This window comes from Solibacillus sp. CAU 1738, from assembly GCF_039888725.1.
In the GTDB taxonomy this organism is placed as follows: Bacteria; Bacillota; Bacilli; order Bacillales_A; family Planococcaceae; genus Metasolibacillus.
The window spans coordinates 1-57,671 of the sequence record NZ_JBDQQN010000001.1; the positions used below are offsets into that span (position 1 = coordinate 1).

The 57,671-nt window shown below is 37.1% G+C and carries 55 protein-coding genes, 15 tRNA genes, 1 riboswitch and 1 other annotated feature (1 of these 72 running past the window's edge); of the genes, 58 read left to right on the forward strand and 12 right to left on the reverse strand.

Annotation, left to right across the window (positions count from 1 at the left end):
* Window positions 1-30 precede the first annotated feature (30 nt).
* The 16 genes from AAFN87_RS00005 (at window position 31) to AAFN87_RS00080 (ending at window position 2,324) form a co-directional block, all read left to right on the forward strand.
* A tRNA-Leu gene (locus AAFN87_RS00005) sits at window positions 31-119 on the forward strand.
* Window positions 120-135: 16 nt separating this feature from the next.
* Window positions 136-212, forward strand: a tRNA-Arg gene (locus AAFN87_RS00010).
* 9 nt (window positions 213-221) lie between these two features.
* Window positions 222-298, forward strand: a tRNA-Pro gene (locus AAFN87_RS00015).
* A gap of 8 nt (window positions 299-306) precedes the next feature.
* A tRNA-Ala gene (locus AAFN87_RS00020) sits at window positions 307-382 on the forward strand.
* Between the two features lie 24 nt (window positions 383-406).
* A tRNA-Met gene (locus tag AAFN87_RS00025) sits at window positions 407-480 on the forward strand.
* 7 nt (window positions 481-487) lie between these two features.
* Window positions 488-564 (forward strand) — tRNA-Ile (locus AAFN87_RS00030).
* Between the two features lie 15 nt (window positions 565-579).
* Window positions 580-672 (forward strand) — tRNA-Ser (locus tag AAFN87_RS00035).
* Between the two features lie 46 nt (window positions 673-718).
* Window positions 719-793: transfer RNA gene (locus AAFN87_RS00040), tRNA-Met, on the forward strand.
* 3 nt (window positions 794-796) lie between these two features.
* A tRNA-Asp gene (locus AAFN87_RS00045) sits at window positions 797-872 on the forward strand.
* A gap of 9 nt (window positions 873-881) precedes the next feature.
* Window positions 882-957 (forward strand) — tRNA-Phe (locus AAFN87_RS00050).
* Between the two features lie 6 nt (window positions 958-963).
* A tRNA-Gly gene (locus AAFN87_RS00055) sits at window positions 964-1,037 on the forward strand.
* 19 nt (window positions 1,038-1,056) lie between these two features.
* A tRNA-Ile gene (locus tag AAFN87_RS00060) sits at window positions 1,057-1,133 on the forward strand.
* An 11-nt stretch (window positions 1,134-1,144) separates the two neighbouring features.
* Window positions 1,145-1,219: transfer RNA gene (locus AAFN87_RS00065), tRNA-Asn, on the forward strand.
* A 4-nt stretch (window positions 1,220-1,223) separates the two neighbouring features.
* Window positions 1,224-1,314: transfer RNA gene (locus tag AAFN87_RS00070), tRNA-Ser, on the forward strand.
* A gap of 2 nt (window positions 1,315-1,316) precedes the next feature.
* Window positions 1,317-1,388 (forward strand) — tRNA-Glu (locus AAFN87_RS00075).
* 180 nt (window positions 1,389-1,568) lie between these two features.
* Window positions 1,569-2,324 (forward strand): MerR family transcriptional regulator, encoded by a 756-nt coding sequence (locus AAFN87_RS00080; RefSeq protein ID WP_347788953.1) that lies wholly within the window; start codon window positions 1,569-1,571, stop codon window positions 2,322-2,324.
* A 164-nt stretch (window positions 2,325-2,488) separates the two neighbouring features.
* Here the strand turns inward: AAFN87_RS00080 and AAFN87_RS00085 are convergent, their stop codons facing one another.
* Window positions 2,489-3,412 carry a 1,4-dihydroxy-2-naphthoate polyprenyltransferase gene (locus AAFN87_RS00085; RefSeq protein WP_347788954.1) on the reverse strand — a complete coding sequence of 308 codons (924 nt, stop codon included), beginning with the start codon at window positions 3,410-3,412 and terminating at the stop codon, window positions 2,489-2,491.
* A gap of 638 nt (window positions 3,413-4,050) precedes the next feature.
* Between AAFN87_RS00085 and AAFN87_RS00090 the strand changes: the two genes are divergently transcribed.
* From AAFN87_RS00090 to AAFN87_RS00125, 8 genes are all read left to right on the forward strand, one after another.
* Window positions 4,051-5,430 carry an isochorismate synthase gene (locus AAFN87_RS00090; RefSeq protein WP_347788955.1) on the forward strand — a complete coding sequence of 460 codons (1,380 nt, stop codon included), beginning with the start codon at window positions 4,051-4,053 and terminating at the stop codon, window positions 5,428-5,430.
* Complete coding sequence (gene menD, locus AAFN87_RS00095) at window positions 5,423-7,141, forward strand: 2-succinyl-5-enolpyruvyl-6-hydroxy-3-cyclohexene-1-carboxylic-acid synthase (RefSeq protein WP_347788956.1); 1,719 nt, start codon at window positions 5,423-5,425, stop codon at window positions 7,139-7,141. Before AAFN87_RS00090 ends, menD begins: the two co-directional genes overlap by 8 nt.
* Window positions 7,126-7,941, forward strand: coding sequence for a 2-succinyl-6-hydroxy-2,4-cyclohexadiene-1-carboxylate synthase (menH, locus tag AAFN87_RS00100; protein ID WP_347788957.1), 816 nt, complete (start codon window positions 7,126-7,128; stop codon window positions 7,939-7,941). Before menD ends, menH begins: the two co-directional genes overlap by 16 nt.
* A gap of 4 nt (window positions 7,942-7,945) precedes the next feature.
* Entirely contained in the window at window positions 7,946-8,764 is an 819-nt protein-coding gene (menB, locus tag AAFN87_RS00105; RefSeq protein ID WP_347788958.1) for a 1,4-dihydroxy-2-naphthoyl-CoA synthase, read from the forward strand.
* Window positions 8,765-8,940: 176 nt separating this feature from the next.
* Entirely contained in the window at window positions 8,941-9,606 is a 666-nt protein-coding gene (locus AAFN87_RS00110) for a response regulator transcription factor (RefSeq protein ID WP_347788959.1), read from the forward strand.
* Window positions 9,603-10,991, forward strand: a complete 1,389-nt coding sequence (locus AAFN87_RS00115; protein WP_347788960.1) for a sensor histidine kinase — start codon at window positions 9,603-9,605, stop codon at window positions 10,989-10,991. Before AAFN87_RS00110 ends, AAFN87_RS00115 begins: the two co-directional genes overlap by 4 nt.
* A gap of 53 nt (window positions 10,992-11,044) precedes the next feature.
* Entirely contained in the window at window positions 11,045-11,446 is a 402-nt protein-coding gene (locus tag AAFN87_RS00120) for a hypothetical protein (protein WP_347788961.1), read from the forward strand.
* Window positions 11,447-11,562: 116 nt separating this feature from the next.
* Window positions 11,563-12,993, forward strand: a complete 1,431-nt coding sequence (locus AAFN87_RS00125) for an o-succinylbenzoate--CoA ligase (RefSeq protein ID WP_347788962.1) — start codon at window positions 11,563-11,565, stop codon at window positions 12,991-12,993.
* Window positions 12,994-13,114: 121 nt separating this feature from the next.
* Here the strand turns inward: AAFN87_RS00125 and AAFN87_RS00130 are convergent, their stop codons facing one another.
* The 3 genes from AAFN87_RS00130 to AAFN87_RS00140 form a co-directional block, all read right to left on the reverse strand.
* Window positions 13,115-14,110 (reverse strand): metal ABC transporter solute-binding protein, Zn/Mn family, encoded by a 996-nt coding sequence (locus tag AAFN87_RS00130; RefSeq protein ID WP_347788963.1) that lies wholly within the window; start codon window positions 14,108-14,110, stop codon window positions 13,115-13,117.
* Between the two features lie 97 nt (window positions 14,111-14,207).
* The gene (gene yidD / locus AAFN87_RS00135; protein WP_347788964.1) at window positions 14,208-14,441 is read right to left on the reverse strand and encodes a membrane protein insertion efficiency factor YidD; all 234 of its coding nucleotides are present in this window, start codon (window positions 14,439-14,441) and stop codon (window positions 14,208-14,210) included.
* A complete protein-coding gene (locus AAFN87_RS00140; RefSeq protein ID WP_347788965.1) occupies window positions 14,441-14,596 on the reverse strand; it encodes a hypothetical protein in 156 nt (51 codons plus the stop codon). The genes yidD and AAFN87_RS00140 overlap by 1 nt, the downstream gene beginning before the upstream one ends.
* Window positions 14,597-14,737: 141 nt before the next feature.
* On the opposite strand from AAFN87_RS00140, the gene AAFN87_RS00145 reads away from it, so the two are divergent.
* From AAFN87_RS00145 to AAFN87_RS00155, 3 genes are read left to right on the forward strand one after another with little or no spacing between them, the layout of a single operon-like run.
* Window positions 14,738-15,046 carry a transposase gene (locus AAFN87_RS00145; protein ID WP_347788966.1) on the forward strand — a complete coding sequence of 103 codons (309 nt, stop codon included), beginning with the start codon at window positions 14,738-14,740 and terminating at the stop codon, window positions 15,044-15,046.
* A 49-nt stretch (window positions 15,047-15,095) separates the two neighbouring features.
* The gene (locus AAFN87_RS00150; RefSeq protein WP_347789926.1) at window positions 15,096-15,563 is read left to right on the forward strand and encodes an NUDIX domain-containing protein; all 468 of its coding nucleotides are present in this window, start codon (window positions 15,096-15,098) and stop codon (window positions 15,561-15,563) included.
* Window positions 15,547-16,329 carry an alpha/beta hydrolase family protein gene (locus AAFN87_RS00155; RefSeq protein WP_347788967.1) on the forward strand — a complete coding sequence of 261 codons (783 nt, stop codon included), beginning with the start codon at window positions 15,547-15,549 and terminating at the stop codon, window positions 16,327-16,329. The genes AAFN87_RS00150 and AAFN87_RS00155 overlap by 17 nt, the downstream gene beginning before the upstream one ends.
* Before the next feature lie 249 nt (window positions 16,330-16,578).
* Here AAFN87_RS00155 and AAFN87_RS00160 read toward each other — a convergent pair whose 3' ends face one another.
* Window positions 16,579-17,139 carry a GNAT family N-acetyltransferase gene (locus AAFN87_RS00160; protein WP_347788968.1) on the reverse strand — a complete coding sequence of 187 codons (561 nt, stop codon included), beginning with the start codon at window positions 17,137-17,139 and terminating at the stop codon, window positions 16,579-16,581.
* Between the two features lie 276 nt (window positions 17,140-17,415).
* Window positions 17,416-19,002 (reverse strand): phosphoenolpyruvate carboxykinase (ATP), encoded by a 1,587-nt coding sequence (gene pckA / locus AAFN87_RS00165; RefSeq protein WP_347788969.1) that lies wholly within the window; start codon window positions 19,000-19,002, stop codon window positions 17,416-17,418.
* A 204-nt stretch (window positions 19,003-19,206) separates the two neighbouring features.
* Window positions 19,207-19,324, forward strand: a riboswitch (SAM riboswitch).
* A 244-nt stretch (window positions 19,325-19,568) separates the two neighbouring features.
* Here pckA and metK point away from each other — a divergent pair.
* Complete coding sequence (metK, locus tag AAFN87_RS00170) at window positions 19,569-20,765, forward strand: methionine adenosyltransferase (RefSeq protein WP_347788970.1); 1,197 nt, start codon at window positions 19,569-19,571, stop codon at window positions 20,763-20,765.
* A gap of 355 nt (window positions 20,766-21,120) precedes the next feature.
* On the forward strand, window positions 21,121-21,534 hold the full coding sequence (locus AAFN87_RS00175; RefSeq protein WP_347789927.1) for a GNAT family N-acetyltransferase: 414 nt from the start codon (window positions 21,121-21,123) through the stop codon (window positions 21,532-21,534).
* A 394-nt stretch (window positions 21,535-21,928) separates the two neighbouring features.
* Here AAFN87_RS00175 and AAFN87_RS00180 read toward each other — a convergent pair whose 3' ends face one another.
* Window positions 21,929-22,441 carry a gamma carbonic anhydrase gene (locus AAFN87_RS00180; protein WP_347788971.1) on the reverse strand — a complete coding sequence of 171 codons (513 nt, stop codon included), beginning with the start codon at window positions 22,439-22,441 and terminating at the stop codon, window positions 21,929-21,931.
* A gap of 136 nt (window positions 22,442-22,577) precedes the next feature.
* Between AAFN87_RS00180 and AAFN87_RS00185 the strand changes: the two genes are divergently transcribed.
* The 3 genes from AAFN87_RS00185 to AAFN87_RS00195 all read left to right on the forward strand — a co-directional run bounded on the left by AAFN87_RS00185 (window position 22,578) and on the right by AAFN87_RS00195 (window position 26,125).
* The gene (locus tag AAFN87_RS00185; protein WP_347788972.1) at window positions 22,578-23,378 is read left to right on the forward strand and encodes an alpha/beta hydrolase; all 801 of its coding nucleotides are present in this window, start codon (window positions 22,578-22,580) and stop codon (window positions 23,376-23,378) included.
* A gap of 190 nt (window positions 23,379-23,568) precedes the next feature.
* Window positions 23,569-25,128: an alanine/glycine:cation symporter family protein gene (locus tag AAFN87_RS00190; RefSeq protein WP_347788973.1), complete on the forward strand. Its 1,560-nt coding sequence runs from the start codon at window positions 23,569-23,571 to the stop codon at window positions 25,126-25,128.
* Window positions 25,129-25,381: 253 nt separating this feature from the next.
* Window positions 25,382-26,125 carry a class I SAM-dependent methyltransferase gene (locus AAFN87_RS00195; protein WP_347788974.1) on the forward strand — a complete coding sequence of 248 codons (744 nt, stop codon included), beginning with the start codon at window positions 25,382-25,384 and terminating at the stop codon, window positions 26,123-26,125.
* Between the two features lie 236 nt (window positions 26,126-26,361).
* Here AAFN87_RS00195 and mnmM read toward each other — a convergent pair whose 3' ends face one another.
* Complete coding sequence (gene mnmM / locus AAFN87_RS00200; RefSeq protein ID WP_347788975.1) at window positions 26,362-26,940, reverse strand: tRNA 5-(aminomethyl)-2-thiouridylate-methyltransferase MnmM; 579 nt, start codon at window positions 26,938-26,940, stop codon at window positions 26,362-26,364.
* Window positions 26,937-27,893, reverse strand: coding sequence for a tRNA modification radical SAM protein MnmL/YtqA (mnmL, locus tag AAFN87_RS00205; RefSeq protein WP_347788976.1), 957 nt, complete (start codon window positions 27,891-27,893; stop codon window positions 26,937-26,939). The genes mnmM and mnmL overlap by 4 nt, the downstream gene beginning before the upstream one ends.
* A gap of 161 nt (window positions 27,894-28,054) precedes the next feature.
* On the opposite strand from mnmL, the gene AAFN87_RS00210 reads away from it, so the two are divergent.
* The 4 genes from AAFN87_RS00210 (at window position 28,055) to AAFN87_RS00225 (ending at window position 33,490) form a co-directional block, all read left to right on the forward strand.
* Entirely contained in the window at window positions 28,055-29,215 is a 1,161-nt protein-coding gene (locus tag AAFN87_RS00210; protein ID WP_347788977.1) for an MDR family MFS transporter, read from the forward strand.
* A 44-nt stretch (window positions 29,216-29,259) separates the two neighbouring features.
* Window positions 29,260-29,474, forward strand: a binding site (T-box leader).
* Window positions 29,475-29,576: 102 nt separating this feature from the next.
* Window positions 29,577-31,991 carry a leucine--tRNA ligase gene (gene leuS / locus AAFN87_RS00215; protein ID WP_347788978.1) on the forward strand — a complete coding sequence of 805 codons (2,415 nt, stop codon included), beginning with the start codon at window positions 29,577-29,579 and terminating at the stop codon, window positions 31,989-31,991.
* Window positions 31,992-32,094: 103 nt separating this feature from the next.
* A complete protein-coding gene (locus AAFN87_RS00220) occupies window positions 32,095-33,288 on the forward strand; it encodes a class I SAM-dependent rRNA methyltransferase (RefSeq protein ID WP_347788979.1) in 1,194 nt (397 codons plus the stop codon).
* Between the two features lie 13 nt (window positions 33,289-33,301).
* Window positions 33,302-33,490, forward strand: coding sequence for a hypothetical protein (locus AAFN87_RS00225; RefSeq protein WP_347789928.1), 189 nt, complete (start codon window positions 33,302-33,304; stop codon window positions 33,488-33,490).
* A 128-nt stretch (window positions 33,491-33,618) separates the two neighbouring features.
* Here AAFN87_RS00225 and AAFN87_RS00230 read toward each other — a convergent pair whose 3' ends face one another.
* Both AAFN87_RS00230 and AAFN87_RS00235 read right to left on the reverse strand, forming a co-directional pair.
* Window positions 33,619-34,548 (reverse strand): hypothetical protein, encoded by a 930-nt coding sequence (locus AAFN87_RS00230; protein ID WP_347788980.1) that lies wholly within the window; start codon window positions 34,546-34,548, stop codon window positions 33,619-33,621.
* A complete protein-coding gene (locus AAFN87_RS00235) occupies window positions 34,541-35,038 on the reverse strand; it encodes an RNA polymerase sigma factor (protein ID WP_347788981.1) in 498 nt (165 codons plus the stop codon). The genes AAFN87_RS00230 and AAFN87_RS00235 overlap by 8 nt, the downstream gene beginning before the upstream one ends.
* Before the next feature lie 173 nt (window positions 35,039-35,211).
* Between AAFN87_RS00235 and AAFN87_RS00240 the strand changes: the two genes are divergently transcribed.
* The 9 genes from AAFN87_RS00240 (at window position 35,212) to AAFN87_RS00280 (ending at window position 45,891) form a co-directional block, all read left to right on the forward strand.
* A complete protein-coding gene (locus tag AAFN87_RS00240) occupies window positions 35,212-35,721 on the forward strand; it encodes a sigma-70 family RNA polymerase sigma factor (RefSeq protein WP_347788982.1) in 510 nt (169 codons plus the stop codon).
* Window positions 35,714-36,637, forward strand: a complete 924-nt coding sequence (locus AAFN87_RS00245) for a hypothetical protein (RefSeq protein WP_347788983.1) — start codon at window positions 35,714-35,716, stop codon at window positions 36,635-36,637. Before AAFN87_RS00240 ends, AAFN87_RS00245 begins: the two co-directional genes overlap by 8 nt.
* A gap of 12 nt (window positions 36,638-36,649) precedes the next feature.
* On the forward strand, window positions 36,650-37,441 hold the full coding sequence (locus AAFN87_RS00250) for a hypothetical protein (RefSeq protein WP_347788984.1): 792 nt from the start codon (window positions 36,650-36,652) through the stop codon (window positions 37,439-37,441).
* Window positions 37,442-38,174: 733 nt separating this feature from the next.
* A complete protein-coding gene (locus AAFN87_RS00255; protein ID WP_347788985.1) occupies window positions 38,175-39,635 on the forward strand; it encodes an aminotransferase class I/II-fold pyridoxal phosphate-dependent enzyme in 1,461 nt (486 codons plus the stop codon).
* A 1-nt stretch (window position 39,636) separates the two neighbouring features.
* Entirely contained in the window at window positions 39,637-40,503 is an 867-nt protein-coding gene (gene speE / locus AAFN87_RS00260) for a polyamine aminopropyltransferase (RefSeq protein WP_347788986.1), read from the forward strand.
* Between the two features lies 1 nt (window position 40,504).
* Entirely contained in the window at window positions 40,505-41,704 is a 1,200-nt protein-coding gene (locus AAFN87_RS00265; protein ID WP_347788987.1) for a saccharopine dehydrogenase family protein, read from the forward strand.
* 1 nt (window position 41,705) lies between these two features.
* Window positions 41,706-42,833: a carboxynorspermidine decarboxylase gene (gene nspC / locus AAFN87_RS00270; RefSeq protein WP_347788988.1), complete on the forward strand. Its 1,128-nt coding sequence runs from the start codon at window positions 41,706-41,708 to the stop codon at window positions 42,831-42,833.
* 258 nt (window positions 42,834-43,091) lie between these two features.
* Entirely contained in the window at window positions 43,092-45,269 is a 2,178-nt protein-coding gene (locus AAFN87_RS00275; protein WP_347788989.1) for a bifunctional diguanylate cyclase/phosphodiesterase, read from the forward strand.
* A gap of 100 nt (window positions 45,270-45,369) precedes the next feature.
* Window positions 45,370-45,891, forward strand: coding sequence for an SRPBCC family protein (locus AAFN87_RS00280; RefSeq protein ID WP_347788990.1), 522 nt, complete (start codon window positions 45,370-45,372; stop codon window positions 45,889-45,891).
* Between the two features lie 265 nt (window positions 45,892-46,156).
* On the opposite strand, the gene AAFN87_RS00285 is transcribed toward AAFN87_RS00280, so the two are convergent.
* Window positions 46,157-46,858, reverse strand: coding sequence for a TerC family protein (locus AAFN87_RS00285; protein ID WP_347788991.1), 702 nt, complete (start codon window positions 46,856-46,858; stop codon window positions 46,157-46,159).
* A gap of 229 nt (window positions 46,859-47,087) precedes the next feature.
* Here AAFN87_RS00285 and AAFN87_RS00290 point away from each other — a divergent pair, with 229 nt between their 5' ends.
* The 13 genes from AAFN87_RS00290 to AAFN87_RS00350 form a co-directional block, all read left to right on the forward strand.
* On the forward strand, window positions 47,088-47,606 hold the full coding sequence (locus AAFN87_RS00290) for a sigma-70 family RNA polymerase sigma factor (protein ID WP_347788992.1): 519 nt from the start codon (window positions 47,088-47,090) through the stop codon (window positions 47,604-47,606).
* Window positions 47,599-48,795 (forward strand): hypothetical protein, encoded by a 1,197-nt coding sequence (locus AAFN87_RS00295; protein ID WP_347788993.1) that lies wholly within the window; start codon window positions 47,599-47,601, stop codon window positions 48,793-48,795. The genes AAFN87_RS00290 and AAFN87_RS00295 overlap by 8 nt, the downstream gene beginning before the upstream one ends.
* 545 nt (window positions 48,796-49,340) lie before the next feature.
* Entirely contained in the window at window positions 49,341-50,264 is a 924-nt protein-coding gene (gene qoxA, locus AAFN87_RS00300) for a cytochrome aa3 quinol oxidase subunit II (RefSeq protein ID WP_347788994.1), read from the forward strand.
* A gap of 79 nt (window positions 50,265-50,343) precedes the next feature.
* The gene (gene qoxB, locus AAFN87_RS00305; RefSeq protein ID WP_347788995.1) at window positions 50,344-52,287 is read left to right on the forward strand and encodes a cytochrome aa3 quinol oxidase subunit I; all 1,944 of its coding nucleotides are present in this window, start codon (window positions 50,344-50,346) and stop codon (window positions 52,285-52,287) included.
* Window positions 52,287-52,886, forward strand: coding sequence for a cytochrome aa3 quinol oxidase subunit III (qoxC, locus tag AAFN87_RS00310; protein ID WP_347788996.1), 600 nt, complete (start codon window positions 52,287-52,289; stop codon window positions 52,884-52,886). Before qoxB ends, qoxC begins: the two co-directional genes overlap by 1 nt.
* Window positions 52,886-53,167: a cytochrome aa3 quinol oxidase subunit IV gene (gene qoxD, locus AAFN87_RS00315; RefSeq protein ID WP_347788997.1), complete on the forward strand. Its 282-nt coding sequence runs from the start codon at window positions 52,886-52,888 to the stop codon at window positions 53,165-53,167. Before qoxC ends, qoxD begins: the two co-directional genes overlap by 1 nt.
* A 268-nt stretch (window positions 53,168-53,435) precedes the next feature.
* Window positions 53,436-53,825 carry a hypothetical protein gene (locus AAFN87_RS00320; protein WP_347788998.1) on the forward strand — a complete coding sequence of 130 codons (390 nt, stop codon included), beginning with the start codon at window positions 53,436-53,438 and terminating at the stop codon, window positions 53,823-53,825.
* A gap of 135 nt (window positions 53,826-53,960) precedes the next feature.
* Window positions 53,961-54,434 carry a GNAT family N-acetyltransferase gene (locus tag AAFN87_RS00325; RefSeq protein WP_347788999.1) on the forward strand — a complete coding sequence of 158 codons (474 nt, stop codon included), beginning with the start codon at window positions 53,961-53,963 and terminating at the stop codon, window positions 54,432-54,434.
* Window positions 54,435-54,455: 21 nt separating this feature from the next.
* A complete protein-coding gene (locus tag AAFN87_RS00330; protein ID WP_347789000.1) occupies window positions 54,456-54,998 on the forward strand; it encodes a ribonuclease FAU-1 family protein in 543 nt (180 codons plus the stop codon).
* Between the two features lie 121 nt (window positions 54,999-55,119).
* Window positions 55,120-55,311: a hypothetical protein gene (locus AAFN87_RS00335; protein WP_481886443.1), complete on the forward strand. Its 192-nt coding sequence runs from the start codon at window positions 55,120-55,122 to the stop codon at window positions 55,309-55,311.
* Window positions 55,312-55,522: 211 nt separating this feature from the next.
* Entirely contained in the window at window positions 55,523-56,026 is a 504-nt protein-coding gene (locus AAFN87_RS00340) for a DUF4358 domain-containing protein (protein WP_347789002.1), read from the forward strand.
* Between the two features lie 6 nt (window positions 56,027-56,032).
* Window positions 56,033-57,418 carry an MBOAT family O-acyltransferase gene (locus AAFN87_RS00345; RefSeq protein WP_347789003.1) on the forward strand — a complete coding sequence of 462 codons (1,386 nt, stop codon included), beginning with the start codon at window positions 56,033-56,035 and terminating at the stop codon, window positions 57,416-57,418.
* A 14-nt stretch (window positions 57,419-57,432) separates the two neighbouring features.
* Window positions 57,433-57,671, forward strand: the 5' portion of a protein-coding gene (locus AAFN87_RS00350; RefSeq protein WP_347789004.1) for a DHHW family protein. Its footprint extends 931 nt past the window's final position; 239 of the gene's 1,170 nt are visible here — the first part of the coding sequence; the start codon lies at window positions 57,433-57,435; its stop codon lies off the right edge, out of view.

The following is a 57,671-nucleotide window of genomic DNA, read 5'->3' on the forward strand; positions in this document are numbered from 1 at the left end:
GTTCGAACCTCGTCTTCCGCTCCATAATGTGCCGGGGTGGCGGAACTGGCAGACGCACAGGACTTAAAATCCTGCGGTGAGTGATCACCGTGCCGGTTCGATTCCGGCCCTCGGCACCATTTTTAACACTTAATAGCGCCCGTAGCTCAATTGGATAGAGCGTCTGACTACGGATCAGAAGGTTGTGGGTTCGACTCCTGCCGGGCGCGCCATATATATTTCGGAATGTAGCTCAGCTTGGTAGAGCACTTGGTTTGGGACCAAGGGGTCGTAGGTTCGAATCCTGTCATTCCGACCATCATTTTTGGGGCCTTAGCTCAGCTGGGAGAGCGCCTGCCTTGCACGCAGGAGGTCAGCGGTTCGATCCCGCTAGGCTCCACCATAAATTTTAACCATAAAAGATCCTGGCGGTGTAGCTCAGCTGGCTAGAGCATTCGGTTCATACCCGAAAGGTCGTGGGTTCGACTCCCTCCGCCGCCATCTTAAAGGACCTTTAGCTCAGTTGGTTAGAGCAGACGGCTCATAACCGTCCGGTCGCAGGTTCGAGTCCTGCAAGGTCCACCATTTATATATTGTCACGGAGGTATACCCAAGTCTGGCTGAAGGGATCGGTCTTGAAAACCGACAGGCGGGTAACACCGCGCGGGGGTTCGAATCCCTCTACCTCCTCCAGTTTTTATTATAAATAAATGGTGTCTTAAAACTCGAATAGTATTATCGCGGGGTGGAGCAGTGGTAGCTCGTCGGGCTCATAACCCGAAGGTCGTCGGTTCAAATCCGGCCCCCGCAACCAAATGGTCCCGTGGTGTAGCGGTTAACATGCCTGCCTGTCACGCAGGAGATCGCCGGTTCGATCCCGGTCGGGACCGCCATTTTAATAAGGGTCAGTAGCTCAGTTGGTAGAGCATTAGATTGAAGCTCTAAGTGTCGGCGGTTCGATTCCGTCCTGACCCACCATTTTTTGCGGGTGTAGTTTAATGGTAAAACCTCAGCCTTCCAAGCTGATGTCGTGAGTTCGATTCTCATCACCCGCTCCATTTTTTTTTTGTGATTTAAGGGCCTATAGCTCAGCTGGTTAGAGCGCACGCCTGATAAGCGTGAGGTCGATGGTTCGAGTCCATTTAGGCCCACCATAAATAATTATTCCGAAGTAGCTCAGTGGTAGAGCAACCGGCTGTTAACCGGTTGGTCGTAGGTTCGAGTCCTACCTTCGGAGCCATTTCGGGGAAGTACTCAAGAGGCTGAAGAGGCGCCCCTGCTAAGGGTGTAGGTCGGGTAACCGGCGCGAGGGTTCAAATCCCTCCTTCTCCGCCATTGGCCCGTTGGTCAAGTGGTTAAGACACCGCCCTTTCACGGCGGTAACACGGGTTCGAATCCCGTACGGGTCATACTAAACTCTAGACGATATAATCGTCTAGAGTTTTTTTATATGCGCTTAGCAGGGACTTAATCTATAGGGGATTTGAAGTTGATTCACAAATAAACATATATTTTCAATAAAAAAATAATTAACTACCTTGACCTTCACGTAGCGTAAATGTATATAGTTACCTTAGAGGTGATTATGGATGAAAATAAATGAACTAGCGAAAATTTCAGGGGTTAGCACACGTACGCTACGCTATTATGATGAAATCGGCTTATTGTCACCTGCAGGGAAAAATGATGCAGGTTATCGAATTTACACAACAAAAGAGATTGATTTATTACAGCAAATTTTGTTTTATAGAGCACTGGGATTGAAGTTAGACAATATTAAGGAAATCATCTATGCACCTAATTTCGAACTAGTTGGTGCCTTAAAAGAACATCGTGAACAACTATTGAGTAAGAGAACGATGCTTGAAGAGTTGTTAGTTACGGTAGAGAAAACAATCTACGCGATAGAGGAGGAGACATATATGTCTAACGAAGAAAAATTTAAAGGTTTTAAAGAAGAGTTAATTAGAGACAATGAAGCGAAATACGGCGAAGAAATTCGTGAGCACTACGGTGAAGAATCTGTAAAGGCTTCATATGGAAAAATAAGATCATTGACAGAACAACAGTATGAGGCACTACAGCAACTAGAAAGACAAATGTTCGAACGATTACGTGAGGCTATGGAATTAGGAAATGCTGCGTCTGAAACTGCATATGAGGTTGCAGAAATGCATAAGCGTTGGCTTAGCTTTTACTGGGCCAAATATACGAAAGAGGCACATGCGGGTATTGCTGAAATGTATATAGCAGATGAGCGCTTTACTACTTATTATGATGAGCGTGTACAAAAAGGCGCAACACAATTTTTACATGATTGTATCGTAAATTATACAAAAAAATAATTTTTGAAAATGTATTTATATTCTTTGCCTTGCAATTGTTTTCAAGATAGTCTAGTAAAAGCTGCTTGTATATTATTTAACATAAAAAAAGTGAAGACAAAGTCAAAATGGGCTTTGTCTTCACTTTGCTGTGTAACACTAATTGACGGTGGTACGCATTTATTTTATGCAATAAAGAAAGTTGAAATGAGTAAACCTACACCTAGTAAGAACCCAAAAAATGTGTTCGTTTGAGCAGTGTATTTCATCGCCGGCATAACGGCCTTTGGTTCTTTAAATGTTCGGAAAATCTCGATCGCTTTCAGTGGTTTTGGGATACTTAAGAATATAAGTAGCGCAAATGCAGAAATCCCATCAACTACAACAAGTCCGATAATCCATAAGTAAGAAATGATGAAAAACAATGATAAAATCGTTACGGCACGATCACGTCCTACTAAAATCGCCATCGTTTTACGACCACCTTCTGTATCCCCAACAATATCGCGTATATTATTAGAAAGCATAATGGCACCGACTAAAATCATGCTTGGAACAGATAGTAAAACAGCATCTAGTGTTACAGTACCTGTTTGAATGAAAAATGATATAAGCACAATCCCCATCCCCATCACAGCTCCTGATACAAGCTCTCCGAATGGTGAATATGCAATTGGATATGGTCCACCTGTATATAAATAGCCAACTAACATACATACTAGTCCAACCGCAGCTAGCCACCATGAGGTTAATGCACAAATGTAGATGCCAAGAAGTAGCGCTATCCCGTAAAAGCAAAGGGCAATAATCATAATTGTTTTTGGTGCAACGCCGTGACGCACAATTGTACCGCCGATGCCGACGGAGTTCTCATTATCTAATCCTAGTTTGTAATCGTAATATTCATTGAACATATTCGTTGCAGCTTGAATAAGCATACTTGCAATTAGCATCGCAAAGAATAATAAATAGTTTATGTCATGTTTTGACACAGCAGCAGCAATCGCCGTTCCTAAGAAAACGGGAACGAATGAGGCAGTTAATGTGTGAGGGCGTGTTAAATGCCACCATACTTTAAAGCCGCGATCCGCTTCGATGACTTTAGTCATGAAATTCTCTCCTTCAAAAAAACAGTATCTAGTCTATTCTATCGTAGATTAGCAGGCAGTAAAACCCCTACACCTCAAGAAATAGAGAAAAACTAGACCGGATAGATGAAAATAAATGTCGTAAATCGCTAATTGGTTTAATTTACAAGAGAAGTTGAAGGCAGAATAGGAAATGCCCAAGTGTGGTGCATAGTATGTTTTAGTATATTACGGAGGCCACTGAAAAAGAGCTGCATCTTAAAGTATAAATTTGATTTGTTAAAAATTAGTAGGCTGTAATGGCCGTTCTTTACATCGATATGAAGTCGATGCATTGAGACGAAAATACTACCTGCAACATATTTTAACAAATGAGTAAATCAGAATATTATTAAAAATTTGGTCCTAATAAAGTTTACAGTGCTACACACCACTACGAAACGTGGAAGCTCAGGCTGATGGAAGATTTACTTGTTCGAATAACAAGAAAATGGAGAGATGCTACGCTTATTCATACAGTAATAAGCGAAAAAATGATATGATAGTATAGATATTGATTATTATGTACGAAAGCAATTTAGTAATGAGAAGAGTAGCACGAAATAGCATTTCTGCTAGTTTCGTTACTGGTTTAAATTGCAACAACGGAGGGAATTTTCATGCATCAGAAGTGGTACAAAGCTACTGAAGTTGAAGTGGGCTCTTTGAACTCAGGAACAAGCTTTTATATTGAAACGATAGAGGTAAGTCGGTTATCAGCGCTTGCCTTTTTTGCAGCTGGAGAAGAAACGTATAAAGGACAACGTTTTTTCTGGCAAAATCGTGAAAAAACATTGACGTTAGTCGGTTTAGGCCATGCGCATGTTATTTCCAATAATTCAGCACATTCACGTTTTGACGAGGTAGAAAAAGAGTGGAAGCAACTAACAAAACATATTATTAAAGAAGATGAGCTACAACCGATATTATTCGGTGGGTTTACATTTGATCCGAAAAACGAAGTAATAGACGAGTGGGCAAGTTTCCCACAAAGTTTTTTTGCTGTAGCAACATATCAACTTGTCATTCGTAATGATAAGGCATATGTGAGCATTCACTTAATATCAGACGGAGATAGTGCAGAAGCATTCGACGCACTTCGAAAAGAGCGAGACCATTTAATTCATGCGGCACAAGTAAAAGAAGTAAAGACGTATGAAAAACCGAACATGACATCTTATGAAGAGCCGCATAAAGAAGCTTATTTACAGTCTATTGACGAAGTAACGTCTCTTATTAAAGCGAATGAGGCTCAAAAAGTAGTTATTGCCCGTTCATTAGCGCTGCAATTTGGGCAAACGGTAACATCGCCGCAAATTTTATCGCATGTTGTACATGAGCAGCCAGAAAGTTATTTATTTGGGCTAGAACATGATGATATGTTGTTTTTCGGTGCCTCACCTGAACGTTTAGTGAAGGTAGAAAATGGACAGGCGTTTTCTTCTTGCGTAGCGGGCTCTATTAGACGTGGTAAAACTGCGGAGGAAGATCGAGTGTTAGGGGATTGTTTATTAAATGATGAAAAAAATCGCGGTGAACATCATTACGTAGTAGAAATGATTTCACAAACATTTGAAAAAAATTGTACGTCCGTGAAAGTACCGAAGCAACCTAAGTTGCTAAAAATCCGTGATATTCAGCATTTATATACGCCGGTTGAAGGACGGCTGAGTAAAGATGCAACCATTTTACAGCTTGTTAAGCACTTGCATCCGACTCCTGCACTTGGTGGCGTACCCCGCAATGATGCAATGGCCATTATTCGTCAGTTCGAGCCGATGAATCGTGGGATGTATGCGGCTCCAATTGGATGGCTAGATGCAGATGGTAATGGAGAATTTGCCGTAGCGATTCGTTCGGCAACACTTTTTGGCGACAAGGCGTATTTATATGCCGGTGGTGGTATTGTAGCTCATTCTGAAGCACAGTCAGAATACGAGGAAACATTAGTGAAATTCCGCCCGATGCTACGTGCATTAGGAGGACAATTACATGAGTGAGCAAGCAGTACTTTCAAATTATGTTTATACGATAGTTGCAGCACTGTTACAAAACGGCGTAGAGGATGTCGTTGTAAGTCCAGGCTCGCGTTCAACACCTCTTGCTTATGCTTTTGCATCGACAAAAGAGTTTACGATGTATCGTCAAATTGATGAGCGTGCAGCGGCATTTTATGCATTAGGTATTGCAAAAGCAAAGGCCCAGCCAGTAGTGCTACTTTGTACATCTGGAACAGCAGCAGCGAATTATTATCCTGCAATAGTCGAAGCAAAATATGCGCGTGTGCCTTTAATTATCATTACAGCAGACCGCCCACATGAATTACGAGAAGTTGGTGCACCGCAAACAATCAATCAAATTCGTCTATATGGAGAGCATGTGAAATGGTCAGCGGAATTTCCCATTCCCGATGAGGCACCGCAAACTTTACCGTTTATTGAGCGTCATACAGCTCGGGCGGTAGCTATTGCGACAACAGCACCGTATGGACCTGTGCATATTAATGTACCGTTCCGAGAGCCGTTATTAATTGAGTTTAGTGATTTGCCAGAAGTATCATTCAAGGGGGAATTTATACAGGATAATACGCCTTCTTTAGCAGCCCGGGAGTTATTACAGCAAGTCATTAATAATACGAAAAAAGGGTTTATTGTTATCGGAGAATTACCACTAGGTACGGATTTATCGTATTTGTGGTCATTTGTTCGTGTTTGTCAATGGCCAGTGCTTGTAGAAAGTTTATCGAATATGCGCGGAAGTGTCCCAAAAGATTGTCTACCTTATATCGTGTCTACATATGATGCGATATTGAAAAATGCAGATTTTAAGCAGGCAGTTGCCGCTGACACTGTTATTCGATTTGGCGCACAACCTGTATCAAAATTTTTAACGATTTTTATTACAGAAACGATGCCGGAGCATTATATTGTACTAGATGAAGATGCGATGTTCCGTGATTCATCTAATATGAGTACTCATTTTATACAAGGGATGCCGGGAGCCTGGCTTACAGAGTTAGCTCTTAATACGCAAACAGAAGACTATACTGCGCTTTGGCAGCAGGCAGAGCAATTGGCTGTACAGCAAATTCAAGCGTACGATCAGCATGCTTCAGATGAAGGTGCTCTCGTTCAAAAAATGCTAGAGCTTGTACCTGATGGAAGTGATGTCTTCGTAAGTAGCAGTATGCCAATTCGCGATATTGATACTTTTTTAAACGCAACAGAAAAAGATATTCGCATTTTTGCTAATCGTGGAGCGAACGGTATTGATGGCGTTACTTCGACAGCGCTTGGATTTAGCGCGGTACATGCTCGCCTAACGTATTTATTAATTGGCGATTTAGCGTTTTTACATGATGCTAATGCATTTGTAGCATCTCGCTATCAAGAAACTGATTTAACCGTCATTGTGATGAATAATGACGGAGGCGGTATTTTCTCTTATTTACCACAGTCGACAGTGGAAGCACATTATGAAGATTTATTTGGTACGCCAACTGCTTTAACATTTGAACAATTAGGTGCAATGTATGATGTGCAGTACGATAAAATAATAGGTGTAGAAGCGTTTATCAAAGCTTTACAAACTGATAAGCAAAAGCCAATTCGCTTACTTGAAGTAATGACGGACCGAGCTGAAAATCTCACATCACATCGCGAACTATGGCAACGTATCAATCAGGAGCTAAGTGCATGGTTACGGAAGTGAATGGCATAAAAGTAAATGTCGACATTTGGAATGAGCAAGCTACTCATACAATTGTGTGCTTGCACGGCTTTACAGGAAGTACGAAGACGTGGGAACAGGTAGCTAAACTTGTACCAGCTCGGATCGTTGCAGTGGATTTAATAGGGCATGGGCAAACTGCTGCGCCAAGTGATGTTTCCTATTATTCGATGGAAGTCCAAGTAGAATTGCTAGAGGCATTATTTGAGCAACTCACATTATCAGATTTTACGTTACTAGGCTATTCAATGGGAGGGCGTGTCGCACTTTCATATGTGACACGTTACCCTACACGTATACAAGCATTAATACTTGAAAGTGCATCGCCCGGTCTTGCTAGTAATGAAGAACGTATGGCAAGAAAGCAAGCAGATGAAATGCTCGCCAATAATATCGAGCAGAACGGTATTGAATCTTTTGTAAGTAAATGGGAGGATATACCTCTCTTTGCATCGCAAAAAAATTTACCTGTAACTGTGCAGCGGGAAATACGACAAGAAAGGCTGAGTCAGTGTGAAATTGGACTTGCTAATAGTTTGCGCGGTATGGGTACAGGCGTGATGCCACAACTATGGGATGCATTAAGTGAGCTGTCGATGCCAGTTTTACTTATTACTGGTTCACTTGATACAAAGTTTGTCGGACTCTCGCAACAAATGGCAGAAACAATACCAAACGTAAAAAATATTACGGTTGCAGGCGCAGGTCACGCAATTCATGTGGAAAATCCCGTAGAGTTTGCTACAATAGTAAAGGATAATTCCAATATAATTAGGGGGTAAAACAATGACACGTCAATGGACTTCATTACATACTTATGAAGATATCAAGTATGAGTTTTATAACGGGATCGCCAAAATTACGATTAACCGTCCAGAAGTACGCAACGCATTCCGTCCAAAAACGACTGCAGAATTAATCGATGCGTTTTCTCGTGCACGAGATGATGCTAATATCGGTGTCATCATTTTAACAGGAGAAGGCGAGCATGCATTCTGCTCAGGCGGCGACCAAAAAGTACGCGGCCATGGTGGTTATGTAGGCGATGATGAAATTCCACGTCTTAACGTGTTAGACTTACAACGTTTAATCCGTGTTATTCCAAAACCAGTTGTAGCGATGGTTGCTGGTTATGCAATAGGTGGTGGACATGTACTACACGTAGTATGTGACTTAACAATTGCAGCTGAAAACGCTCGCTTCGGACAAACTGGACCAAAAGTTGGTTCATTCGATGCGGGTTATGGTTCAGGCTATTTAGCGCGTATTATCGGTCATAAAAAGGCACGTGAAATTTGGTACCTTTGCCGTCAATACGATGCACAACAAGCACTTGAAATGGGCTTAGTAAACACAGTAGTACCTTATGAGCGCTTAGAGGACGAAACTGTTCAGTGGTGTGAAGAAATGCTTGAAATGTCACCTACTGCATTACGTTTCTTAAAAGCAGCAATGAATGCGGACACTGATGGTTTAGCTGGATTACAACAACTTGCTGGTGACGCAACACTTCTTTACTACACAACAGATGAAGCAAAAGAAGGTCGCGATGCATTCAAAGAAAAACGTAAACCTGACTTTGGTCAGTTCCCAAGATTCCCTTGATTAAGAGAGAATGTAAAAAAGAGGCGTCCACAAAAATTGTGGGCGTCTTTCTTTTTGGCCTATCCACTATTTATAGGGGGATACATTTTTAAAAGAAAATTATTCGCTTTTATGAAGAATTAATGTCATAATGCTTTTGTAAATAAAGAAGCGATATTATGTTTGTGAGGTATTTTATGAGAAAAATATTAGTAGTCGATGATGATGAGCATATTTTACAATTAGTACGTCTTCATCTACAATCATGGCATTATGAAATTATATGTGCTGCTTCAGGGACAGAAGCGTTGGAAAAAATGACTGTAGACGTTGATTTAGCTGTTGTCGATGTCATGATGCCAAAGCTAAACGGACTGCAATTAACGGAAAAACTAAAAGCAGATTGGGGAATCCCGGTATTACTTTTAACAGCGAAAGGCGAGCTCGAAGATAAGCGAGAAGGATTTCTTGTTGGAGCAGATGATTATGTCGTCAAACCATTTGAGCCCGATGAATTACTGTTTCGCATTCAAGCGATATTAAGACGCTATGATAAGCCAACGGAAGGTTTAATCGAAGTAGGCGATTTAAAAATTGATCGTAGGACATTACAAATTGAGAAACAAAATACGAAGCTGTTATTACCTAGAAAGGAATTTGAATTACTTGCAATATTAGCAAGTAGGCAGCAAGTATTCGAACGTGCTTATTTAATGGAGCAAGTATGGGGCTTCGATTATGAAAATGATGATACGCTAAATACGCATATTAAGCGGCTAAGAGAAAAGCTAATGCGACTTGAAAGTAATGTACATATCCAAACAATTCGCGGAGTAGGCTATCGCTTAGAGGTAATAGAATGAAAATAACATCTACATTGTACTTTAAATATATTGTCGTCACATTATTCATAATGATGATTAGTTTAGTATTAGGATTATTAGCGACAAATATGTATTATCATCGTGTAATAAAAGAACGCAATGATTCTAAAAATGTTGCTATTGTCACACATATGACAGAGTATATTATGACGGATCAACCGAAAGATTTGGCGAAATATTTTGAAATGATAGGGGATAGTGGCTATCAATTATATGTTGTAAATCCAAATGGACAAGGTGCTTTTTACGGTGGGGAATATCGATTAAAAGATTTGGATCCAGCAATTGCCCAATCTGTACAGCAAGGAAATATTTATCATGGGATACGTGATTATCCTCGTCAGCTATTTATTACAGGTTTCTTTGCAAATGACTTAAAAAATACAGTTGGTGTGCCATTTACTTATAATGGACAATCATATGCATTATTTGCCAGACCGAATATAAGCTTGTTGTTCAATGAAGTTCATATTATGATGGGCGATATGCTAGTCGTTATTTTGCTTTTTAGTCTAGTAGCTATTCTTATTGCATCGTTGTATTTAGTTCGACCGATTCGAGCATTAACAGCGGCTACGAAACAAATTGCTAGAGAAAATTATGATGTTGATATACAAATTTCTCGCTCAGATGAAATTGGTGAACTAGCAACAAGCTTTTCTAAAATGGCAATGCACTTAAAACAACAAGATGAAATGAGAAAGAGCCTTATTCGCAATGTTTCACACGATTTTCAAACACCATTGCAAAATATTAGCGGTTATGCGAATTTATTAAAGTCCCCAGAAATAACGATAAACAACCGGCAGCAGTACGCAACGATTATAGAAAATGAAACGTTACGCTTATCAAATTTGACGAAGCAATTATTGCTGCTTAATTCTTTAGAGCAGCTCGCTCATCAAAAAACGGCCGTAAACATTACAGCGCAAATCGAACAAGCCATTGTGAAAAGTCAGTGGCTAATAGATAAAGAGGAATTATCAGTTTGGCTTCAATTAGAAGAAGCTGTCATTGATGGTGATGAAACGTTGCTAGAAAATTTGTGGGAAAATTTAATTTCCAATGCGATTAAATATAATGTACGTGGTGGGGAAATTTCCATTATGCTAAAAAATTTACAATCGACAATAATCGTAACGATCGCTGATACTGGTATTGGAATCGCAGAAAAACATTTGTCCAAAGTATTTCAGCGCTTTTACCGAGTTGATGAAGCACGTCAAACAAAAGGAACAGGACTTGGCTTAGCTATTGTAAAAGAGATTACGGGAATACACGGTGGAACAGTTTCAATCGATAGCAAAATAAATAGCGGTACTACGGTTACAATTACATTACCTAAAAAAGTTAGTTTAGATTAAGTTTAGATTGCTTTTATATACTACCTTCATATGAATAATATGGAGGTTTTTTTATGGAGAAAATTTGGAGTGTTAGATTAATTCGTTTAGCTGCAATTTTTGGTCTGTTAGGAGCTGTTCTAGGATCAGATATGTCTGGTTCAGGCAATTATCAATTTAGAGCAATACATGCTCATATGTTAGTTGTCGGCTGGCTGTCTGTGTTTGCTTGGGGGATATTTTATAAAGTGTACCGAGTAAAAGTCAAAAAATTAGTGACATTACATGGTTGGACAGTTATTCTTGGTTCGATTGGGTTAACAGTAGGAATGCTTTTCTACAATGTGAATCCATTTAATTTCAATGAAACTTTTACACTAATTACGTTTATTGTTGGTGGCACAGCATTACTTATTAGCTTCGCAATTTTTATTGCAATCACTTTCTTGTTGGAGAAAGATGACGCAAAAGCGTAAAAAAACCGTTAGCGAATAAAATTCTACATCTGTCCAGTTTCGTGTGAGCATGACGTTCAAGTGTAAGTGAATCTAGTATGCTACAATAACGATAGTGTATTAGAGGGGGAATGGAGATGCAACCGAACTGGATTGCGCAGCGTGCGTATTTAACGCCGAACCGAACAGGGCTTAGCTTTGGACAGCAAAGTTGGACATTTAAACAGTTGCATGAAGAAGCATTACTTATAGCCAAAAAACTAGCAACTTTTGCAAATACGGGGGAACGAATAGCAATTTTAGCCCCATCTAATCCTGAACTAATTAAGGTCATTTATGGATGTATGCATATGCAGTTTGAAATCGTCTTTTTAAATGGAAGACTATCTAGTCGTGAACTCGCATATCAGATAGACGATGCGGAAGTTAAAGTCGTACTAGCTGCTACAAGCGAGCTCGAAAAATTACCGAAAGATATAAATGTTGTCACATTTGAGCAATTAGCGGCTATTGAAGGTACAGAAATTGCTATTGCAAAAGAATGGGATGAAACTCAAACGATTTCTATTATGTATACTTCTGGTACTACGGGGTTTCCAAAAGGTGTTCGTCAAACAGTTGGCAACCATAGTTCAAGTGCCATTAGCTCTGCACTCAATTTAGGTATTACTGATAGCGATGTATGGCTTTGTACAGTACCGCTTTTTCATATTAGTGGCTTTTCTATATTAGTACGGTCTTTGCTTTATGGGATGACTGTACGTTTATATGAGAAATTTGACACAGCGCTATGTACACAAGAGATTATTGCAGGAAAAGTGACTAAAATGTCTGTTGTTGCTGTGACACTGGAGCGTATTTTAAGTGAGATGGAGCGTTTACAGGTAAAGGCTCATCCACATTTTACAACAATGTTGGCAGGTGGAGGACCGGTGCCAATCGATTATTTACAGCGTGCGGCAAAGCTTCATTTACCGGTTGCACAAACATATGGGATGACCGAGACATCCTCGCAAACAGCAACACTTGCTCATGAAGATGCGCTGAAAAAACTAGGTTCAGCTGGCAAGCCACTATTTTTTAATCAAATCAAAATTGCTGGTGCAGTGGAGCCTTTAACGGAAGGCGAAATATGTATTCGCGGACCACATGTAACACCAGGCTATATAGGCCGTTTTAAAGAACGAGCTGCAACAGAGGATGGCTGGTTATTGACAGGTGACATCGGTTACTTTGATGAAGATGGCTATTTATTTGTAGTGGATCGCCGCGCGGATTTAATTATTTCTGGAGGAGAAAATATATATCCAGCAGAAATAGAAAATGTGTTGCTAGCGCATCCAAATGTGCTTGAAGCTGGTGTTTGTGGGATACCGGATGAGGATTGGGGTCAAGTGCCGATCGCATTTGTCGTACTAAAACAGCCTATTGCTGAACTACAATTACAACAATATTGTAAAGCAAGGCTAGCAAGCTACAAGATGCCTAAAAGAATTTACATCGTACAAAGCTTACCACGCAACGGCTCAAATAAACTTTTGAGAAGAAAGTTAGTGGAATTAATATAGTAATTAGGCGCTGTTATTTTATTGTTGCTTTACTAAATGAAAAAACGAGTAGTATAAGACAATAATATAGCTATAAAATAAAACTTCCTTCCAAGCAGGTGCTAAGAAGGAAGTTTTTTTATTAATGTAAAGCTTTTTCAAGTTGTTCTATATTGCGCTTCATTAAGGAGAAATAATTTTCTTCATTTTCGATATCTTCTTTAGTTAATACACTTAAATTATGCAAAATTAATGGTTCAGCTCCAACTTCTTTTTGTATCACTTTTGCTAAATTAGAAGATACGTTTTGTTCAAAGAAAATATATTGCACATTTTCTTTTTTCGCTAAATCAACAATTGCTGTTAATTCTTTTTGTGATGGTTCACTTTGAGAATTTAAACCAGCTACTGGTACTTGGGTTAAGCCGTAATGACCTGCAATATAACCGAATGCTGCATGTGATACGAAGAAAGTTTTTTTAGTAGTGTTCGCTGCCATAGTTTCAAAATCCTTGTGTAAAGCATCGAGCTCAGCAACTAGCGCCTCATAGTTTTCAGTAAATATAGCTTCTTGCTCAGGAAGTGCTGTAGTAAGTGCTTCTTTAATCGATAAAGCTAAATCCTTTGAAATAACAGGTGATAACCATAAATGTGTATCATGATCATTGTGGTTACTATGGTCATCGTGGCCTTCTTCTTCGTGATTATCTCCATCAAGATCGTCCTCGTGTTGTTCTGCCTCAGTATGTGTATGTCCAGTTGAAATGTGGAACTGCTCTTCGGTAACATTTTCAGCAGTTGCAACTAATTTTACATGTTCATTTGCTAATGTTTTCTTTGCATTTTCAACAAAGCCTTCTAAACCTTGTCCTATATAAAAGAAAATATCAGAATCGGCTAGTGCCATCATGTCTTTTTGTGTTGGCTCAAATGAATGTTCATTGGCACCAGCTGGATATACTGATCGTACTTGTACGAAGTCACCACCGATACGCTCCGTGAAATATTGTAGTGGATATACAGTAGTATATATATTTAGCTTGCCTTCAGCTTTTTCAGAAGGTTGCTCCTCGCTACTACACGCAACTAGAAATATTGCTGTAATAGTTAATAAAAATAAATACAAATATTTTTTCATTATTAAACCCCTTAATAGTAATTGTTACGATTTACGACTTTTGCATTCTTAATAATATCGTAATCATTACGGAAAAACAATAAAAAAACCTTCGAAATTATTTTTTTTTCGAAGGCCATTTTTCAGGAACAGGATCGAATCCTCCTGGATGTAATGGATGACATTTTAAAATACGAATAACTGTTAGAAGTAGCCCTTTTATAGCCCCATGCTTTTGAAACGCTTCGAGACCGTAGCTTGAGCAGGTAGGATGGAAACGACAAGAAGGTGGGGTCATTGGCGAAATGTATTTACGATAAATCTGGATGAGCCATATAAAAGGATATTTCATTACTCTTTTCGCTCTCCATCTGCATAGACTTTTTGTGGTACTGGATCGACCGTTTGCTTCGTCGTAAATCCTTTTTGACGAGCAATCCAGATAATTGCAAACCCCGACATACTTACAATACATACTACAACAATCAAAATTAATGGCATGCTCATAAAAATTCACCTCATCTATATACTAACTCTATTATAAGCATAAAAGCTTGTATATTGGCGTAAGAAAATTGAACTTATATGAAACATTATAGAGCATAGATGAAAAAGGAATCGGGCAAACTTAAATAGGAGGTGTTACGAATGGAAAAGAAAAAGGTATATGTATCGATTGTCCATTTAACTTGCAATCATTATCCTACTGTCTCTCCGAGTGAGTTTATGATTGAGATAGAGCCATATAAAGCGAAAGTTTTTGAAAAGCTATTTAGACAAATAAATACACTAGAGACCGATAATATGGTTCGGGCACATTTGCCTTATATTCCGTACCATTATGACGCATTAAATCATGAAATTGATACTAGGTTGAAAAAAATTTATGCGTTAATACATGAATTCGGTGATGAAGATACGAAGCAATTTGTTGAACAGCTCCCGTATTTTAGTTGAACGAAACTATCTCCTTCGCTACACTAATGTAGTATAGGAGATGGTTATTATTTTTACATTTATCGATGAAAATGGCTATAAAGTAGAATTGCAATTTGGCGACGGACCGTTTGAAATAGAACCGAAGCATGTGTTAGTGCTTGTGAAATATGATGGAAAATGGTTATGCGCAATACATAGAAATCGTGGAGTGGAGTTTCCTGGTGGCAAGCAAGAGCCAGGCGAGACATTAATAGAGGCTGCAATACGCGAAGTTTATGAAGAAACAAAAGTGCATGTTAGTGATGTCCAGCCGTTTGCCCATTATATTGTTTATGATGAAAAACCTTTTTGTAAAGTAGTATTTACAGCAAAAGTAAAATCATCCGAACCATTTGTGAAGGAATTTGAAACGATAGCTCGTCTATGGTTAGAGGAGAAAGAACTTCTAAATCATCCGAATTTAAGCTTTTATATGCAAGATGATGGCATGAAAAAGATGTTACAGGAAGTGAAATATATTGAAAGACAATGGTAGCATTGAACAAATTAGAAGGTATCCTTCGCCCAATCCTAATATACGATTAGATGAAATCATTTATTGGTCAGATGGCTTGCGTGTAAAAGGGTTACTTGCAAGACCTAAGCAACAAGGTAATTATGAGGGAATGATTTACTTGCGCGGAGGTTTGCAAACAATTGGGATGGTGAGACCTGCTCGAATAGCCCAATTTGCGGCTCAAGGTTTTGTTGTGTTTGCACCGTATTACAGAGGGAATCGGGGAGGAGAGGGGAAAGACGAGTTTGCCGGGGCCGATCGTTATGATGCAGTTTATGGAGTGGATGTGTTAAAACAATTTATTCATGTTGAAAAGGTACATGTGTATGGTTTTTCGCGCGGTGGATTAATGGCATTATGGACAGCCATTATTCGCCCTGATATTGCTTCTGTAGTGACGTGGGCGGGTGTATCAAATGCTGTAACGACCTATTGGCAGCGTTTAGATATGCGTAGAGGATTAAAGAGAATTATAGGAGGCACACCGAATAAGGTATTAGAAAGTTATGAATATCGAACACCTCTTTCTCAAGTTTCGGAAATCGATGCTCCTGTACTTATTATTCATGGGACAAAAGATCAGCATGTTCAAATTGAGCATGCCTATGAATTGGAAGGATATTTACAGAATTCAGGAAAGCCATATGAAACATGGTATTCAGTGGATTTGCCACATCATTATCCCCCTAAAGTGAACCGACAAACAGTCAATCTTCTATGTGAATGGATGAAACAGCATAGGTAGATAGTAAAGGGATTTTATGATATATAATCATTCATAGTAAATATTAAAAAAGCTATCCAATTTTTTTTGGATAGCTTTTTCCTAAAAGGTAAAGAGGTATAAATTTTTGGAGTTCAGGCAGTGTCTAGCTCCAGCGCCCAGCCCCTCGAGGTCGCTTCAGTCCCTTAATCGAAAGCTGGGAAGATGCTTTCAATACGGGCCTTCCAGCGCTTGTCAGGGCTGAACAGGGCGCTTGCGCTTTTCATTTAGTTATTGTATTTGCTTAGCGTTCCAATCGTCTCTTAATAGGCCAAATAAAAATACATCATGGAATTTTCCAAATCTAAAAATTTCGTTTCTTAAAGTACCTTCTTGCTCCAAATGACATTTTTTATAAGAACGTATTGCATTGGCATTGAAGCTGAAAACTTGTAATTTAATTTTATGGATGGGAATGTAATTAAATATAAAAGAAATTAATGTGTTCATAGCATCAGTTCCTATACCTTTGTTTTGCCATTCACTTGCAATTGAAATACCTACATAACAAGTGCTGTTTTTCCAATTTATAGCGAAAACACCACATGATCCAATGAGTTCTTCGGATTGTTTATCAAAAATTCCGAATATAAATTCTTCTTTTTTTCCACTAATACTATTGAAAAAAGTGGTGTGATCTTCCGCTGTGGAAGGAAAAGGAATGTCATCATTAGCAAGTAATAAAGTACACTTTTCATTTTCTAATTGGGCAAATCGTTCAAGATGTGATTGTTCCATTTGTTTTAAAAATACACGTTGACCTGTTAAAAATCGGTTAAAATACTGTTCCATGCTTATTCTCCCTTAGAGTAAGGGCTGCAGTTGGAGATACAACCCCTTAGATTTTTTGTTGATAAAACAAAGCATCTACTGCAATTTTTGCAATCATATTCACAACTCCTCTTAAGTTTCTACTTAAATTATATAGGATAGTGTAATATTTGGAAATTATATTTTAATAAAAGCGAGATAATATGAAAAATAAAAAACCAACAATCAGTTTTAGATGATTGTTGGTTTTTTTATATGATATAAGTTTTTTAAAACGGTATGTCGATTAATAAAAAATTAAGCTAATGGGCCGCCCTTTTTCACGATGTCTTCAGAAACGTGTGCGAACTTTTTGAAGTTTTCGTTGAATAAACTAGCTAATTGAGCAGCTTTTGCATCGTATGCTACTTTATCAGCCCATGCATCACGAGGGTTTAATACTTCTGAAGGAACCCCTTCTACAGCTGTAGGAATGTGTAAACCGAATACAGCATCTTGAGTTGTTTCAACATTGTTTAATTTACCTTCGATTGCTGCGCGAACCATTGTACGAGTATATGAAAGCTTCATACGGTTACCTACGCCGTATTCGCCACCAGTCCAGCCCGTGTTTACAAGGAATACTTGTGAACCATGCTCGTCAATTTTCTCACCTAACATTTCAGCATAGCGTTGTGCTGGAAGAGGTAAGAAAGGTGAACCGAAGCATGTAGAGAATACTGGTTCTGGCTCAGTAACACCACGCTCTGTACCTGCTAATTTAGAAGTGAAACCACTTAAGAAGTGATACATTGCTTGCTCTTTAGTTAATTTAGAAATTGGAGGTAACACGCCAAATGCATCTGCAGTTAAGAAGATGATTGTTTTTGGGTGACCTGCGACAGATGGTATTACGATATTTTCAATGTAGTCGATTGGATACGCTACACGAGTATTTTCAGTTAATGAACCGTCATCGTAGTCGCAAATACGAGTATTTGGATCTACTACTACGTTTTCTAAAACAGAACCGAAACGGATTGCATTATAAATTTCTGGTTCTTTTTCAGCTGAAAGGTTGATAGTTTTAGCGTAACAGCCACCTTCGATATTGAATACACCAGTATCAGACCAGCCGTGCTCGTCATCACCGATTAATTTGCGATCAGCATCTGCTGATAATGTAGTTTTACCAGTACCTGATAAACCGAAGAATAAAGCTACGTCTCCAGCTTCACCTACGTTTGCTGAACAGTGCATAGAAAGGATGCCTTGCTCAGGTAGTAAGTAGTTCATAATACCAAAAATTGATTTTTTCATTTCACCAGCATACTCTGTACCACCAATTAAAATTACTTTTTTCTCTAATGATACAATGATGAATGTTTCAGAAGCTGTACCATCAACAGCAGGATCTGCCTTGAAGTTTGGTGCTGAGACAATTGTAAAGTCTGCTACGTGAGAAGCTAATTCTTCTGTAGTTGGACGGATGAATAATTGATGACAGAAAAGGTTATGCCAAGCATATTCATTAATAACTTTAATGGAAAGCTGTGACGCTTTGTCTGCTCCCGCAAAGCCATTGAATACGAAAAGCTCGTCTTTTTCTTTTAAGTAGTTAACAACTTTTACATATAGGTTATCAAACACTTCAGAAGAAATTGGACGGTTTACTTTACCCCAATCAATTTTATCTTTTGTGCTGTCTTCTTCTACCATATATTTATCTTTAGGAGAACGACCAGTGTATTTACCTGTTTCAGCTAGTAATGCACCGTCAACTGTTAACATAGCTTCTCCACGAGATGTTGCTTTCTCCACTAATTGTGGTACAGAAAGTTGATTGTTAATATTTGCACCGCTTAATAATTCCTTCAGTTCGTTTGCAATTTCTACTGAATTCATCGATTAAATACCATCCTTTTTTATAGTATTCCCTTACTTTAGGGAGTTTTTTTTCTTAAGTCAAAAATAGTATAACACATTGAATGCAATAATCTATACTAATTAAATTAATTTTTTAAGAATTTTCTTCATTACAAAAAACTGTCAAACTATATTGTTTGACAGAGCAAAAAAAATTATGTAACATGAGGAATTGAACGGATACTCTTATCCCGAGCTGGTGGAGGGTCAGGCCCTGTGAAACCCGGCAACCTGCATGAACTTTTCACGTCATGCGTTGGTGCCAACCTGATGCAAGGGAATTTCCCTTGAACGATAAGAGTGAAAGGTAACGAATGACATGTACCCTTTCTCTCATGTATGTGAGCGAAAGGTTTTTTTTTGCGAAAAATAGTGGAAGGGACATAAATATTGGAGTTCTTTCATTATTATATACCTTTCGAAATCCTCGTGTTAAAAGCAGTAACGGCTTGAAGTTTAATCCTTACGGGTAGACTTGACATGGGAAATGAGTACCGTATCATATTCGCAGGTAAATCTTGCTAGGAATTTTAGGAGGAATTAACATGACAAACCGTCGACTGTTTACTTCAGAAAGTGTAACAGAAGGGCATCCAGATAAAATTTGTGATCAGATTTCAGATGCAATTTTAGATGCAATCTTAGTAGCTGATCCGAATGCACGTGTAGCGTGTGAGACAACAGTTACTACAGGTCTAGTACTTGTTGCCGGAGAAATTACAACTTCAACATATGTAGATATTAAAGGTATTGTGCGCGATACAGTAGCTGAAATTGGTTACACTCGTGGTAAATACGGATTCGATGCAGAAAATTTAGCTGTTCTAGTAGCGATCGGTGAGCAATCTCCTGATATCGCACAGGGCGTTGACAAAGCTCTTGAAGCTCGCGAAGGCTCAATGACAGATGCAGATATCGAAGCAATTGGCGCAGGGGACCAAGGCTTAATGTTCGGTTACGCTTGTAATGAGACACCAGAATTAATGCCGTTACCGATAAGCTTAGCGCATAAATTAGCTCGCCGTTTAACAGAAGTACGTAAATCAGGTGAATTAGCTTATTTACGTCCAGACGGTAAAACACAAGTAACAATTGAGTATGATGAAAATAACATTCCAGTGCGTGTTGATACAATTGTTATTTCAACTCAGCATGATGAAGATATTACTTTAGAACAAATCCAAGCAGATTTAAAACGTGTTGTTATTGCGCCAGTAGTGCCAACTGAATTATTAGATGATGCAACAAAATATTTCATCAATCCTACAGGGCGCTTTGTTATTGGTGGACCTAAAGGAGACGCTGGTTTAACAGGACGTAAAATCATCGTGGATACATACGGTGGTTATGCTCGTCACGGTGGCGGTGCTTTCTCTGGGAAAGATGCAACAAAGGTTGACCGTTCAGCAGCATATGCAGCCCGTTATGTAGCCAAAAATATTGTAGCGGCAGGCTTAGCTGATCGTGCAGAAGTACAGCTTGCTTATGCAATTGGGGTAGCTCAACCAGTATCGATTGCAGTAGATACTTTTGGTACAGGTAAAGTTGCTTCATCACAAATCGTAGAATGGGTACGCGAATTATTTGATTTACGCCCAGCAGGTATTATTAAAATGCTTGACCTACGCCGCCCGATTTACAAACAAACTGCAGCATATGGTCACTTCGGTCGTACAGATTTAGATGTGCCTTGGGAAAATACAGATAAAGCAGCTGAATTAAAATCAAAAGCTGGATTATAAGAAAATTAGAAGCTGTCTCAAAAGGGTCGTAAATAACGATTTTTTGGGACAGTTTTTTTGTCAATATATGGTGTGGAGTTAAGTTGTGGCTGACACGTTTCGAAGGTAAAGCCTAAGCATATTCGGTACAACACGATGTTGATTATAAAGGCATTGAGAAACGACATAATAAGTTCCCTTATAGTTATTTCATAGAACTATCTCCATTTAATTACAAAAAAGAAGGAATTTCAAAGTTTGGGTCGAATTTCTTATAGTATATTAAGATGTGTTTGGAGGTCTCAATTTTGTTACTTTACTTTTGATATATATCATCTGCTAAAAAATAGAAAAATAAATTTGGAGTTGATATATGATGATATATAAAAATTCTCTTAATGGGGTTTCGTCGGATATGTTAAAAGGCTTTTTTGTGGATTGGCCAAATCCCCCAAATCCACAAACTCACTTAAAGTTGTTAGAAAATAGTAGTAAAGTGGTCGTTGCGTTAGATGAAAAATCTAATCAAGTAGTTGGATTTATAACAGCAATTAGTGATGGTGTTCTATCTGCCTACATTCCGTTCCTTGAAGTTTTGCCAGAGTATAAAAATAAAGGTATTGGCCATAAATTAGTAAAACAAATGTTAAAAGAACTTGATGATATTTATATGATTGATTTGTGTTGTGATGATGATTTAGTTCCTTATTATGAAAAGTTTGGATTGAGAAAATCAAATGGAATGTTCGTAAGAAATTACGAAATGCAGTCGGGAGTTTCAAACAAATAAATATATAGAAAAACGCTTGGATATTTTCCAAGCGTTTTTATGTGCAATAGAGAGATCATTACCAAAATAATAGATATTATTACTGGCGACTAGATATTGATTACTTATAACTGGAACAGTCTTCAATGAGTGCGCTACAGATTGAACGAGAAGTGAGTCATTTTGTCTACGAATAAAACTAGTTGATTGGAATGCAGGCGGCGACTTCAGCGGGAACAGCACGAGTGGAAGATCCATTTTTTTGCTTGGAAAGCAAAAAAATTAGCTGAAACCGTGCCCGCGAAACGCGTCCGCCGAAATGACAATCAACGGCATCAAAGAAAAAGAAAGTACAGGAACGTTTTTCGATCTAGTACTCTCTAATTTGTTCCTAAAGGACTTTCAAATGTCCTTACTATCCTTGAATTGATTTATAATACTGTCCTTTTTCCACATATTCGCGAATAATACGATCCATGTCTTCTCGGTCTTCAGCTGTAACTTCACGAACAACTTTTGCAGGGCGTCCCATTGCAAGTGAGTTTGGCGGAATCTTCTTTCCAGGAGGTACTAAACTTCCTGCACCAATAAAAGCCCCTTCGCCAATTTCAGCGCCATCTAAAATAATTGAACCCATGCCAATTAGTGCACGTTTTCGGATAATGCAGCTATGTAATGTTACTTGGTGTCCAACTGTTACTTCATCTTCTATAATAAGTGGATTGTTTGGGCTTTGATGTAAGCAGCTTAAGTCTTGTATGCTTACACGTTTACCTATAATAGTTGGTGCAACATCCCCACGAATAACAGTATTAAACCATATTGTCGTTTCAGCGCCGATAGTAACATCTCCTGTAATCGTTGCATAATCCGCAATAAAAGCGGAAGGGTCTATGATAGGATTTTTATCTTTATAAGGGTAAATCATCGTTAACGCCTTCTCTCTAGTAAGATATACAAATATCGTAACAAAATGAATAAAAGATTGATACATAATTTAAACCAAATAGTAAGACTTCGTTTATAATGAGTTAGTGTAAGAATTTTTATTGGAGGGGAATGCAATGTGGAAGTGGGAGGCTGAAGGGCAACCGAAAGCAGTCATTGCAATTATTCATAGTGCATATGAGCATCATCGCTCATACGCTTGGTTAATTGAAAAATTCCGAAATGCAGGATTTCACATTGTAATGGGCGATTTACCAGGTCATGGTGAGCAAGCAAAATACTCACGTTACCATGATGAAGATTTTACAAAGTATTATAGTTATGTAAAACAGCTTATAAAAATAGGGCTTTCATATAATTTACCTATTTTTGTTTTAGGCAATGGTTTAGGCGCGACAATTGCAATGAAAGTATTGCGCAAAAATAAATTTGAATGTGCAGGTGTGATTCTCGCATCACCGTGGTTACATTTGAAATTGCTACCGGGGAAACTATCTCATGCACTAACGAGCTTAAGTGCATTAACATCAAATGTCAAAATGAATCATGATATTACGCCTCAAATGATGACAAGAAATTATGAAGTATATGCGGAGTTGCAAGATGATGTTCCGCAAAATACCGTTGTTACAGTAAAGTGGTATAAGGATTTACAGCTTTTGATGAAGCAAGTAAAAGATACTGAAACGAAATTCCCTGACATACCTGTGTTGCTAATGACAGGGGGACGCGATCAAGTTACAGATGCGAATACGGCAAAACTATGGTTGTTGCAGCAATCTTTATCTCATTTTCAATACAAAGAATGGGCAGATTGCCAACATAGTTTATATTTTGAAATGGAACGTGAAGAAGTATATTTATACACGAGGGATTTTATGAGCAATGTATTACGCTCACTCGGGTATATAGTTTAAAGTATGATAAAAACCTATCGAATGATTTTTTTTCGATAGGTTTTTATTATTTGGATACTATAATATTTTCATATTAACATTTCGTTCATCTGAATTGTTAGAATATTCCAATAAAAACATTGAATAATAAGTGTATATGTAATATAGTAGGTTTCAAAATAATACAATTACTTTCAAAGGGGGGATTTTAATGGAGTCATTAGTTAATACTTTGAATGATATTTTATGGGGACCGTGGTTTATATATGGTATCTTGCTAATCGGACTATTTTTTTCAATTATTACTCGTTTTTTGCAAGTACGTTATATTAAAGAAATGTTTGTTTTAATGTTTAAAGGGCAGAAATCTGAAAAAGGGATTTCTTCATTCCAAGCGGTATCAATTGCATTATCAGGGCGTGTAGGTACTGGTAATATTGCAGGTACAGCAACAGCGATTGGAATGGGGGGTCCTGGTGCGGTTTTTTGGATGTGGGCAATTGCCTTCATCGGAGCTGCAACGGCTTATGTAGAGTCAACATTAGCGCAAATTTACAAAGAGGAAAGAGAAACAGAGTATAGGGGTGGCCCAGCCTTTTATATTGAAAAAGGGATGGGGCAAAAATGGTTTGCAGTAATTTTTGCAGTTGCAGCGTTAATCGCGATGCTTATTTTAATGCCTGGTGTTCAAGCAAACGCTATCGCAGGTGCGATGGATAATGCATTTGGTATTGAACAGTGGATTACAGGCTTAATCATTGCCGCTTTACTTGGTGTTATTATTATTGGTGGGGTTAAATCCATTGCGAACGCAGCACAAATTATCGTACCTTTCATGGCGATTGCGTACGTTATTATGGCTTTAATTATAATTGTGATGAATATTTCCGAAGTACCAAGCGTTATTGCATTAATTTTCTCAAGTGCATTTGGTGCGCAAGAATTATTTGGGGGTATTGTAGGTTCTGCAATTGCTTGGGGGGTAAAACGCGGTATTTACTCAAATGAAGCAGGTCAAGGGACTGGTGCTCACCCTGCTGCCGCTGCAGAAGTATCGCATCCAGCAAAGCAAGGATTAGTGCAAGCTGCATCTGTTTATATTGATACTTTGTTAGTATGTTCAGCGACAGCGTTTATGATTTTATTCACAGGAATGTATAATGTACACGACGAAAGCTTGGATAAAGTTCAAGTTATGGTAGAAGGAGAGCCGCTTGAAGTAAATGGCGAACCTTATACGATTCATCCAACTATTTTTACTGGTGAATTCGGCCAAGGGAAGTATACAGGCGATGCTCAAATTTCTTTTGCGCAATCGATAAAAGAAGGAGCAACGTATACACAATATGCAGTTGAAAGTTCATTGCCAGGGTTCGGTAGTCCTTTCGTTGCGATAGCATTATTCTTCTTCGCCTTTACTACGATTATGGCATATTACTATATTGCTGAAACGAATGTAGCTTATTTATTATCAGGTAAAAATGAGAAGATCGCTATTTGGATTGCAAAAATAGTTATCTTAATAGCTGCCTTCTACGGTACAATTCGTACATCAGATATCGCATGGGGAATGGGGGACGTTGGTTTAGGACTAATGGTATGGATCAACGTAATTGCCATTTTAATTATTATGAAGCCAGCTATTATTGCATTAAAAGATTACGAGAAACAGAAAAAAGAAGGAAAAGATCCTGTCTTTGATCCTCGTCCATTAGGTATTAAAGGTGCAGACTTCTGGATTAAATATAGTGAAAAAAATAAAGAAAAATAATATGCAATAAGGGATTTTCTAAAAGTCATTTTGAAATGAAATTTTACTGCAAAGTTATATAAGAATCTGCTTTCTTTCAGAGGGCAGATTCTTTTTTGTGGATAAAAAAGTAGTTGCAATTTTTATAGGTGTTATCAGCAAAAGCGATTTTTTGTCAGATTACCGTTATGTTTAATTAATTTTTTACAAAAAAATGTTATTATACAAAATATAGGCAAATGAAATATCAAGTATATCGGAGGGGGCAATGAAGATGTATAATTCTATTTCAGCTGAGGTTTATAATTTAGATAAACCAATTGGCAGTTCATTTGGGGATGTTGAGTATTATAGTAGTAGATTAAGCCGAGTAAAAGGAAGAATATTAGAGCCGGCTGTGGGGACAGGTCGTATTTTAATTCCATTACTTGAAAAGGGGTATACAGTGGATGGTTTCGACCTTTCTGAAGAAATGCTAGATTACTGTCGAGATAATTTAAAAAAGGCATATAAAGAAGCAAATGTTTTTCGAGCAGATATGGAGACATTTCAATCAGAACAACTATATGAAGCAATTATTATCCCAACAGGAACATTTTTATTAATTAGCGATGAAGAAAAAGCATTCAATATAATATCCAATTTTTATAATCATTTGGAATCAGATGGTCGGATAATAATAGATATATTTTTGCCGACAGATTTCGTTGAAGGGAAATCTACATATCGTACTTTTTCTAATACACAAGGTGACCTTATCACATTTCAAATTACCGAATCTGAAATAAATTACATTGAACAAACTACAATCTCTCATCATCGTTATGATAAGTGGAAAGAAGGTAAATGTATTGAGAGCGAATTTGAAGTTTTCAAATTGAAATGGTATGGAGTGAAAGAATTTAAAAGGCTCCTAATGCAAATCGGATTTAAAGATATTGTGATTTCAGCTGACTATAAATATAAACAATATCCAACCAATCCAAATCAAGTTATTACGTTCGAGGCAGTTAAATGATATTCTTTTCAAATGGAGAAGTGAAAAATAGTAAAATCGTGAAGTTATCTTAAGTGATTACTGTCAACTTCAAGGGGCTGTAAATGTGCCTCCTTTTACAAAAGGTATGGATCCAGCCCGCGAAACGCGTTCGCCGGAATGGAAATCAACGGCATTGAAGAAAAAGAGAGTACAAGAACGTTTTTCGTTCTAGTACTCTCTAATTTGTGACTACAGGACTTTTTCAGTGCCCTCAACTACTTAGTAGGTAAATCCTTCACTTTTTCTAAAGCGATAACAAACGGTGGATCATTATGCTGGTTTAAAAATTCATAGCGTAATACATGAACATATTTTTGTGGCAAGCTGCTTACGTAGCGAATGATCGCGTCTCGTTCTTCTTTACCGCCTTCATGTCCATGATAAATGACAAGGACAATTACACCACCGATTTTTAATAATTGTAATAGTGATTCAAGTGCAGCAATTGTCGTATTTGGTTTTGTAATTATTTCGTGATTGCTCCCTGGTAAATACCCAAGATTAAAAATTGCACCTGCAACTTGTTTAGTCACATACTTTCCAATGTTTTCATGACCATCTTTGAGGACGATTGCGCGGTGTTCGAGCGCATTGTCTAGTAAACGATGTAATGTCGAATCAACCGCTTCTTTTTGTACATCAAATGCGTAAACATACCCATCATCTCCGACAAGCTGTGCTAAAAATAGCGTATCATGTCCATTACCAGCAGTAGCATCCACGGCAATATCCCCTTCATGTACCGCGTCCTTTAATAAGCTTTGTGCATATTGTAATACACGTTGTAATTTCATTTTTTCACTTCCGCTTTAAAGTGTTTTCCTTGCCATGAACCTCGACGCTCTAATTCGGCATCAATCCCGTTCAGTACTTCCCATTTATTTACACTCCACATTGGACCAATCATTAAATCAATAGGACCATCCCCTGTAATACGGTGAACTATCATTTCCGGGGGAATAATTTCCAACTGGTCTGCTACGAGTTGAATGTATGCATCCTTATCCATAAATTCTAGCATCCCTTTTTCATACTGTTTTACGAGCGGTGTCCCCTTTAATAAATGCAGTAAATGAATTTTAATGCCTTGTACATCAAGCTTCGCTACTTCACGCGCAGTTTCCATCATCATATCGTAGTCTTCAAGAGGTAAACCATTAATTATATGTGTAACAATGCGAATATTGTGCTTTCGCAGTTTTTCGACACCTTCTACATAAGTTTGATAATCATGTGCGCGGTTAATTAAGTTTGCTGTTTTTTCATGTACTGTTTGTAAACCAAGTTCTACCCATAGGTAAGTGCGTTCATTTAATTCTGCCAAATATTCGACAACGTCATCTGGCAAACAATCGGGACGAGTTGCTATACTCAAACCCATTACCCCTTCACAAGCTAGTGCAGCTTCGAACTTTTCTTTTAATACTTCAAGTGGAGCATGTGTGTTTGTATATGCTTGGAAATATGCCATCGTTAAGCCGTCTTTCCATTTATTCTCCATTTTCGCTTTAATTTCAGCAAACTGTACATCAATGGGATCCACTTTATTGCCGGCGAAATCACCAGATCCTGCTGCTGAGCAAAACGTACAGCCTCCAAATGCAACTGTACCATCACGGTTAGGGCAATCAAAACCAGCATCAAGTGCCACTTTATATACTTTTTTTCCGAATTCATTTCGTAAATAACGATTCCATGTATAATACCGCTTTCCATCTGATGGGAAAGGGAAATTTGTTTCTGTCATGTTAGTCACTCCTCTAACTCATTATTTTAACACGTGTTAAGCAAAGTGACATATTGAAAAATTTTTCTTGTACTTTTTTTAAAATAAGCATAAACTGTTTTTTTGGAATAAAAAAGTGCAAGTATTTATTTCATATAGTTAGAGTTTTAGGAGGGTATTTTTTGCCAAAGCAAGTGTGGTATTTAGTAATTGGTATGTTTTTGAATTCAGTTGGCAGCTCCTTCCTATGGCCGTTAAATAGTATTTATATTCACAATCATTTAGGAAAGTCTCTTACAATTGCTGGTGTTGTATTAATGTTAAATTCTTTAGCAGCAGTTTTCGGTAATTTACTTGGTGGATTTTTATTTGATAAAATAGGTGGCTATAAAACGATTTTGGTAGGTGTTTGGAGTAATTTTTTAGCCTTATTTTTATTAGCCGTTTGGCATGAATGGCCGTATTATGTCGTTTTTCTAACCTTTATTGGCTTTAGTGGAGGGATTGTTTTCCCTGCGATGTATGCACTTATTGGTAGTGCTTGGCCGACAGGGGAACGTAAGGCATTTAATACGATCTTTTTAGCAAGTAATGTAGGAGTTGCTATTGGTCCAGCATTGGCAGGCGTTATTGCAGAATTAAATTTTGAGTATGTATTTATAGCAAATTTAGCGACGTATTCCATTTTCATTTTACTAGTGTTGTTTACATATAAACGATTTGATACGAAAGAAATGGCTCCTAAAAATGTAATTGCAGAAAGTACAGGCTTACAATCGAAGGCAACTTTCTATGCATTACTAATATTGTGTATTGCATTAGTCTTTTACTGGTTGTCCTATTCGCAATGGAGTGCAACAATTTCTTCTTACACGCAAGGGCTTGGTGTAAGCTTATCACAATATAGTTTGTTATGGACAATTAATGGGCTATTAATAGTGGGAATCCAACCATTTATTCGCCCACTCATTCAATATTGGGAGCATAAACTAAAACATCAACTAATATTTGGATTAGTGTTAATGGGCATTTCTTTCGGTATAGTATCTATTGCAGAAGACTTCAAAATGTTTGCTGCGGCAATGGTCGTTCTTACACTAGGAGAAGTATTTTTCTCTCCAGCTATACCGACTGTTGCGAATAAAATGGCACCAAAAGGGAAGCAAGGTTTTTATCAAGGTGTTGTCAATAGTGCAACAACTGTGGGACGTACGATTGGACCATTATTTGGTGGAATAATGGTTGATTTATATGGCATGCAAGTTTTAGCCATTATATTGACGGGGATTTTATTAGTAGCTATCATTCCATGTTTACTTTATGATCGAGTAGTTTCCAAATAAGACTTGTGCTTTCCGAACAATTCCATTAAAATAAATGCAATATATAAACGACTGTGACAAGGAATAGTAAATTTCGACACTTTTTTAGAGAGCTAGCGGCTGGTGGAAGCTAGTAAGTGAACAAATTGAACTCGCCTTTGAGTTTGCTTTTAGTGAATACAGTAACTAATTGCCGTGTTTTCGCGTTAAGAAATTAAGCTGAGTGCAGTGTCACTAATGTGGGTGGTACCGCGGGAGTTAAATACCTCTCGTCCCTTTCTTTACGGAATGGGGCGAGTTTTTTTATTTTTTGAAAAATTTCGTCAATTCCGTTTAGGCGCGCGAAAACAAGTCGAAACTAATACTTTAAGGAGGAAGAAAAGTGAGTTTTAATCATCAACAAATCGAAAAAAAATGGCAAAAATATTGGGCTGACAACAAGACATTTAAAACGGTAAATGATAATGACAAACCGAAGTTTTTTGCGCTAGATATGTTCCCGTATCCATCAGGGGTAGGTTTACACGTAGGGCATCCAATTGGCTATATTGCTACGGATATTTTAAGTGCTTATAAACGTATGCAAGGTTATAACGTATTGCATCCAATGGGGTGGGACGCGTTCGGTTTACCTGCTGAACAGTATGCACTTGATACTGGAAATGACCCTGCTGAATTTACAGCAAAAAATATAGCTACATTCAAAAGACAAATGAATGACTTAGGTTTTTCGTATGACTGGGATCGTGAAATTAATACGACAGATCCAAGCTACTACAAATGGACACAATGGATTTTCATTCAATTATTTAATAAAGGCTTAGCCTATGTCGATGAAGTAGCTGTAAACTGGTGTCCGGCATTAGGTACAGTGCTTGCAAATGAAGAAGTAATCGACGGAAAATCTGAACGTGGTGGTCACCCAGTTGAAAGACGTCCAATGCGTCAGTGGATTTTACGTATAACTGAGTATGCAGATCGCTTACTAGAAGATTTAGACGATCTTGATTGGCCAGAAAGTTTAAAAGAAATGCAACGTAACTGGATCGGTCGTTCTGAAGGGGCTGAAGTAACGTTCGCTATCGATGGCTCAGACCATACTTTTAAAGTATTTACAACTCGCCCGGATACTTTATTCGGGGCAACATATGCAGTTCTTGCTCCGGAGCATAAGTTAGTTTCAGAAATTACAACACCAGAGCAACAAGCAGCTGTGGAAGCTTATATGGATAAAGTAAAGCTAAAATCAGACTTAGAACGTACAGATTTAGCGAAAGAAAAAACAGGCGTATTTACTGGTGCTTATGCGGTGAATCCAATTAATGGCGAAAAAATGCCTATTTGGATTGCTGATTATGTATTAGTAAGTTACGGAACTGGTGCGATTATGGCCGTTCCTGCTCATGATGAACGCGATTATGAGTTTGCTAAAGAATTTAAACTTCCAATTAAAGCGGTACTTGAAGGTGGCGACATTGAAAAAGAAGCCTTTACAGGTGACGGTGTCCACATTAATTCAGGTTTCCTTGATGGTTTAAATAAAGAAGAAGGTATTGCAAAAGCAATCGAGTGGCTGGAAGAAAAAGGTGTGGGTGAGAAGAAAATTTCTTACCGTCTACGTGACTGGTTATTTAGCCGTCAACGTTATTGGGGTGAACCAATTCCAGTTATTCACTGGGAAGATGGTACGATGACAGCAGTTCCTGAGTCAGAGCTTCCACTTATGCTTCCGAAAACGAACGATATTAAACCAAGTGGAACAGGTGAATCTCCACTAGCAAATATTACTGAATGGGTAAATGTTGTTGACCCTGTAACAGGTAAAAAAGGTCGTCGTGAAACGAATACAATGCCACAATGGGCTGGTAGCTGTTGGTACTACTTACGTTATATTGATCCGCATAATGATGAAATGATTATTGATCCGGAACTAGCTAAGCGTTGGTTACCAGTTGATATTTATGTAGGTGGTGCAGAACATGCAGTACTACATTTACTATACGCTCGCTTCTGGCATAAAGTACTTTACGATTTAGGTGTTGTTCATACGAAAGAGCCATTCCAAAAGTTATTTAACCAAGGAATGATTTTAGGTGAAAACAACGAGAAAATGTCTAAATCTAAAGGGAATGTAGTAAACCCAGATGATATCGTTGAATCACACGGTGCAGATACATTACGCTTATACGAAATGTTTATGGGACCACTTGAATCATCGAAAGCTTGGTCTACAAATGGACTAGACGGAGCTCGTCGATTCTTAGATCGAATTTGGCGTTTATTTGTTTCAGATAATGGTACACTAAACGAAAAAATTGTTGACACAAACGATTTGAAATTAGAGCGTATTTATCATCAAACAGTGAAAAAAGTAACTGAAGACTTTGAAGCAATGCGCTATAACACAGCTGTTTCTCAAATGATGGTGTTCATCAATGAATGTTATAAAGTTGACTCTATCCCTAAAGAATACGTTGAAGGCTTTGTTAAAATGCTTTCTCCAATCACTCGTCATATTTCAGAAGAGCTATGGGAAAAACTTGGTCACGAAGGCACAATCACATATTCTACATGGCCAACTTACGATGAGTCTAAACTTGTTGATGATGAGGTAGAGGTTGTCGTACAAGTTTTAGGAAAAGTACGTGCTAAAGTGAAAGTAGCTAAAGATATTTCAAAAGAAGACTTAGAGGCTGCTGCACTAGCTGATGAAAGAGTACAAGAATTTATCGCAGGAAAAGACGTTGTAAAAGTAATTGTCATTCCGGGTAAATTAGTAAACATCGTAGTAAAATAATGTAGGAGAAGCGATTCGTCCTTGGTGGCGAATCGCTTTTTAATTTCGCATATTTCGTAAAAGCATGACATAATAAAAGAACTATAAAATAGAGGATGACACAATGACAAATATAGTGGAATTATACGTAAAGGATACGTTTGTAAAGGAACTAACGAACGGTTATCCATTAATATTAAAGGACGCGGTTGAAATACCAGAAGTGTCGATTGCTGAAGGTACAATTGTCCGTTTAGTGAATAAACAGGGGCAATATATCGCAACAGGCTATTATGGCGTACAAAATAAAGGGATTGGCTGGGTATTAACTCGTAAAGAAAAAAGTCAAATTGATGTGAAGTTTTTTGCCAAAAAAATTCGTGAAGCTGCAGAGAAGCGAGCAGATTTTTACGCATCTGAAGATACTACAGCTTTCCGTATTTTTAACGGTGAAGGCGACGGCATTGGTGGGTTAACGATTGATATCTTTAACGGCTTCTATATGGTGAGCTGGTACAGTGAAGGCATCTATTCATTCCGAGAAGATGTGTATACTGCCCTTGCTGAAGTCGTGAATGCGCGCGGTGTGTATGAAAAGAAACGATTTAATGTTAACGGTCAGTATGTGGAACAGGACGATTATGTATCGGGTGAGGTCGGTGAATTCCCGCTTATCATTCAAGAGAACGGTATGAACTTTGCAGTGGATTTAAATGACGGAGCTATGACGGGTATTTTCTTAGATCAGCGTAATGTACGTAAAGCATTACGTGATAATTATTCACTGGATAAAACGGTATTAAATACGTTTTCTTACACAGGCGCATTTTCTGTAGCAGCTGCTTTAGGCGGTGCTGTGAGTACGACAAGTGTAGACCTTGCAAAACGAAGCTTGCCGAAAACAATTGAACAATTTGCTGTGAACGGCATTGATTATGAGTCCCAAGATATTAAAGTCATGAATGTATTTGATTATTTCAGCTATGCAGCACGGCACGGATTGCAATTTGATGTAGTAGTGCTGGACCCACCTAGTTTTGCCCGCACGAAAAAAATGACGTTTAGTACAGCAAAAGATTATCCGAAATTGCTGAAGGATGCAATAGCGATTACGGCGGATAAAGGTGTTATTATTGCATCAACAAATAATGCGAGTTTCAATATGAAAAAGTTCAAAACATTTATTGATAAAGCTTTTAAAGACTCGAACAAGCGCTATAAAATATTAGAGCAACATCAATTACCGGAAGATTTCCGTACACCACATAACTACCCTGAATTCGACTATTTAAAAGTAGTATTTATTCAAGTAATGTAGAAGGAGCTTGACGATGAAATATAATAAAAATACGATGCTGAAATTAATTAACGAGCACCGCGAATTACACGATGAGTTGAAAGCAATTAAAAAAGACATGGGGCTTGATAAAACTGCAGCTGTAAAAGCGCTCTACCATTCAGTAGTTGCAGATGGCGGTCGTTTTATGCAAGATTATCAGGATTTAGAAAGATTGAAGTAGAAGTAGAAACTGCGGGCGAACGTTGCCCGCAGTTTTTTGTTATATAAATATTTTGTAATATTAGATTAATAACTTACTAAATTTAGATAAATATACCTCTTTAGCAACCGAATTTTTTAGCAATTTTCTTATAGAGAAAAGATAACCCCTATAAAGAATAGGAGCGCTAATAATAGTGGTAGCTCCCACATCGAGCGCACGCGGTCTGTAAGTTTAAAATTACGTAAAAAATAAATAGCATATGGAATGAAAATAGCACAAATTATAAAGATGGCATGTGTTGTACCGAAGAGATATATACTAGTACCTCTTAGAAAAATTGATACATATAAATAAGCGCCTAAGCCATAGAAAAAGTATCTTTTTTTATTAGGACGATTAGATTGGAATGGAAAATAACCTGTAAATTTTTTTATCAGTAACAAAAAAGCACAAATCCCAATGACACTAAAAAGATATTTAATAAAATTATTAAAAAAATTGTTATTTTCTCTATACTTTAAATTCATATCGTGTAGTGATTGCTTTCGCTGATCTGTAAGTTGAAGAATTTGCTGAGTCACGCAGTCTTTTACAAATCCAGTTTCCCTGTTGTCGTCGAATGTTGAGTAGAACTGGAGATACTGCTTTTTGCCATCTTCAAACAGAAGTAAGTAATCGCTTGAAGCATTTCGATTTTTAGCACTATCTATTTCAGTTGAAGTACGAAGGTCCTCACCTAGCTGTTCCAGAAATATGATTTCCTTTGTAGTTTTTACTTGCTCGGTATCTATATAGTACCAAGCATTCAAATTAAAAATAGGCTCTGTATTGAAATTTTCGACAAAATAGATTTTATTAATAGAGCTGCTAGTCGCCGTTATTTGATCAATCGAAGGAGAAACAGAAAATGACCAAATAAGTAAAATGGCTGCAATAACAGTTGTCGGAAGTATTGTACGATATTGCAACTTTACGCGACCTTCTTTTTGCTTTATCCGAGCTTTAATAATTGCAAGTGATTCAGCCACTTTTTCATTAGACCGTTTAGGAGGTAGGATCCGTTTTAAATCATTCATCAGTTTGTTCTCCTTCCATTAATACTCTTAATGCCCTAAGCCCACGCTCTGTATTATTTTTTACTTTTGCTTCACTCCAACCGAGTACTTGAGCTGTCTCTTTAATTGATAATTCTTCAATTTTTCGTAATGAGATTGCGGCTCTAAATTCAAACTTTAATTGCGAAAGCGCTTTGTATAGCTCACGGACATCCTCTTGCACATGTAGTAGTTCCTCAGCAGAAGGTAAGAACTGTTCGTATGTATTTGTAAACCGAATAAATCTCAAAATTTTTTGCCGCTTATAATAGTCATATGTTAAATTTCGAGCGATTTTTCGAAGCCACGTAAGCATCGTTGCTTGCCCGCGAAAGCTTGTTCTTGCATCATATGCACGGATAAATGTTTCCTGCATTAAGTCTTCAGCAAGTGATTTATCAAATGTTAAATAATAAATAAATGCATATACTTGCTCGTGATACTGCGCATAATCACGGTCGAGTGAAAACATCTTTAGCCCTCGTCTCCTTTCAAATTTGTTGTAAAATGTTTACTTTCCACGTTCTTTTCTAACTTAGACGACTGGATTTCCATTTTGATTCAAAAATATTAACATATTTTTGAAACTATTTCTGAAAAATATGCGACTATAAAGAAAGTGCAGAAAAGTGAGGTGAGAAAAGGGTGGATTTACAGAAGGTAATGAATGACTACGGTGAATATTGCATTCGCGTTGCGTATTTATATGTGAAGGACTGGGCAGCGGCAGAGGAAATTGTCCAAGATGTATTTTTAGCTTACTACAACAACCATAGCCGCTTTGAAGGAAAGTCAACATTGAAAACATATTTAGTTAAAATTACAGTACATAAAAGCCATGATTATTTACGAAGCTGGCGTGCAAAAAAGAGACGTTTATTGCAACCTTTTCAAATGACAACTACAGCACCATCGATTGAAAGGCAGGCTGTGCTAGCACATGAAAAAAGCGAGCTGATTGAGGCTTTGCTTGAACTAGCTATGCATTATAGAGAGGTGCTCATACTTTATTATTATGAAGAACTAAAAATTCGCGATATTGCCGCACTACTAGAGTGCTCTGAAAACACAGTGAAAACAAGGCTCAAACGAGGACGTGAGCAGTTAAAGGAGAAACTAGAAACGAGTGAATGGGAGGTGTTGCTACATGAGTAGTTGGAAGCGAGAAATGGATAAGCACTTTGGTGAAAAAAACTATTTTACAATAGAATTAGAACGGAAAATATTGCAAAAAGCGCAAAAAAAGAATCATTTTAAATGGCAGTATCCAGTGTCACTCCTTGCTACTTGCGCAGTACTATTTTTACTTATAGTTACAGCACCAAATCAAAAAGAAAAAGTAGTAAAACAAGCAACACCATTCGAAACAATGATTGAGCAATCGAGCGCGGAGAAATTTTATATTGCAGGAAGACCAAGCAGTCGCGAGGAGTTTTTAGTACGAGATTCAAGCATGTATTTATTTACAAAAGGTTATAATGACCGAGAATTTATTAACGAATTTATGCATTCGATGATATTAACAGAATCTGTGGAACCAAGATATGGAAATTATACGGATATAATTGTCAAAATGGAGGACGGACAGCAGCTTAAACTAAAAGTATTTGATTTTAAATCATGGCTTGGGGTCATTGATTTACAGTCGCGTTTATTTTATAAAGTTGAAGGACCTTCTGTTACGAAGTTCCAGCATTATATAGAGCAAGCAAAGCCGAAAACTGGGATGACGGTAATACTAGCGACTGCAGTGATAATCTTAACTAATCTCCTTCAACAAACAATGCCGAAATTATTGCATTTACCGAAACGTAAAAAAACTTATGTAAATAAGGCACAATTAGTCGTATCGATTATTTTAAGTATTGGCTTAATTATGGGCTTGTTATTACTAGTAAGTTCAAGTTATATCGTACATGGCTTTATTGTCGCTGCATTTGCCATTACATTTTTTGGAACGACTTTATTATTTGAATATATTTTTGCTAAAGAAGAAAAGTATTATATTGTGCAACTAATGACTTCGGTGATTGCACTAATTATTATTTTCATTATGTTGTGGATGCTATAGGGGGCGAAATAAATGAAGAAATGGTTATTACTTGTATTACTTATTCTCGCAGGTTGTAGCGAGGATCATAGTGCCACTTTTGTTGCGCCACCAGAATATGACTATCCATTTGAAGATAGTGCATTTTTAATATATGACCAGCCGAAAGATCAGGCTGTAGTAGAAGGTGATAATGCTTTCTTTTTTCAAGCGGTGACTACTTATGAACAGGCTAGTTTTTTACGTCGGAATGCGCATTATATGACAATAGCATTAAATGGTATTGATGCGGATCATTTTGACATGAAATTAGGTGATCGATATGAAATTGAAGAGAAGATTTATTATGAGATCATCCTCTTTGTATATTTGTCCTATGATCAATTAAAAGTAATGGATGAACTTGACACGTTAACATTGACGTTTGCTGGCAAGCCATTACTTACGCAAAAGTTAATCCCTATTAAACTTGCTAGTGAGCATAAAGAATCTGGCTTTCGAGCGGATACTTCGATTGATGTATTAGCTCCAGGGAAGCATACAGTTCGCATTTCACTTAGTAATAATGGGGAAGTAGCGGTGACGTTGGAAAAATTATTGTTAAATTTCGATAAAGCGAATGTTGAAGCGGATTTGCCAATTGTTATAAAAGCGAATTCATATAAATCACAGGATATTCATATAGATTTACTAGAAGAATTACCAGAAGACGGGATGAATTTATACGGCAAGCTAAATGATGAACGAGAAGTATTTATTGGCACATTTTATCCAGTAGATAAAAATAAGAAATACGCCCGCATATTACACGAGCGACTGAATTAGTGGGTTTTCATCCTGTTACACAGAAAATTGCTAACAAATAAGCAATCTAAATTTACTAATTATGGAACTAACCTTAGGCGAAAATTTTAGAAAATAAAAAAAGTGAGAAATCCAGTCATACCAACGGCGAATCTATAAATTATGTAAATTTGAATTAAAATATCCAAAAAAATATCTTTTATACAATTGACAATTTAGAATTGCGTTGTTAAGATGAACGAGTTATTAAATTGGAAAGCAAATATTCATTAGGGTCTTTCCAGCAAAATACTTTTTGACCACTTTCTTTAAGAAAGTTAAGGCCATACGGACAGCCGGGTCAACTGCCGACTGGCAACGTCATGTTGCTTTATTGATTGAGTTAGAAGCTCAAATTTTATAAGTTGGTTACTTTACAACCAGTGTATAAATTACACATCAACTTGTGAAACGGTCAATAAGAGTAGTAAAAGTAATTATTTGCTATATAGACTCTAAAAACCTATTCGGTTATGTATGAATATTGAAAAAGCTTCCTTCTTAGCATAGCTATGATTGTATTTGCGTACGGTAAAAATATCTATTATTTTTATTGTCGCACTTTTTCGAATATTATTGATACATAGAAGCAAGTGATGGTGCTTATACCATTCGCTTGCTTCTTTTTGCGTTGTCAGAGCATTTTTATCAGCGTTAATTTGCAGCACTTGAATGGGGCAGCACTTATTTATGGCAAACAGGAGATGAATGAAGTATGTACGAACAATTATCGCAACATAACGCACCTATATACGATGCGTTACAGGCATTTAAGCGTAAGCGTATCGTCCCTTTTGATGTACCGGGACATAAGCGGGGCCGCGGTAATCCAGAGTTGACGGCGTTTTTAGGAGAGCAGTGTGTCGGTGTCGATGTGAACTCGATGAAGCCGTTAGATAATTTATGTCATCCTGTATCGGTAATTAAAGATGCCGAGGAGTTAGCCGCAGAAGCTTTCGGTGCAGCACATGCCTTTTTCATGGTGAACGGTACAACTTCTGCTGTGCAGTCAATGGTATTAACAGCATGTAAGCGCGGCGATAAAATCATTTTGCCACGTAACGTCCATCGCAGTGTTATTAATGCATTAGTTGTTTGTGGCGCAGAACCGGTTTATGTCAATCCCGATATGGATTATCGCCTTGGGATTGCGCTTGGTATGAAAATTTCGCAAGTAGAAAAAGCAATAAAAGAAAATCCAGATGCAAAGGCGATTTTAGTCAATAATCCGACATATTACGGTATTTGCTCAGATTTACGTGGCATTGTGAAATTGGCACATGATCATAATATGCTCGTTCTTGCTGATGAGGCGCACGGTACACATTTTTATTTTGGAAAAGATATGCCAGTTTCTGCTATGGCAGCTGGGGCTGATATGGCAGCAGTTAGTATGCATAAATCAGGTGGAAGCTTAACGCAAAGTTCATTTTTACTAATGGGTCCATCTATAAATGCGGGTTATGCACGTCAAATTGTCAACTTAACGCAAACAACTAGTGGTTCTTATTTACTGCTCTCAAGCTTAGATTTATCTCGTCGTAATTTAGCGCTAAAAGGGGAAGGAATTTTCGACCATGTTATCAAACTATCACAATATGCACGCGATGAAATTAATAAAATTGGTGATTATTACGCCTATTCAAGCGAGCTTATTAATGGCGATAGTATCTATGATTTTGATGCGACAAAGCTATCTGTGCACACATTAGATATCGGTTTAGCAGGTATTGAAGTATACGATATTTTACGAGATGAATATGATATTCAAATTGAGTTTGGTGATATTGGCAATATTTTAGCGTATGTGTCAGTAGGGGACCGCGAGCGAGATGTGGAGCGATTAGTAAGTGCACTTGCCGAAATTAGACGTCGCTATAAAACAGATAAGGCAGGTCTAATTACGCAAGAGTATATCGATCCCCAAGTTATGACGACACCACAATATGCGTTTTATGCAGAAAAGGAATCATTGCTACTACAAGACACAATTGGCCGTGTATGTAGCGAATTTGTAATGTGCTATCCGCCGGGTATTCCGATTTTGGCTCCAGGTGAAAAAATAACGGAAGAAATTGTACAGTACATTGAGTATGCCAAAGAAAAGGATTGTACGATTATCGGGCCAGAGGATTTAGAAATCAAGCGACTCAATGTGTTAACGGAGGTGCTGTAACATGGAATTATGGTTTAGCGAAAGCCATACACCAGATGTGAAGTTATCTATCAAAATCGACCGCCAATTATATAGTGCACACAGTGAATTTCAACGTATTGATGTATTTGAATCAAAGGAATTTGGGCGCTTTTTAACATTAGACGGTTTTATGATGCTAACGGAAAAAGATGAATTTATTTATCACGAAATGATTACACATATTCCAATGGCAGTCCATCCAAATCCAAAAAAGGTTTTAGTAATTGGTGCTGGAGATGGCGGCGTCATTCGTGAGTTAGTACAGTACAAATCGATTGAGCATATTGATTTAGTGGAAATCGATGAAATGGTCATTGAAGTATCCAAACAGTATTTACCGCAAACAGCGAGCAAATTAAATGATCCGCGTGTGCATATTCATATTGAGGACGGCTTAAAGTATATCCGCTCTTGTGACAATGAATACGATTTAATTATCGTTGATTCCACAGACCCTTTCGGACCGGGCGAAGGATTATTTACGCGAGAGTTTTACGGTAGCTGCTATAAAGCATTAAAAGAAGATGGCATTATGGTTAATCAACATGAGAGCCCGTTTTATGATGAAGATGTTGCTGCTATGCAACGTGCACATCAACGCATTATTGAGTGCTTCCCGATTAGTCGTGTGTATCAAGCACATATCCCGACATATCCGTCAGGGCACTGGCTATTTGGCTTTGCCTCAAAAAAATATCACCCGGTAAAAGATATGAGTGCAAGTGTATGGAAATCAAATAATATTTCAACAAAATACTATAACTCAAATCTACATAAAGGTGCCTTTTACTTACCGAATTATGTACAAACGTTATTAACAGAAGTTGAAAATAAAGGAGACGAGTGAAATGGGTAAAGCGTTAATTATTGGTGCAGGTGGCGTAGCTTCAGTTGCTATCCACAAATGTGTTCAAAACAGTGAAGTATTTGAGGAAATTTGCATTGCGAGCCGTACAAAGTCAAAATGTGATGAATTAAAAGCAAAATTAGACGGTCAAGGTACAAAAATCACGACTGCACAAGTAGATGCAGACAATGTTGAGGAGTTAATCGCATTAATCAACGAAGTAAAACCTGATATCGTCATGAACTTAGCTTTACCATATCAAGATTTAACGATTATGGATGCATGTTTAGCGACAAAAACGCACTATATGGATACGGCGAACTACGAGCCAGAAGACACTGCAAAATTCGAATACAAATGGCAATGGGAATACCGCGAACGTTTTGAAGAAGCGGGTATTACAGCACTTTTAGGTTCTGGCTTTGATCCAGGTGTAACTGGCGTCTTCACAGCACATGCACTTAAACACCATTTTGATGAAATTGAATACATCGATATTTTAGACTGCAATGGTGGAGACCATGGCTATCCATTTGCAACAAACTTCAACCCAGAAATTAATATCCGTGAAGTATCAGCTAACGGCCGTTATTGGAAAGAAGGAGAGTGGATTGAAACGCAACCAATGGAGATAAAACGTGTGTACAATTTTGATGAAGTTGGCGAAAAAGATATGTACTTGCTATACCATGAAGAACTTGAATCACTTGCACAAAACGTGCCGGGCTTAAAACAAATTCGTTTCTTCATGACATTTGGTCAAAGCTATTTGACGCATTTAAAATGCTTAGAAAACGTTGGTATGACATCAATCGAGCCAATTATGTATGAAGGTAAGGAAATTATTCCATTACAATTTTTAAAAGCGGTGTTACCAGACCCAGCATCACTTGGGCCACGTACAAAAGGAAAAACAAACATCGGCTGTATTTTCCGAGGTAAAAAAGATGGGCAACCTAAAACGTATTATGTGTACAACGTATGTGACCACGAAGAGTGCTATAAAGAAGTTGGTTCTCAAGCAGTTTCTTATACGACAGGTGTGCCTGCGATGATTGGTGCAATGATGATATTAAATGGTGAGTGGAATAAACCAGGTGTTTACAACATTGAAGAGTTTAATCCAGATCCATTCATGGAAGCATTAAATAAATGGGGATTACCTTGGAAGGAAAGCTTCAATCCGGAGCTAGTGGACTAATATGAAGTTTGATCAATTACCAACACCTAGCTATGTTGTAGATGAGGGTTTAATTGAAAAAAATCTTCAAATTTTGCATGGTGTAATGGAACGTACGGGCTGTAAAATCATTTTAGCGCAGAAAGCTTTTTCAATGTTTTCGATGTACCCATTGATAGGCAAATATTTAAGTGGTACAGCAGCGAGTGGCTTATATGAAGCGCGCCTTGGTTATGAGGAAATGGGCAAGGAAAATCATGTGTTTTCACCCGCATATCGCGAAGATGAAATTGATGAAATAATTTCGCTATGCGATCATGTTGTTTTTAACTCATTTGCACAAGTAGAAAAATACGGTGCCAAAGTACATGCAGCAGGTAAAAGTGTTGGCTTACGTATTAACCCAGAATGTTCAACGCAGGAAGGTCAAGAAATTTATGACCCTTGTGCGCGCGGCTGTCGTTTTGGGGTAACATTAAAGCATTTTAAACCAGAGCTACTAGGTCAAATCGACGGTATTCATTTCCATACTTTATGTGAACAAGATTCAGATGCATTAGCGATTACACTTGAAGCAGTAGAAGAGAAATTCGGTCAATGGCTACCGCAAATGAAGTGGATAAACTTCGGTGGTGGTCATCATATTACACGTGATGGTTATAATATCGAACTACTTGAACAATGCATTACACGGATGCAGGAAAAATACGGGCTTGAAGTATATTTAGAGCCAGGTGAAGCAATTGCTTACCGTGCTGGTTTCTTAGTGACAACTGTTCTTGAAACGTTAGAAAACGGAATGGAGCTTGCGATTTTAGATACATCTGCGTCTTGTCATATGCCAGATGTGTTAGAAATGCCGTATCGCCCACCGCTACAAAACTCAAGTAAAGTAGGCGAAAAACCATATGCCTATCGTTTAGGTGGACCAACTTGCTTAGCTGGAGATGTTATTGGTGATTATGCATTCGATACACCATTAAAGCAAGGCGACCGCTTAGTTTTCGAAGATATGGCCATTTACTCAATGGTGAAAAATAATACGTTTAACGGCATGGCATTACCAGCGATTGTCATTCAAGATGCAACAGGTGAATGTCGAATTCAAAAGCAATTTAGCTACGAGGATTTCAAAGGTAGATTGTCTTAAATGAAAACCATGTATACGCAAAGGACTGCGTATACATGGTTTTTTAGTTTTATACATTTGTATCTATTTGTATCCTAGATAAATAGGTGATTTGAACAAATGCTTTATTGTTATCTATTGACATTAATTAGGATAATAAAAGCCTATAATGTAAATTTATATAATAGACACAAAACGAAACTTTTACTAAACATTAGTATGGTAATATAAATATCAATAGGGTATTTTTGTAATTTATTAAGTGGGAGGGAGAGGAGTATGATGAAGAAAATCGATGAACATAGTTTTTATTTTAGAAATCCAATAATATTTGTAGTAATTTCCGCAATTATATTAACAGTAATTTTTATGTTTAGCGAACAGTTATATGGTATTTTTGGCATGGAAAATTACACTTCATTACATTTATTAATTGAAATTTTTATCATCGTAGCAGCTATGTCAACTGCTCTGCAAATATGGGCTACATCGAGATATAACCTCACGAACAAAGTAGTATATTTAAGTTCGCTCTTTATGTTTATTGGCATTATCGAAATTGCACATACACTAACGTATAAGGGGATGCCGTTTTTTATTTATGAAGGGGACCCTTATATGGCAACGTGGTTTTATATGATCTCCCGTTTAGTTTTACCAATAGGTTTAATATTTATTTTTACTATTAAAGTAAAACGTGTGAAAAATAGTTTTAGACTAGCTATTTGGACACTAGTTAGTATTGGTATGGGTGCGGCGATTTATATTGTCTATTCACTAGAGACTATTTTGCCGCCGTTAGTAGACGAAAATGGAACAACATTTTTGAAAAAGGCATTACAATATGTGGCGATGCTTTTTCAATTTTGTTTTATTCTTATCGTCCTAAAAAAACATAAATTAAATAAAAAGAAGAATGTGTATTATATATTAGCGTCTGTTTGTTTAATTATTAGTGATATATTATTTACTACATATAATGATGTTTACGATATTAATAATTTTATAGGACATTTATTTCAGCTAGCAGCTTTTTATATGCTGTTTCAAACAGTTTACTATATCGCCATTGAACATCCATTTCGCGAAGTGTTATCAGCAAAACAGTCCTTAGAAAAATCGGAAGCAGCGATGCAAAAAATGGCTTATTTTAATGAATTAACAGGGTTACCGAATGGTCGTTATTTTATGGAGCAGCTAAAAAACAAGCTTAATAAAAATGACAACACGAAAATCATATTAGTAATTGAAATTGATCGTCTGTCAATGATTCAGTCAACACTTGGCTCGCGTTATTCTGATAAGCTAAAGCAAATTGTAGCAAGAAGGATACGCCAAGCATTGCCAGAAGACTATGTAGTTTTCTTATTAAGAGAAGAGCAGTTTGCTGTATTAATAGAAGAAAGTATAACTGAACATCAACTTCAGAAAATTGTTCAGCATTTACAAGAAGTTATGAAGATTCCATTTGAAATTCAGCATTTTTCATTGAATAGTCGGTTAAATATTGGAATTGCCCAATATCCGAAAGATGCTCTAGATAGACATGATTTATTAAAGTATGGACAATTTGCGATGTATGAAGCTAGAAATACTGTCGAACATGCATTGTTTTATGAGCCTGCATTGACAGAAAAACGATCAGAACGTATTTCACTAGAAAATGATTTACGCCAAGCTATTCAAAATAATGAATTATTTTTAGAATATCAGCCGCAGCTTCATTTGAAATCGGGAAAAATTCAATCGATGGAAGCGTTAATTAGGTGGCAGCATCCTGAAAGAGGTTGGATTTCGCCAGGCGAGTTTATTCCGATAGCTGAGGAATCAGGCTTAATCATTCCTATTGGTCAATGGGTGTTAAAAACAGCCTGTGAACAAGCGAAAAAGTGGCAGGAGAAAAATATATATGGAAAGGTTGCCGTGAATTTGTCTCTTGGTCAGTTGTTACAAGAGGACTTAGTTGACTATGTCCGTTCCATTTTAGAGGATACTCAATTAAATCCTAGCTATTTGCAGCTTGAAATTACAGAAAGTATGACGATGAATATGCAATCAGTCACATTGGTCATTCAACAACTGCAAGCATACGGTATTACAATTGCAGTCGACGATTTTGGTACAGGTTATTCCTCGTTATCATATTTAAAGGATTTCCCACTGGACTGTTTGAAAATTGACCGCAGCTTCGTTTGGCATATCGACCAAAATAAGGACGGAGATGCACTTGTATTAATGATTCTTTCGATGGCGAAGCATTTGAAGCTTAAAGTTGTTGCAGAGGGCATCGAAACAGAGGAGCAGCTCGCATATTTAATGCAAACCGCATGTGATCAAGTGCAAGGATTTTTAATTAGTAAGCCGTTAAAAGCTGAAGTTTTGGAAGAGTGTTTCAATGAAATAGAGGAAAAGGCACAGCAATTATTAAGCAAATTACAGCCACAAAATATAAAATAAAATGTGAATATTTCGAAACCCTAACCAAAGCTTTTTTTATATGAAAAAAGGTGGGGTGTACTCATTTATAGTAATTTTGAAGTGTGGCAACGAGAGACTTATGATAGTTTCCTTACAATACTTTTTGTGCAATAATATTATCGTAGATGTATTTCATTTAACGATAATAGAAGAAAGTAGTGGAATTATGGCAACAGCAACACATTCAGTAGAAATCCCAGTAAGCATCGATACAGTTTGGAACTATGTTAGTAAAATTGATAAATGGGCTACATTAGTCCCTGCTTATAAAGAGTACGAGCAAGTTGATGATAAAAAATCAATTTGGACATTCGAAGGAAATATGAAGGGCATTAAAAAAACCGTAAAAATGGAATTAAACATCGTAGAATTTAGTGAGCCCTCAAATATTAAATTTGAGTTAAAAGGCTTAACTGAAAACTTCACGGGTAGCGGTCAATTTACTGCTGAAGAAACAGCTGGTAAAACAACAATGACAGGTACTGTAGAAGTAAATGCTGGCGGTCTTACAGGCGCAGTACTAACACCAATGATTAAAATGGTTTTACCGAAAGTAACGACACGTTTAACAGAAAAAATCGCACGTCAAATACAAGCTTAGTAAATGGTAATTAAGGGCAAACGTAAACGTGATTTGTTCGACATTAAATAGGATAGAAAGAAGCCAATTTTATAAAGATAAATCTCGATTAAATTGTCTTTAAATATGTTAAATGGTTCAACTAACTATTAGTAGGTTAAAGTCCTACTAATAGTTAGTTGTTTTTTTATAGTCTATCGAAAGCGCAAGCAAGCATTCAAAAAACGGAACCACGTAGATAACCACATCAGCTATTTACATGCAAATTCTATCATATAGATTTCTATTATTTTGGAACGGCTTTACTTTTACTTTTTATTGCTGCTTCTTGTTTTAATCCTTTTATAATCGACCCTACTAAGAGGACGAGCAATACTAACATTATTTCAAATAAATATATTTGCTGCTGATTCGCAAAAATAGGTGCCATATAGGTATCTTTGGCAATCATTTTAGATGCTGTCCATACTAATACACCAGCACCTATTGTAATAATAAACGGAAACCTTTCTATTAAACGAATAACGAGAGTACTACCCCATACGACGATTGGGATGGAAATCATTAATCCGAATATAACTAATAAGATATTCCCATGTGCTGCTCCTGCGACGGCAATAATATTATCCATTCCCATTAAAATATCTGCTATAAGGATTGTCCATAATGCTCCCCAAAAGCTCCTGCTCTTTGATTTTACTTCATGCTCTTCGTTTGTTAGTAATAATTTAAATGAAATATATACCAATAAAATTCCTCCCGCTAGAAGAAGGCCATTTAATTCAAGCAGCTTTAGTGCTACTAAAGTTAATAAGATGCGAACTAATAGTGCCCCTATAGTTCCCCATAAAATTACTTTTTTCTGTTGATGCCTTGGTAAGCTTTTTGCAGCTAGCCCTATAAGTAATGCATTGTCTCCAGCTAGTACTAAGTCAATCATAATAATTGACAGTAAACCAGTAAAAAAATCTGTTGTCATTACATCCATTATGTATTACCCCCATAAGTCACAATTTTTTGGACAACTGAAACTCATTTAATATATGTGATGAACACGGTTTTCAGAAGTTTAGTTATGTTTGAAGATATAGTGGCTGCAAGAATAGATGCGAATACTTTAACTATTTACGTATACGAAATATTTTTTTCATATCAAATGAAACTTTTCTACTTTATGATGAGTCTAACTACAAATTTATTAAAAGGAGCGTGTGCATGTGAATGATCGTGACAGGTTATTAACTGAAGCGATGGATACATATAGTGCTTATTTGTTGCAGCTTATTTATACATACGTACGTGACTGGCAAACGGCAGAGGATCTAACGCAAGAAACATTTATTCGCTATTACCGATCACTCGCAAAATTTCGCGGGGACGCATCGGTGAAGACATTTATATATCGTATCGCAGTAAATGTATGCCATGACTATTTAGCGAGCTGGAAAAATAAAAAAATCTATGTATCAGAGTTATTCCAAAAGCTATTAAAAACAAATGCTACACCTGAAACAGAGCTGGTACATAAAGATGAACAACAGCAACTTGTTTCAGCAATTGAACATTTGCCGACAAAATACAAGGATCCGCTTGTACTATTTCATTTTGCTGAGCTGTCTTTGGAAGAAGTGAGCCAAGTGTTGGCACTGCCACTAAATACAGTGAAAACAAGATTGCGTCGAGCAAGACAAATGCTTGGTGTGACGCTAATAGAAGGAGGAGAGGTTGATGCATGATCCGATTCGAAATGCATTAAAGGAAGCCTATAAGGAACGTGTTTTTTCAGAGGATAAAAAACAAGAAACGCTAGAAAAAGTGAACAATAAGAATAAAGCATGGCTACCGTTTTCCGTTACGGTGATTGTAACTTGCTGTGTATTAATTTTGACGTTTTGGCTAGTACGTGAACCTATTACTGAAGTCGTGATTTCCTCCGAGCAAGCACCGCATACTGTTGAAGATATATATATGGAGCGTTGGCATGAATTTATGACTATTGTAGAAAATGAACGAAATGAGCAGGCGACATTAACGTATTTAGCGAAAAGTGATTGGTTACTACAGCGTGCAATTGAAAGTGGTCATAGTGTATTTTATAGTGCACCCACATTAACAGATGAAGAAAAGCGATCATTAATAGAATTGCTCCATTATATGTATCAATGGGTTGAGAGACCAAATCGTTTAATTGATTTTCCGCAAGTTGAAACTTTTGATGAATTAACTAAACAAGCGCCGCAGTTACTTGGACATTTGCGTGGTAAATATAAAAAACAACCTATATTAACTGTTGAAGAACAAAAAGCACCGAAGCTACGTTTATTTTACATGAAACCTGAAGAGATCATTAGTACGCTAGTGTTCTTTGGCATTTTTGCACTATTACTATATAGTAACTGGACGAGTAAGCGGAATTATTTCTTTGCTGCAATTCAAGTAGGGGTTCTATGTTCAATACTTTTGGTAATGTTTATGCCTAGTAGTGAAAAATACGCGTTTGATGAAACGACATTATTACAGCAGTCTATTCCAACATTTGACGAGCCAACGATTGATCCCACTGTTGCAAAGCTTTCAAGTGCCTCAACTTTTGGAGATGTTCGCTTTGCATTAGTTGATTTAGGAAATGGAATACATGGATTAGCGAAATTTTATAAAAATCATATTGGCTATGCATGGTCAGGGTCACAGTGGGGGAGACAAAAGATTTTCACTGATTGGGTACAAGGTGTTCCAGGCCAGGTAATTGCAGTACAGCAAGGGCATGGCGTGAGCCGCATTGATTTAGTAGAGGAACAAACTAAGCGTATCCTTTCGATTGCATTAGATCCAGATGAAGCCGCTATTTATTTTATTGGAGTGCCAGAAGATTTTCGTTCCTATCAAATGCTGTATTATAGTAAAGATGGTGTGAGAATGCATTAACTTGAAGTCGGTATCTATTTCGATACCGGCTTTTTTTATTGTCCAACACTATACTGAAATAACCAATATTATGTAATATGATAAAAATTTTCTTTTTTATTATTATACTTACATAATATTGATGTGTATCCAATTTAGCCATTAATTCATTAGAATTCTTCAAATTAATCCCTGAAAGATACCTTTCTAATACTACTTTTTTTGTGAAAATGCAATAGTGAAATTAATGAAAAGCATGATGAAACATAGAGATATTACGAAATTAAGTCTGAATTGTGAAGTGCTGATTTCATTTATTAATTTGTCGGATCCGCGAAAACGCAGCGTTTGCAACGTCTATATAGTGTTTACTTGAAAATTGCAAGTTTAAATAATATTGAAATAACTATTATATGTTCAAAAAAAATTCAAAAACTATGTATTAAACTATTAAATAAATAATGTTTTTGTTTGTTTTTGATTTTTTCAGGCGTATAATCCAATTTGCAAACATAGAAATGCAATCACATAGGAGCGACATATCGCTTACTAGAGAGGAGTAAACCATGAAGAAAAATTCACGTATAGCGGTGTTGTTTTTCAGCTTAGTCGCGCTGCTTGCAGGATGTGAACCAGTGATGGTACTAAATCCTAAAGGCCCGAACGCTGAAACACTATCAAATACGATTATTTTATCTATTGTTACAATGGCCTTTATTTTATTTGTTGTATACGTGCTACTGGCATTTATGCTAACTAAATATCGTGCTTCTAAACAGCCAGCAAATTACGAGCCACCACATGAAGAGGGCAGTCATGTACTAGAAATTATTTGGACAGTTATTCCGATTATTATTGTAGCGTTTTTAGCAATTGTTACTGTAAAAACGACGACTACGGTAGAAAATACTCCGGAAGGCTATGAGGCAGAGCCACTTGTAATTTATGCATCATCTTCAAACTGGAAATGGCATTTTAGTTATCCTGAGCAAGGAATTGAAACAGTTAACTATGTCAATATTCCAACTGATCGCCCAATCGAATTCAAACTGTATTCATTCGGTCCTATCACGAGTTTCTGGATTCCACAATTAGCAGGTCAAAAATATGCGATGAGTGATATGTTAACAACTATTCACCTTGCAGCAGATGAGGTTGGTTCTTATATGGGCCGTAACTCAAACTTTAGTGGACGTGGATTTGCTGAGATGGAGTTTGAAGCACAATCTATGACACAAGCAGACTTTGACGAATGGGTTTCGGATGTGAAAGCAAACGAAGAACCATTAACTGAAGAAAAATTTAATGAGCTATTAGCAGCTGAACACGTAGGTCGTTCAAGCTACTCATCTACTCATTTAGACTTTAGTCCACCACCAATGGAACATGGTGACATGGATATGGATGGCATGGATCATGGTGATATGGACATGTCAGATGAAGAAATGGATCATTCAAATATGGACCATTCAAACATGAATCATAAATAGGTAGACCATTTATACTTCACACAGAAGTTTCGAATCAACACATTCACACAAATTTTATAATCTGAAAGGAGCGCATCCTATGAGCATGGAAGAACTATTCCATCCAATGCAAGAACCGATGATTTTAGGGGCAGCTATTAGTATCGTTGTCGGTGCAATTGCTGTCGTAGCAGGTCTTACGTATTTCAAAAAGTGGGGCTATTTCTACAAAAACTGGTTATCAACAGTTGACCATAAAAAAATCGGTATTATGTATATCGCCGTAGCGCTTTTAATGCTATTCCGTGGTGGTATTGACGCACTTCTATTACGTGCGCAAACTGCAGTTCCGGATAACGGACTTTTAAATGCACAACACTACAATGAAATTTTCACAACACATGGTTTAATCATGATTTTATTCATGGCGATGCCTTTCGTTATTGGTTTAATGAACATCGTTATTCCATTACAAATCGGTGCACGTGACGTTGCCTTCCCACGTCTTAATGCTGTCAGCTTCTGGCTATTTGCAGCAGGTTGTGGCTTATTAAACCTATCATTTATTCTTGGTGGGTCTCCAGATGCAGGCTGGACTGCGTACTTCCCGTTAGCGAGTACAGAATTTAGTCCAACTGTCGGAAACAACTATTATTCTTTAGCTTTACAATTATCAGGTATTGGTACGTTATTGACTGGTATTAACTTCATTACGACAATCATTAAAATGCGTGCACCTGGTATGAAATTAATGAAAATGCCAATGTTTACTTGGTCTATTTTAATCACAAACGTTATTATCGTATTTGCTTTCCCAGTATTAACTGTAGCTCTTGCACTAATGATGTTAGACCGTCAATTTGGCACACAATTCTTTACAATGGCTAATGGTGGTATGGATATGCTTTGGGCCAACCTATTCTGGGTTTGGGGACATCCTGAGGTTTACATCGTAATCCTACCTGCCTTCGGTATTTTCTCAGAAATTATCGCAACATTTTCACGTAAAAACTTATTCGGTTACAAATCAATGGTAATGAGTATGGTTGTTATCTCTTTACTATCATTCTTAGTATGGGCCCACCACTTCTATACAATGGGTCATGGTGTGATGGTAAACAGTGTATTCTCTATTACTACGATGGCGATTGCTGTACCGACAGGGGTTAAAATATTCAACTGGCTGCTTACAATGAGGCACGGTAAGATTCAATTTACAACTCCGATGCTTTATGCACTAGGTTTTATTCCAATCTTCACAATTGGTGGGGTAACAGGGGTAATGCTAGCGATGTCAAGTGCTGACTATCAATATCACAATACGATGTTCTTAGTTGCCCACTTCCACTATGTATTAATTCCAGGTACTGTATTTGGTGTACTTGCTGGTTACCACTACTGGTGGCCAAAAATGTTCGGTTTCCGTTTAAACGAAAAATTAGGTAAATTAGGTTTCTGGTTTATCGCTATTAGCTTTAACGTAACATTCTTCCCATTATTCATCTTAGGATTAGATGGTTATGCTCGTCGTATGTACACATACTCAGAGTCAACTGGTTACGGTCCATTAAATATGCTATCGTTTATCGGTGCACTTGGTCTTGCAGTCGGCTTTGCGTTAATCTGTTATAACATTTATTACAGCTGGAGACATATGCCACGTAATGAAAAGTCAGATATTTGGGATGGTCGTTCTTTAGAATGGGCTACACATTCTCCAGTACCTGAATACAACTTCGCAGTGGTACCAACTGTTACACGTTTAGATGAATTCTGGTTTGCGAAAAAAGAAGGTCGTGATATTACGGCTGGTAAATATGAAAAAATCCATATGCCAAACAATACTGGCGCACCATTCTGGATGAGTGGCTTCTTCTTCCTTGCAGCATTCTTCGCTGTATTCAGTTTATGGGGCTTAGCTATCGCAAGTATGATTGTTGTATTTGGCTTTATGGCGTATCGTTCGTTTGAAAATGATCACGGTCATTACATTTCTGTTGCAGAGATCGAGGCAACTGAAAAACGATTAAGAGGTGAGAAATAATGAAAGTTGATACTTCACTTCCTCTAGAATATAGTACTGAGGAAAATCGCCTGAAAATCTTCGGGTTCTGGGTATTCCTAGGTGCAGAAATTATGCTGTTTGCAACGTTATTTACAGTTTATTTTGTCCTTGAAAATCGTACAGGGACAGGTCCTAGCGGAGCACATATTTTTGAAATAACACCTGTTTTATTAGAAACATTTCTATTATTAACGAGTAGTTTTACGATTGGACTTGGAATTCATGCAATGCGTCTTGGTCGTAAAAATGCAATGATGACATTTTTCATCATTACACTTTTATTAGGTTTAGGGTTTTTAAGTATTGAAGTTTTTGAGTTTGTTACTTATGTTGGGGAAGGTGCAACAATTACAACAAGTGCATTCCTTTCAGCATTAATGACACTTCTTGGAACACACGGTGCACACGTAACATTTGGTACATTCTGGGGATTAGCTATTTTAATCCAAGTAGCAAAACGTGGATTAAAACCAGAAACAGCAAATAAAGCGTTTATCTTCTCGTTATATTGGCATTTCTTAGACGTTGTTTGGATTTTCATTTTCAGCTTCGTCTACCTGAAAGGAATGATTAGCTAATGAAAGAATTATTCCCGAAACAACATGTGATGGGCTTTGCCTTCTCGTTACTTTTAACTTTAGTAGCACTTGCGGTATACGCTTTTGATATGTCGTACAACCAAGCGTTTGCAATATTATTAGTAACTGCAATCGCACAAGCTACAGTTCAACTTGTACTATTTATGCATATTGGTGAATCTGAAGACAAAAAAACTTTGTATACAACAATTCTATATGCAGTCTTTGTAGGGGTAGTTACAATTCTAGGATCATTATTCGCAATGATTTGGGGCTACTAAAATAAAGTAAATAAATAGTGTAATAGAGGCGTCTCATTAATTTTGAGACGCCTCTTTATTTTGTGATGAGAGAGCTGTTTAAATAAGTCGATTAATTTTCTGTATCTAAAATAATAGATTTTCAAAAATCCCTAAGTATTATGTACTTACTCGGGAAAATCTGATATATTACATTAGGCTTATAATTTTGAAGCAAGTCTTTTCATTATTGCTGAAAACTCTTGTTACTATAAAATGAAAAGTGCTTGATAAAAGGTGGAGTAATAAAATGAACTATAGATGGTTGGAACAAATAACAATAGGCGATAAAGTTGTTGCTATTACAAAATCAAATCGAAAAGTACATAAAACATATGATGTATTAACAGTAACGCAAGTGAATACATTTGGGCGTATTACGCTTAACAATGGTGTTGTCATTGATAAAAATGGACGTGAGCGGGGAAAAGGCAGTGCACTAGGGACACCACGAACAACATATCATGAATTTACTCCAGTTATGCAACAAGAAATAGAAACTGCGAGTAAGGTTATTGCTGTAGAGCATTTAATCCACGAAGTTGATGGCATAGACTTAGCAAAACAAAGCATTGGCTCACTCGAAAGTATTGAACTATCATTATTACATATTTTAAATCATGTGCGCCGTACATCATAAAAAAAGGAAGTAGTTCGTTTTTGCGAACTACTTCCTTTATTTTTTTGAAAGCACTATTTGGTTGTAAAATGGTAATTGAAGCTCCAGGATATTGTATAATTAAAAAAATCTTAATTTTCTGGAGGTTTTACTATAATGAAAGTAAATATAATACAAGCTACTTTACAGGATTTTGAAAGGATCAATGAACTTGTGAAAGAAGGTCATGATGAACATGTCGAGGCATTGCCGCATATTTTTAAACCAGTGCAGCAAGTAATGCCACTTTCATATTTTCAAGAATTAATGAATGATGCACATAGTGAAATTTTCGTAGCGAAAGAAAAAGAAGAAGTAGTTGGTTTTGCAGTACTTAGCTTAGAACAATCTCCTCCATTTGAATCGCTAGTGCAAAGAAAATATGCATATATTCATGACTTCGGTGTAAAAAATAATCAACAAAGAAAGGGCATTGGGAAATCTCTTTTTACTGCCTGTGTGGATTGGGCAAAATTACATGACGCAGCAAGTATTGAGCTCAATGTATGGTCCTTTAATGAAAAAGCCATTACCTTTTACGAAAATCTAAATATGCAAAGTGTGAGTAGGAAAATGGAATTAAAACTTTAATAGAAAGAGGCGAGCAATGATATGTTAAAAAAACGTTTTGTTACGAGGGAAGGCTGGGCAAGGATAGAACAACGTGACTTTTACCAGGACTATATTTCAGATGAATCTTTCAAAGGCTACATTGCGTTATTATGCTTAAATAAAGTGAAAGTACCATTATGGACTACTCATGCAAATAAAAGAACTTGTATCGTGAATGATGGTTATTCATGGTTGCAGCAATTACCAGATAATGAGCATTTTGCTGTTACAACAATGTTTAACGAACACAATGAAATCATTCAGTGGTACATAGATATTACGACACATAATGGAGTGGAAGATGGTATTCCGTATATGGAGGATTTATTTTTAGATTTAATAGTACTGCCATCGGGAGAAATTATTAAGAAGGATTTAGATGAAATCGAGGAGGCCTTTAATGACGGAATTATTGACCAAGCTCAATATAATTTAGCTTTTGATACATTCAATCGCATTTATGAAGAATTAACAGAAGGTAAATTTCAGTATTTGACGTTAAGCGAAGGGCATAGAAAAATGTTTATGGAAAAAGCCATTTAAGTGAGGTTTTGAAAGAAATAAAGCAGGTTTGTATGAGTTGTTTAACTAAATTTTTTTACAGTTTTCTTATGTGTTTGAGTAGGCATAATAAATGCTAAAATGGATACTTTAAATATTGGAGGTGATCCTTTTGGCGAAAGAAAACAATAAAAAAAATGGATTAGACCGAGAAGAATACGGATATGGTTTTGATATTAGCGTCGATGATTTAGGTGTAATCGGACAAAACAACAAAGCGAAAAAACAACATGATCATGAAAACAAAGAAAAGCCACAAAGCAAAAAGAACCCGTCAACCCTCAATAATAACTAACGACAAGTACTGCGGATAAAAAATCTGTAGTACTTTTTGATTTGAAAATTTGATAGTACATACATTTCATTCGAGCATTTTACTTGAGAGATGAAGCATACTACTCGCGTAAATTTTAAAAATTGAAAATATAAAATTCCGTGTAACGTTATTAGATATTTGCCGTCTAATACCTTTGTAAGTCAATTATTTAACAAAAGGAGAGTTTATTATGAAAAAAATGATGGTAATTATGTTAACTATGGTGTTAGCTATGGTGGTGTCAGCTTGTTCTAATGACAACGCTTCTACAACTGATGATAAAACTACGACAATTGAAGCAAGTCATTCTGCAAAGGAAATGACTGAGCAAATGGTGACAGAAGTTGAGCAACCCGCACTAATGGAATTAACGGAAAAGGATTTATTAAATCTATACGGTTTAGATGCTACAAAACTTGAAGATTTTTCCGTTCGAATTCCAATGATGAATGTAAAGACAAACGAAATAGCCATTTTTAAAGTGAAGGATGCAAAAGATGTTGCTGAGGTTGAAGCAGCTGTAAAACAACGAGCAGAAAATGTCGCGAAGCAATTCGAGCATTATCTTCCAGATCAATATGAAAATGCAAAAAATCACAAAATAGTAACAAAAGGTAATTATGTATTGTTTGTAATTTCTGACCAAGCAGATAAACTAATTACAGTTTACGATCGCTTCTTCACAGAAAAATAAACCGTTATGGTATTTAGTAGCCTTCTTTTCCTATTCATATTTTTGCCGGCAGTTTTAACGCTTTATTATTGTGCGCCAAGAAGTATTAGAAATCTAATTTTATTTATAATGAGCCTTGTGTTCTATGCATGGGGTGAGCCGGTTTACATCGTAATTATGTTAGTGTCTACGCTTATCGATTTTTGTTTCGGTTTACTACTTGATAAACCGAACATGACCTCGGTAAAAAGGAAGGGCATTGTAGCATGTTCTATTATCGTTAATCTTTTGCTGCTATCTTATTTTAAATACGCTGATTTTCTAATTCAAAATGTAAATGCGTTAATCGGTACGAATATCCCTTTAACGGAACTTCCTCTGCCAATAGGAATATCGTTTTATACGTTCCAATCGATGTCTTACATAATAGATGTATATAGAGGAACAGCTAAAGCACAGCGGAATTGGATTGACTTCGGAACTTATATATCTTTGTTTCCACAATTAGTGGCAGGGCCAATCGTGAAATATGGCACGATTGCTGAACAACTGCAGCATCGTTCAGAAAGTATGAAAATGTTTGCAGAGGGGGTTCGAAGGTTTATAATCGGGCTAGCGAAGAAGGTGCTACTTGCCAACAATATTGGCCTACTTTGGGACACAATATCAAACTCTAATCCAGAGTCAATGCCAGTGTTAACTGCTTGGCTAGGTATCATTGCATTTGCCTTTCAAATTTATTTTGATTTTAGTGGATATTCCGATATGGCTATTGGACTTGGCCTCATGTTCGGTTTCCGATTTAACGAAAATTTCAACAAGCCATATATAGCGCAGAGTATTACTGACTTCTGGCGCAGATGGCATATCTCGCTAGGCAGTTGGTTTCGCGAATACGTGTATATTCCACTTGGAGGCAATCGCCGAGGATTAGCCATCCAAATGCGTAATATCCTAATTGTTTGGATGCTTACAGGGTTGTGGCATGGAGCAAGCTGGAATTTTATATTATGGGGATTGTATTTTGGAGTCATTCTATTATTTGAAAAATGGTGGGGGCTATCATTACTTCTTCGCCTACCACGTTGGCTAAGACACGTTTATGCAATCATACTCATTCTAATTGGGTGGGTGCTGTTTGCATTTGACCAGCCTTCCATAATTATTGATTATTTAGCTGCTATGTGGGGGTTCAATGGTCAATCGCTTTGGAATAATGAAACAATATACTTTTTTTATACTAACGCGGTGCTACTCCTAGTATTGCTCATCGCTTCTTTACCTAGGAAGCAATGGTTAAGAAGTAATGAAATGTCGTTACTTCATCTTGTTTGGTATGGTTTTCTCTATTTTCTTTCAGTAGCTTATTTGGTAGATGCAACGTTTAATCCATTTTTATATTTTCGTTTTTAGGGAGGTAGATGATTATGAAGCAAAAAACGGAGCGATTATTAGTATTTGGATTTGTAGGTACGATGTTTTTAATTGCTCTACTTTTTTTCATTTTACCTCATCAACGTTTCTCAGAACTGGAAAATAGGTATTTACAATCTACTCCACAACTAACTTGGGAGAATTTATTATCTAAGAAATTTGCCGAAGAGGCAGAAAGTTTCATTACGGACCACTTTCCTTTTCGGGATAAGTGGTTGTGGATCAAATCAAC

What these genes read in the sequence shown, in the direction of transcription:
- AAFN87_RS00080 (WP_347788953.1), top strand. Translation starts at nt 1,569, where the DNA reads ATGAAAATAAATGAACTAGCGAAAATTTCAGGGGTTAGCACACGTACG.
- AAFN87_RS00085 (WP_347788954.1), bottom strand. Translation starts at nt 3,412, where the DNA reads ATGACTAAAGTCATCGAAGCGGATCGCGGCTTTAAAGTATGGTGGCAT.
- AAFN87_RS00090 (WP_347788955.1), top strand. Translation starts at nt 4,051, where the DNA reads ATGCATCAGAAGTGGTACAAAGCTACTGAAGTTGAAGTGGGCTCTTTG.
- menD (WP_347788956.1), top strand. Translation starts at nt 5,423, where the DNA reads ATGAGTGAGCAAGCAGTACTTTCAAATTATGTTTATACGATAGTTGCA.
- menH (WP_347788957.1), top strand. Translation starts at nt 7,126, where the DNA reads ATGGTTACGGAAGTGAATGGCATAAAAGTAAATGTCGACATTTGGAAT.
- menB (WP_347788958.1), top strand. Translation starts at nt 7,946, where the DNA reads ATGACACGTCAATGGACTTCATTACATACTTATGAAGATATCAAGTAT.
- AAFN87_RS00110 (WP_347788959.1), top strand. Translation starts at nt 8,941, where the DNA reads ATGAGAAAAATATTAGTAGTCGATGATGATGAGCATATTTTACAATTA.
- AAFN87_RS00115 (WP_347788960.1), top strand. Translation starts at nt 9,603, where the DNA reads ATGAAAATAACATCTACATTGTACTTTAAATATATTGTCGTCACATTA.
- AAFN87_RS00120 (WP_347788961.1), top strand. Translation starts at nt 11,045, where the DNA reads ATGGAGAAAATTTGGAGTGTTAGATTAATTCGTTTAGCTGCAATTTTT.
- AAFN87_RS00125 (WP_347788962.1), top strand. Translation starts at nt 11,563, where the DNA reads ATGCAACCGAACTGGATTGCGCAGCGTGCGTATTTAACGCCGAACCGA.
- AAFN87_RS00130 (WP_347788963.1), bottom strand. Translation starts at nt 14,110, where the DNA reads ATGAAAAAATATTTGTATTTATTTTTATTAACTATTACAGCAATATTT.
- yidD (WP_347788964.1), bottom strand. Translation starts at nt 14,441, where the DNA reads ATGAAATATCCTTTTATATGGCTCATCCAGATTTATCGTAAATACATT.
- AAFN87_RS00140 (WP_347788965.1), bottom strand. Translation starts at nt 14,596, where the DNA reads ATGAGCATGCCATTAATTTTGATTGTTGTAGTATGTATTGTAAGTATG.
- AAFN87_RS00145 (WP_347788966.1), top strand. Translation starts at nt 14,738, where the DNA reads ATGGAAAAGAAAAAGGTATATGTATCGATTGTCCATTTAACTTGCAAT.
- AAFN87_RS00160 (WP_347788968.1), bottom strand. Translation starts at nt 17,139, where the DNA reads ATGGAACAGTATTTTAACCGATTTTTAACAGGTCAACGTGTATTTTTA.
- pckA (WP_347788969.1), bottom strand. Translation starts at nt 19,002, where the DNA reads ATGAATTCAGTAGAAATTGCAAACGAACTGAAGGAATTATTAAGCGGT.
- metK (WP_347788970.1), top strand. Translation starts at nt 19,569, where the DNA reads ATGACAAACCGTCGACTGTTTACTTCAGAAAGTGTAACAGAAGGGCAT.
- AAFN87_RS00175 (WP_347789927.1), top strand. Translation starts at nt 21,121, where the DNA reads ATGATATATAAAAATTCTCTTAATGGGGTTTCGTCGGATATGTTAAAA.
- AAFN87_RS00180 (WP_347788971.1), bottom strand. Translation starts at nt 22,441, where the DNA reads ATGATTTACCCTTATAAAGATAAAAATCCTATCATAGACCCTTCCGCT.
- AAFN87_RS00185 (WP_347788972.1), top strand. Translation starts at nt 22,578, where the DNA reads ATGTGGAAGTGGGAGGCTGAAGGGCAACCGAAAGCAGTCATTGCAATT.
- AAFN87_RS00190 (WP_347788973.1), top strand. Translation starts at nt 23,569, where the DNA reads ATGGAGTCATTAGTTAATACTTTGAATGATATTTTATGGGGACCGTGG.
- AAFN87_RS00195 (WP_347788974.1), top strand. Translation starts at nt 25,382, where the DNA reads ATGTATAATTCTATTTCAGCTGAGGTTTATAATTTAGATAAACCAATT.
- mnmM (WP_347788975.1), bottom strand. Translation starts at nt 26,940, where the DNA reads ATGAAATTACAACGTGTATTACAATATGCACAAAGCTTATTAAAGGAC.
- mnmL (WP_347788976.1), bottom strand. Translation starts at nt 27,893, where the DNA reads ATGACAGAAACAAATTTCCCTTTCCCATCAGATGGAAAGCGGTATTAT.
- AAFN87_RS00220 (WP_347788979.1), top strand. Translation starts at nt 32,095, where the DNA reads ATGACAAATATAGTGGAATTATACGTAAAGGATACGTTTGTAAAGGAA.
- AAFN87_RS00225 (WP_347789928.1), top strand. Translation starts at nt 33,302, where the DNA reads ATGAAATATAATAAAAATACGATGCTGAAATTAATTAACGAGCACCGC.
- AAFN87_RS00230 (WP_347788980.1), bottom strand. Translation starts at nt 34,548, where the DNA reads ATGAATGATTTAAAACGGATCCTACCTCCTAAACGGTCTAATGAAAAA.
- AAFN87_RS00235 (WP_347788981.1), bottom strand. Translation starts at nt 35,038, where the DNA reads ATGTTTTCACTCGACCGTGATTATGCGCAGTATCACGAGCAAGTATAT.
- AAFN87_RS00245 (WP_347788983.1), top strand. Translation starts at nt 35,714, where the DNA reads ATGAGTAGTTGGAAGCGAGAAATGGATAAGCACTTTGGTGAAAAAAAC.
- AAFN87_RS00250 (WP_347788984.1), top strand. Translation starts at nt 36,650, where the DNA reads ATGAAGAAATGGTTATTACTTGTATTACTTATTCTCGCAGGTTGTAGC.
- AAFN87_RS00255 (WP_347788985.1), top strand. Translation starts at nt 38,175, where the DNA reads ATGTACGAACAATTATCGCAACATAACGCACCTATATACGATGCGTTA.
- speE (WP_347788986.1), top strand. Translation starts at nt 39,637, where the DNA reads ATGGAATTATGGTTTAGCGAAAGCCATACACCAGATGTGAAGTTATCT.
- AAFN87_RS00265 (WP_347788987.1), top strand. Translation starts at nt 40,505, where the DNA reads ATGGGTAAAGCGTTAATTATTGGTGCAGGTGGCGTAGCTTCAGTTGCT.
- nspC (WP_347788988.1), top strand. Translation starts at nt 41,706, where the DNA reads ATGAAGTTTGATCAATTACCAACACCTAGCTATGTTGTAGATGAGGGT.
- AAFN87_RS00275 (WP_347788989.1), top strand. Translation starts at nt 43,092, where the DNA reads ATGATGAAGAAAATCGATGAACATAGTTTTTATTTTAGAAATCCAATA.
- AAFN87_RS00280 (WP_347788990.1), top strand. Translation starts at nt 45,370, where the DNA reads ATGATAGTTTCCTTACAATACTTTTTGTGCAATAATATTATCGTAGAT.
- AAFN87_RS00285 (WP_347788991.1), bottom strand. Translation starts at nt 46,858, where the DNA reads ATGGATGTAATGACAACAGATTTTTTTACTGGTTTACTGTCAATTATT.
- AAFN87_RS00295 (WP_347788993.1), top strand. Translation starts at nt 47,599, where the DNA reads ATGCATGATCCGATTCGAAATGCATTAAAGGAAGCCTATAAGGAACGT.
- qoxA (WP_347788994.1), top strand. Translation starts at nt 49,341, where the DNA reads ATGAAGAAAAATTCACGTATAGCGGTGTTGTTTTTCAGCTTAGTCGCG.
- qoxB (WP_347788995.1), top strand. Translation starts at nt 50,344, where the DNA reads ATGAGCATGGAAGAACTATTCCATCCAATGCAAGAACCGATGATTTTA.
- qoxC (WP_347788996.1), top strand. Translation starts at nt 52,287, where the DNA reads ATGAAAGTTGATACTTCACTTCCTCTAGAATATAGTACTGAGGAAAAT.
- qoxD (WP_347788997.1), top strand. Translation starts at nt 52,886, where the DNA reads ATGAAAGAATTATTCCCGAAACAACATGTGATGGGCTTTGCCTTCTCG.
- AAFN87_RS00320 (WP_347788998.1), top strand. Translation starts at nt 53,436, where the DNA reads ATGAACTATAGATGGTTGGAACAAATAACAATAGGCGATAAAGTTGTT.
- AAFN87_RS00325 (WP_347788999.1), top strand. Translation starts at nt 53,961, where the DNA reads ATGAAAGTAAATATAATACAAGCTACTTTACAGGATTTTGAAAGGATC.
- AAFN87_RS00330 (WP_347789000.1), top strand. Translation starts at nt 54,456, where the DNA reads ATGTTAAAAAAACGTTTTGTTACGAGGGAAGGCTGGGCAAGGATAGAA.
- AAFN87_RS00340 (WP_347789002.1), top strand. Translation starts at nt 55,523, where the DNA reads ATGAAAAAAATGATGGTAATTATGTTAACTATGGTGTTAGCTATGGTG.
- AAFN87_RS00345 (WP_347789003.1), top strand. Translation starts at nt 56,033, where the DNA reads ATGGTATTTAGTAGCCTTCTTTTCCTATTCATATTTTTGCCGGCAGTT.